The 56739-nt window shown below is 61.6% G+C and carries 50 protein-coding genes (2 of these 50 running past the window's edge); 14 read left to right on the plus strand and 36 right to left on the minus strand.

Annotated elements, in window-relative coordinates; all coding sequences use genetic code 11:
- Both PspCFBP13509_RS11900 and PspCFBP13509_RS11905 read right to left on the minus strand, forming a co-directional pair.
- Positions 1-693, minus strand: the 5' portion of a protein-coding gene (locus tag PspCFBP13509_RS11900) for a DUF2167 domain-containing protein (protein ID WP_137212087.1). It extends 210 nt beyond the left edge of the window; the window shows 693 of its 903 coding nt (coding positions 1-693); the start codon lies at positions 691-693; its stop codon lies beyond the left edge, outside the window.
- A gap of 61 nt (positions 694-754) precedes the next feature.
- The gene (locus PspCFBP13509_RS11905; RefSeq protein ID WP_065924753.1) at positions 755-1618 is read right to left on the minus strand and encodes a LysR family transcriptional regulator; all 864 of its coding nucleotides are present in this window, start codon (positions 1616-1618) and stop codon (positions 755-757) included.
- Positions 1619-1720: 102 nt separating this feature from the next.
- Here PspCFBP13509_RS11905 and PspCFBP13509_RS11910 point away from each other — a divergent pair, with 102 nt between their 5' ends.
- The gene (locus PspCFBP13509_RS11910; protein ID WP_065924752.1) at positions 1721-2680 is read left to right on the plus strand and encodes a DMT family transporter; all 960 of its coding nucleotides are present in this window, start codon (positions 1721-1723) and stop codon (positions 2678-2680) included.
- Here the strand turns inward: PspCFBP13509_RS11910 and PspCFBP13509_RS11915 are convergent.
- Both PspCFBP13509_RS11915 and PspCFBP13509_RS11920 read right to left on the minus strand, forming a co-directional pair.
- Positions 2594-2965, minus strand: coding sequence for a VOC family protein (locus PspCFBP13509_RS11915; RefSeq protein WP_065924751.1), 372 nt, complete (start codon positions 2963-2965; stop codon positions 2594-2596). The two genes, PspCFBP13509_RS11910 and PspCFBP13509_RS11915, sit on opposite strands and share 87 nt — an antisense overlap.
- A 54-nt stretch (positions 2966-3019) precedes the next feature.
- The gene (locus tag PspCFBP13509_RS11920) at positions 3020-3781 is read right to left on the minus strand and encodes a substrate-binding periplasmic protein (RefSeq protein ID WP_137212088.1); all 762 of its coding nucleotides are present in this window, start codon (positions 3779-3781) and stop codon (positions 3020-3022) included.
- A 133-nt stretch (positions 3782-3914) separates the two neighbouring features.
- Between PspCFBP13509_RS11920 and dnaX the strand changes: the two genes are divergently transcribed.
- The 4 genes from dnaX to recR all read left to right on the plus strand — a co-directional run bounded on the left by dnaX (position 3915) and on the right by recR (position 8185).
- Positions 3915-5963 carry a DNA polymerase III subunit gamma/tau gene (gene dnaX / locus PspCFBP13509_RS11925; RefSeq protein ID WP_065924749.1) on the plus strand — a complete coding sequence of 683 codons (2049 nt, stop codon included), beginning with the start codon at positions 3915-3917 and terminating at the stop codon, positions 5961-5963.
- 43 nt (positions 5964-6006) lie between these two features.
- The gene (locus PspCFBP13509_RS11930; protein WP_003193199.1) at positions 6007-6345 is read left to right on the plus strand and encodes a YbaB/EbfC family nucleoid-associated protein; all 339 of its coding nucleotides are present in this window, start codon (positions 6007-6009) and stop codon (positions 6343-6345) included.
- A gap of 136 nt (positions 6346-6481) precedes the next feature.
- On the plus strand, positions 6482-7516 hold the full coding sequence (locus PspCFBP13509_RS11935) for an NADP-dependent oxidoreductase (protein WP_065924748.1): 1035 nt from the start codon (positions 6482-6484) through the stop codon (positions 7514-7516).
- Between the two features lie 66 nt (positions 7517-7582).
- Positions 7583-8185 carry a recombination mediator RecR gene (gene recR / locus PspCFBP13509_RS11940; protein WP_137212089.1) on the plus strand — a complete coding sequence of 201 codons (603 nt, stop codon included), beginning with the start codon at positions 7583-7585 and terminating at the stop codon, positions 8183-8185.
- A 78-nt stretch (positions 8186-8263) separates the two neighbouring features.
- On the opposite strand, the gene PspCFBP13509_RS11945 is transcribed toward recR, so the two are convergent.
- Together PspCFBP13509_RS11945 and fnr are read right to left on the minus strand one after the other, a co-directional pair.
- A complete protein-coding gene (locus PspCFBP13509_RS11945; protein WP_027603721.1) occupies positions 8264-8812 on the minus strand; it encodes an adenine phosphoribosyltransferase in 549 nt (182 codons plus the stop codon).
- A 79-nt stretch (positions 8813-8891) separates the two neighbouring features.
- Positions 8892-9626, minus strand: a complete 735-nt coding sequence (gene fnr / locus PspCFBP13509_RS11950; protein WP_065924746.1) for a fumarate/nitrate reduction transcriptional regulator Fnr — start codon at positions 9624-9626, stop codon at positions 8892-8894.
- Positions 9627-9777: 151 nt separating this feature from the next.
- Between fnr and PspCFBP13509_RS11955 the strand changes: the two genes are divergently transcribed.
- Positions 9778-10245 carry a hypothetical protein gene (locus tag PspCFBP13509_RS11955; RefSeq protein WP_083221141.1) on the plus strand — a complete coding sequence of 156 codons (468 nt, stop codon included), beginning with the start codon at positions 9778-9780 and terminating at the stop codon, positions 10243-10245.
- Here PspCFBP13509_RS11955 and hemN read toward each other — a convergent pair whose 3' ends face one another.
- The 16 genes from hemN to ccoN (PspCFBP13509_RS12035) form a co-directional block, all read right to left on the minus strand.
- Positions 10246-11628 (minus strand): oxygen-independent coproporphyrinogen III oxidase, encoded by a 1383-nt coding sequence (hemN, locus tag PspCFBP13509_RS11960; RefSeq protein WP_065946877.1) that lies wholly within the window; start codon positions 11626-11628, stop codon positions 10246-10248. It abuts the gene before it with no gap.
- A gap of 102 nt (positions 11629-11730) precedes the next feature.
- On the minus strand, positions 11731-12414 hold the full coding sequence (locus tag PspCFBP13509_RS11965) for a sulfite exporter TauE/SafE family protein (protein ID WP_065924744.1): 684 nt from the start codon (positions 12412-12414) through the stop codon (positions 11731-11733).
- A complete protein-coding gene (ccoS, locus tag PspCFBP13509_RS11970) occupies positions 12407-12625 on the minus strand; it encodes a cbb3-type cytochrome oxidase assembly protein CcoS (RefSeq protein WP_065924743.1) in 219 nt (72 codons plus the stop codon). The genes PspCFBP13509_RS11965 and ccoS overlap by 8 nt, the downstream gene beginning before the upstream one ends.
- 22 nt (positions 12626-12647) lie before the next feature.
- Positions 12648-15098, minus strand: a complete 2451-nt coding sequence (locus tag PspCFBP13509_RS11975) for a heavy metal translocating P-type ATPase (RefSeq protein WP_074847449.1) — start codon at positions 15096-15098, stop codon at positions 12648-12650.
- A gap of 8 nt (positions 15099-15106) precedes the next feature.
- On the minus strand, positions 15107-15646 hold the full coding sequence (locus PspCFBP13509_RS11980; RefSeq protein ID WP_065924741.1) for a FixH family protein: 540 nt from the start codon (positions 15644-15646) through the stop codon (positions 15107-15109).
- A gap of 15 nt (positions 15647-15661) precedes the next feature.
- Positions 15662-17089 carry a cytochrome c oxidase accessory protein CcoG gene (gene ccoG, locus PspCFBP13509_RS11985; protein ID WP_027603729.1) on the minus strand — a complete coding sequence of 476 codons (1428 nt, stop codon included), beginning with the start codon at positions 17087-17089 and terminating at the stop codon, positions 15662-15664.
- 207 nt (positions 17090-17296) lie between these two features.
- Positions 17297-17707: a type II toxin-antitoxin system VapC family toxin gene (locus PspCFBP13509_RS11990; protein WP_065924739.1), complete on the minus strand. Its 411-nt coding sequence runs from the start codon at positions 17705-17707 to the stop codon at positions 17297-17299.
- A complete protein-coding gene (locus PspCFBP13509_RS11995) occupies positions 17707-17961 on the minus strand; it encodes a type II toxin-antitoxin system Phd/YefM family antitoxin (RefSeq protein ID WP_137212090.1) in 255 nt (84 codons plus the stop codon). The genes PspCFBP13509_RS11990 and PspCFBP13509_RS11995 overlap by 1 nt, the downstream gene beginning before the upstream one ends.
- Before the next feature lie 172 nt (positions 17962-18133).
- On the minus strand, positions 18134-19111 hold the full coding sequence (gene ccoP / locus PspCFBP13509_RS12000; protein WP_065946875.1) for a cytochrome-c oxidase, cbb3-type subunit III: 978 nt from the start codon (positions 19109-19111) through the stop codon (positions 18134-18136).
- Positions 19108-19293, minus strand: a complete 186-nt coding sequence (locus PspCFBP13509_RS12005; RefSeq protein ID WP_003193169.1) for a CcoQ/FixQ family Cbb3-type cytochrome c oxidase assembly chaperone — start codon at positions 19291-19293, stop codon at positions 19108-19110. The genes ccoP (PspCFBP13509_RS12000) and PspCFBP13509_RS12005 overlap by 4 nt, the downstream gene beginning before the upstream one ends.
- A gap of 6 nt (positions 19294-19299) precedes the next feature.
- Positions 19300-19908, minus strand: a complete 609-nt coding sequence (gene ccoO / locus PspCFBP13509_RS12010; RefSeq protein WP_003193167.1) for a cytochrome-c oxidase, cbb3-type subunit II — start codon at positions 19906-19908, stop codon at positions 19300-19302.
- Positions 19908-21350, minus strand: coding sequence for a cytochrome-c oxidase, cbb3-type subunit I (ccoN, locus tag PspCFBP13509_RS12015; RefSeq protein WP_027603733.1), 1443 nt, complete (start codon positions 21348-21350; stop codon positions 19908-19910). The genes ccoO (PspCFBP13509_RS12010) and ccoN (PspCFBP13509_RS12015) overlap by 1 nt, the downstream gene beginning before the upstream one ends.
- Positions 21351-21700: 350 nt before the next feature.
- Positions 21701-22648, minus strand: a complete 948-nt coding sequence (gene ccoP, locus PspCFBP13509_RS12020; RefSeq protein WP_065924736.1) for a cytochrome-c oxidase, cbb3-type subunit III — start codon at positions 22646-22648, stop codon at positions 21701-21703.
- Positions 22645-22845: a cbb3-type cytochrome oxidase subunit 3 gene (locus PspCFBP13509_RS12025; protein ID WP_065924735.1), complete on the minus strand. Its 201-nt coding sequence runs from the start codon at positions 22843-22845 to the stop codon at positions 22645-22647. Before PspCFBP13509_RS12025 ends, ccoP (PspCFBP13509_RS12020) begins: the two co-directional genes overlap by 4 nt.
- A gap of 3 nt (positions 22846-22848) precedes the next feature.
- Entirely contained in the window at positions 22849-23457 is a 609-nt protein-coding gene (ccoO, locus tag PspCFBP13509_RS12030; protein WP_017735321.1) for a cytochrome-c oxidase, cbb3-type subunit II, read from the minus strand.
- A gap of 10 nt (positions 23458-23467) precedes the next feature.
- Positions 23468-24892 carry a cytochrome-c oxidase, cbb3-type subunit I gene (ccoN, locus tag PspCFBP13509_RS12035; protein WP_065924734.1) on the minus strand — a complete coding sequence of 475 codons (1425 nt, stop codon included), beginning with the start codon at positions 24890-24892 and terminating at the stop codon, positions 23468-23470.
- A gap of 79 nt (positions 24893-24971) precedes the next feature.
- Here ccoN (PspCFBP13509_RS12035) and PspCFBP13509_RS12040 point away from each other — a divergent pair, with 79 nt between their 5' ends.
- Positions 24972-25664, plus strand: a complete 693-nt coding sequence (locus PspCFBP13509_RS12040) for an alpha/beta family hydrolase (protein WP_137212091.1) — start codon at positions 24972-24974, stop codon at positions 25662-25664.
- 93 nt (positions 25665-25757) lie between these two features.
- Here the strand turns inward: PspCFBP13509_RS12040 and PspCFBP13509_RS12045 are convergent, their stop codons facing one another.
- From PspCFBP13509_RS12045 to PspCFBP13509_RS12080, 8 genes are all read right to left on the minus strand, one after another.
- Complete coding sequence (locus PspCFBP13509_RS12045) at positions 25758-27323, minus strand: methyl-accepting chemotaxis protein (RefSeq protein ID WP_137212092.1); 1566 nt, start codon at positions 27321-27323, stop codon at positions 25758-25760.
- Positions 27324-27417: 94 nt separating this feature from the next.
- Positions 27418-28605 (minus strand): glycosyltransferase family 4 protein, encoded by a 1188-nt coding sequence (locus tag PspCFBP13509_RS12050; protein ID WP_137212093.1) that lies wholly within the window; start codon positions 28603-28605, stop codon positions 27418-27420.
- The gene (locus PspCFBP13509_RS12055) at positions 28602-29813 is read right to left on the minus strand and encodes a glycosyltransferase (protein ID WP_137212094.1); all 1212 of its coding nucleotides are present in this window, start codon (positions 29811-29813) and stop codon (positions 28602-28604) included. Before PspCFBP13509_RS12055 ends, PspCFBP13509_RS12050 begins: the two co-directional genes overlap by 4 nt.
- A 28-nt stretch (positions 29814-29841) precedes the next feature.
- Positions 29842-30663, minus strand: a complete 822-nt coding sequence (locus tag PspCFBP13509_RS12060) for a hypothetical protein (RefSeq protein WP_065924729.1) — start codon at positions 30661-30663, stop codon at positions 29842-29844.
- Positions 30647-34975, minus strand: a complete 4329-nt coding sequence (locus PspCFBP13509_RS12065) for a methyltransferase domain-containing protein (RefSeq protein WP_137212095.1) — start codon at positions 34973-34975, stop codon at positions 30647-30649. Before PspCFBP13509_RS12065 ends, PspCFBP13509_RS12060 begins: the two co-directional genes overlap by 17 nt.
- A gap of 2 nt (positions 34976-34977) precedes the next feature.
- Positions 34978-36240: a UDP-N-acetyl-D-mannosamine dehydrogenase gene (wecC, locus tag PspCFBP13509_RS12070; protein ID WP_065924727.1), complete on the minus strand. Its 1263-nt coding sequence runs from the start codon at positions 36238-36240 to the stop codon at positions 34978-34980.
- A complete protein-coding gene (gene wecB, locus PspCFBP13509_RS12075; RefSeq protein WP_065924726.1) occupies positions 36237-37388 on the minus strand; it encodes a non-hydrolyzing UDP-N-acetylglucosamine 2-epimerase in 1152 nt (383 codons plus the stop codon). The genes wecC and wecB overlap by 4 nt, the downstream gene beginning before the upstream one ends.
- 232 nt (positions 37389-37620) lie before the next feature.
- Positions 37621-38412 carry a CPBP family intramembrane glutamic endopeptidase gene (locus PspCFBP13509_RS12080; protein WP_065924725.1) on the minus strand — a complete coding sequence of 264 codons (792 nt, stop codon included), beginning with the start codon at positions 38410-38412 and terminating at the stop codon, positions 37621-37623.
- A gap of 425 nt (positions 38413-38837) precedes the next feature.
- Between PspCFBP13509_RS12080 and PspCFBP13509_RS12085 the strand changes: the two genes are divergently transcribed.
- Entirely contained in the window at positions 38838-39698 is an 861-nt protein-coding gene (locus tag PspCFBP13509_RS12085; protein WP_065946870.1) for a DMT family transporter, read from the plus strand.
- 30 nt (positions 39699-39728) lie between these two features.
- On the opposite strand, the gene PspCFBP13509_RS12090 is transcribed toward PspCFBP13509_RS12085, so the two are convergent.
- The gene (locus tag PspCFBP13509_RS12090; RefSeq protein WP_065924723.1) at positions 39729-40613 is read right to left on the minus strand and encodes a DMT family transporter; all 885 of its coding nucleotides are present in this window, start codon (positions 40611-40613) and stop codon (positions 39729-39731) included.
- A gap of 52 nt (positions 40614-40665) precedes the next feature.
- Entirely contained in the window at positions 40666-42291 is a 1626-nt protein-coding gene (locus tag PspCFBP13509_RS12095; protein ID WP_065946869.1) for a methyl-accepting chemotaxis protein, read from the minus strand.
- A gap of 390 nt (positions 42292-42681) precedes the next feature.
- Between PspCFBP13509_RS12095 and aceK the strand changes: the two genes are divergently transcribed.
- The 5 genes from aceK (at position 42682) to PspCFBP13509_RS12120 (ending at position 50717) form a co-directional block, all read left to right on the plus strand.
- Positions 42682-44397: a bifunctional isocitrate dehydrogenase kinase/phosphatase gene (gene aceK / locus PspCFBP13509_RS12100; protein WP_137212096.1), complete on the plus strand. Its 1716-nt coding sequence runs from the start codon at positions 42682-42684 to the stop codon at positions 44395-44397.
- Positions 44398-44515: 118 nt separating this feature from the next.
- Entirely contained in the window at positions 44516-48427 is a 3912-nt protein-coding gene (gene hrpA / locus PspCFBP13509_RS12105) for an ATP-dependent RNA helicase HrpA (RefSeq protein ID WP_137212097.1), read from the plus strand.
- 297 nt (positions 48428-48724) lie between these two features.
- Positions 48725-49846, plus strand: coding sequence for a beta-ketoacyl-ACP synthase III (locus PspCFBP13509_RS12110; RefSeq protein WP_137212098.1), 1122 nt, complete (start codon positions 48725-48727; stop codon positions 49844-49846).
- 17 nt (positions 49847-49863) lie between these two features.
- On the plus strand, positions 49864-50478 hold the full coding sequence (locus tag PspCFBP13509_RS12115; RefSeq protein WP_027603751.1) for an RNA polymerase sigma factor: 615 nt from the start codon (positions 49864-49866) through the stop codon (positions 50476-50478).
- Positions 50472-50717, plus strand: coding sequence for an anti-sigma factor family protein (locus PspCFBP13509_RS12120; RefSeq protein ID WP_027603752.1), 246 nt, complete (start codon positions 50472-50474; stop codon positions 50715-50717). Before PspCFBP13509_RS12115 ends, PspCFBP13509_RS12120 begins: the two co-directional genes overlap by 7 nt.
- A gap of 107 nt (positions 50718-50824) precedes the next feature.
- Here PspCFBP13509_RS12120 and PspCFBP13509_RS12125 read toward each other — a convergent pair whose 3' ends face one another.
- Positions 50825-52168, minus strand: coding sequence for a putative porin (locus PspCFBP13509_RS12125; RefSeq protein WP_027603753.1), 1344 nt, complete (start codon positions 52166-52168; stop codon positions 50825-50827).
- Positions 52169-52451: 283 nt separating this feature from the next.
- Between PspCFBP13509_RS12125 and PspCFBP13509_RS12130 the strand changes: the two genes are divergently transcribed.
- A complete protein-coding gene (locus PspCFBP13509_RS12130) occupies positions 52452-53576 on the plus strand; it encodes a GNAT family N-acetyltransferase (protein ID WP_074847438.1) in 1125 nt (374 codons plus the stop codon).
- A 157-nt stretch (positions 53577-53733) separates the two neighbouring features.
- Here PspCFBP13509_RS12130 and aqpZ read toward each other — a convergent pair whose 3' ends face one another.
- The 3 genes from aqpZ to PspCFBP13509_RS12145 all read right to left on the minus strand — a co-directional run.
- Positions 53734-54435 carry an aquaporin Z gene (gene aqpZ, locus PspCFBP13509_RS12135; protein ID WP_137212099.1) on the minus strand — a complete coding sequence of 234 codons (702 nt, stop codon included), beginning with the start codon at positions 54433-54435 and terminating at the stop codon, positions 53734-53736.
- A 315-nt stretch (positions 54436-54750) separates the two neighbouring features.
- Complete coding sequence (locus tag PspCFBP13509_RS12140) at positions 54751-56583, minus strand: ABC transporter ATP-binding protein (protein ID WP_065946861.1); 1833 nt, start codon at positions 56581-56583, stop codon at positions 54751-54753.
- Between the two features lie 82 nt (positions 56584-56665).
- Positions 56666-56739, minus strand: the 3' portion of a protein-coding gene (locus PspCFBP13509_RS12145; protein WP_027603757.1) for a peptidylprolyl isomerase. Its footprint extends 490 nt past the window's final position; 74 of the gene's 564 nt are visible here — the last part of the coding sequence; its start codon lies beyond the right edge, outside the window; it ends in the stop codon at positions 56666-56668.

Below are 56739 nucleotides of genomic sequence, written 5' to 3' on the forward strand. Positions count from 1 at the left end.
GGTGAAGTTGGTAAAGGCCAGCACCTTAGGCAATTCCTGCTGGATGGTGGCCAGGTCGGCCATGGCGGCCACAGCGTTGAGTTCCAGTACGCCTTCACGGCCCAACACGCGGATGCTGTAGTTGAGGGTGTTCTGGTCGGCGTCGTCAGCCTTCAGTTCGCGGGCCCAATACATCTTGTGGGTGGTGTCGTCGTAGCGCGGTGGCTCGGCCCAGCCCAGCAGGTGCAGGCCGGCGTAGCCTTGTTTCTGGCGCTCCTTGTTCTCTGCTTCGTCTTCTTCCTGCATTTGCTTGAGCAGATCGGCGTAGTCGATTTTTGCCGCATCTTCGTCGGAGATGTGCCCATCTGCCTTGTAGCTGACGATCACGCCCCAGCCGCGTTCCGACAATGGGCTGACGGCTTTGGGCACGATCATGCCCAGGGTCTTGAAGCCCGGCGGGTTGCCCCAGCCATCGGTCAGCAAGCGCTCGGTATCGGCGGGGTCGAGGTAGTAGAACTCGTCGTTGAGCTTGAGGGTGGCAATGCCGCTGGGCAGGGTGACCGTGCCGGTCTTTTGCTTGAGTGACGCCAGAAAGTGCTCGGCTGTTTCGGCGGGGGCACTGGCTTCAACGGGGGCAGGCGAGGCAGCAGCAACGGCAGGTGCGGCAGGCAGGCTCAGAGCAGCCGCCGCCAACAACAGGCGGAAGTAATTCATGGTAGTCCCTTACATTTTGAATTAATTTCGCTGGAGGATAACCGAAACAACATGTTGCGAGTTAGCCAAAAGTCTCCCGTAACAGCTCGGCAAACGCATCCCGGGCCAGATGCCGCTGGGTGTCCTTGTGCCAGAACAACAGGTTATCCACGGCCGCCAGCTCTTCAAATCGATAGGACGCCAGCTGGTTGGCCTGCTCATAGCGGGCCAGGATGCCCTCTGGCGCCAACGCTACGCCAATCCCCGCGCTGACGCAGCCGATGATCGTGCCCCAGCTGGCATAACTGGCGATGATCGGCTTGAAGTCATGGGGCTTGACCCAGTTTTCCAGGGCGGCGCGATACGGGCAACCGGGTGGCCATACCAGCAGGGTGCGGCCGGCGAGGTCCTCGGCGCCACTGATGGGGGCGCTGGACGCGCTGGCGATCAGCACCAGGCGCTCGCTGTAGACCACGCTGTGTTCGAGCTTGGTGCGTTTGTTGCCGGCGGCCACCAGCGCCACATCCAGGCGGTGGTGTTGCAGGTCGTCGAGCAACGGGCCCCAGGCGCCGGTCACCAGTTCCAGGCTGACATCGGGGTAGCGCCGGTGATACTCCGCCAGCAGGGGCGGCAAACGCCCGCTGGCGCTGGACTCCACCGCGCCGATACGCAAGGTGCCGCGGGGAATGGCATTGGCGCCCACGGCGCGTTTGGACTCATCCACCAGCGCCAGGATGCGCTCGCAGTAATCCAGGAAAATCTCACCGGCGGCACTGATGGCCAGTCCACGCCCGGCCCGGATGAATAGCGGTGTGCCCAACTCGCCTTCCAGCTGCTTGATGCGCGTGGTGATGTTGGACGGCACGCAATGCAGCAGCACGGCCGCCTGGGCCACGCTGCCGGTTTGTGCCACGGCTCGCACCATTTTCAATTGGGCCAGTTCCATTGCTCAGTTCCAGTGATTGCAGAAGTCAGAAACGGTTAATTGTCGTGCGCCTTGCCCGGGCCAAGACTGACGGCCCTCCTTCCCGGTTTCTGGACGCCGTCGATGAATACCCCTTCACCTGTAAAGCTTACGCTAGTCATCGCCAGCGTCATCCTGTGTTGGGCCTATTCGCCGATTGGCGTGCACATCGGGCTGCACAGCTACAGTCCCGGCCAATTGGCGTTGTTAAGGTTTTTGATTGCCTCGCTGTTCATGGGCGGTGTGGCACTGGTGATGGGCATCGGCCGGCCGCGCCTGCGGGATGTTCCGTGGTTGCTGGTGCTGGGGTTCTTCGGCGTGTTCCTGCATCACACCAGCCTCAACTATGGGCAGCAATGGGTAACGGCAGCGGCGTCCAGCGTCCTGGCGCAGTCGGCGCCGTTGTTCAGTGTGCTGATCGCGTTTTTGTGCCTGAAGGAGCGAGTCAGTGCCTGGCGCTGGGGCTGCGTCTTGCTGGGGCTGCTCGGCGTGCTGGTGGTTATCTGGGGGGATCAGGGGCTGGGTGAGATCGACCCGCGTGGCTTGTTGATCCTGCTGGCGGCGGTGTCGTGGAGCGTGTACTTCGCCCTGCAGAAGCACTATGCCCACCGCTACAGTCCGCTGACCATGGCGTGCTACATGGTGTGGGCGGGCACTCTGATGCTGTGTGTGAACCTGCCGGGCCTGCCGGCTGCAGTGGTGCAGGCGCCGTTGGCGGAGAATGTGGCGGTGCTGGTGCTCGGCATTTTCCCCAGCGCCTTGGCGTATCTGGCCTGGGGGTATGTGTTGAAGCATGTGGAGGTCAGCCGCGCGTCGGTGGCGATGTACCTGATCCCGCCGGTGGCAATGGTGATGGCCGCGACGTTGCTGGGCGAACACATTGCCGTGCAGGTGATGCTGGGCGCTGTGATCGTGCTGGCCAGTGTGGCGGCCATCAGCCTGGAGGGGCGCTGTCGGTCAGTCGTTCAGGCAAAACGCGCGCAAGCGGTGGCCGTCGAGGTCCTGGGCGACGAAGGTGTAGCCGAAGTCCATGGGCGTCGGTGACTGGACAATGATGGCGCCCTGTTCTGCCCATTGGTCGTGCAACGCGTCCACGGCGGCCGTGTCGGGCAGCGAGAAGCCCACTTCACCGCCACCGCCTGTGAACCGGGCTGCCGGCTCGACAGTATGACGCGACCACAGCCCGAGCTTTACGCCGTTGTCCAGAATGAACAGGGCAAAGGTCGGGTTCAATTCGACCGGCGGCTTGCCCAGCAGGCGGCTATAGAAATTGGCACTGGTGGCCGGGCTGTCGACGTACAGCAGGAAGTAATGGGCGAGGGTGTTCATGTGGGCTCCTTGAGAACAGGCGTGGTGTGGCGCCGAGTCTATAAGGAGTGCCTGTCAGTTTTTGTCAGGAGCGTGCAGGGGGACCGGGTCTTCGCCAGTGTATAGCTTGATGATGTCGTCGATTTCGCCGGACATTTTCATCCGCAGCAAGGTGCGCAGGATCTTTTGGGCCGGTACGGCGGGATCGTTGCGCACGATGCAGCCGAGGTTTTGCTCCTCAATCAGCGCAACTTTGTGCAAGCGCTGGCTGATCGGCATTTTCTGGTTGAAACGGTCGACGATCCATTCATTGCTCACCGCGTAGTTGAATCGCCCCGCCACCAGCTTGTGCAGCACCTGTTCTTCGCTGCGGGCGTCGTCGCGGGTGAGTTGGCCGCTGGCAAACAGTGGGTCGAGGGCGCCATAGCGATAGTTGAGCACCGTGCCGATCGGCTGGGGTGTCAGCTTGAGCACCTGCACCGGCTGGTTGCGCACACTGACCAGCACATTGCGCTGCACCATTAAAGGCAAGCTCCAGATGTAGTCGCCGGACAGGTTGTCGACCCACGCGTGGGTGACATAACAGCGCACATCAATATCCCCGTGGCCCATGGCTGTGGCGATACGGGCGCGGGCCAGCACGTGGAATTCCGCCGGCTGGCCGACCTGGGTGGCCAGGCTCAACATCAAATCATACAAAATCCCCTGTGTAGGCCGGCCGTTCTCGACCTGCACCATGGGCATCGCCCAACTGTCGGAAACCGAGAAACGCAGCGGTGCAGGCGCCGCCAGGCAAGCCGTGGTCATCATCCATAAAGCGCCCAGGACTACGCGCATACACTCTCCGGGTTCAGGCCTTTTCGGGGCCAGTCAGCAGAGCTTAGTCAGATTAGGCGAGCGTGCCGGATGCAATTTCCCCCTTGCTCCGCTAGCATTACCCGCTTCCGCTTCCCAGTTGCGACGGTTTTCGATGAGTTATCAGGTTCTTGCACGTAAATGGCGTCCGCGCTCGTTCCGCGAAATGGTCGGCCAGACCCATGTGCTCAAGGCTCTGATCAATGCCTTGGACAGCCAGCGGCTGCACCACGCCTACCTGTTCACCGGTACCCGGGGAGTGGGCAAGACCACCATTGCGCGCATCATCGCCAAATGCCTGAACTGTGAAACCGGTATCACCTCGACGCCCTGCGGCACCTGCTCGGTGTGCCGCGAGATCGACGAAGGGCGTTTCGTCGACCTGATCGAGATCGACGCCGCGAGCCGCACCAAGGTCGAAGACACCCGCGAGCTGCTCGACAATGTGCAGTACGCGCCCAGCCGTGGCCGCTTCAAGGTCTACCTGATCGACGAAGTGCACATGCTTTCCAGCCATTCCTTCAACGCCTTGTTGAAAACCCTGGAAGAGCCGCCGCCCTACGTCAAATTCATCCTGGCCACCACCGACCCGCAGAAACTGCCTGCAACGATCTTGTCGCGGTGCCTGCAGTTCTCCCTGAAGAACATGACCCCCGAGCGCGTGGTGGAGCATTTGACCCACGTGCTGGGCGTCGAGAACGTACCGTTCGAAGACGACGCACTGTGGCTGCTGGGCCGCGCCGCCGATGGCTCGATGCGCGATGCCATGAGCCTCACCGACCAGGCCATTGCCTTTGGTGAAGGCAAGGTCATGGCTGCCGATGTGCGCGCCATGCTCGGCACCCTGGACCACGGCCAGGTGTTCGACGTGCTGCATGCGCTGATCGAGGGCGATGCCAAGGCGTTGCTCGAAGCCGTGCGCCACCTGTCGGAGCAAGGCCCGGACTGGAACGGCGTGCTCTCGGAAATCCTCAATGTGCTGCACCGCGTCGCCATCGCCCAGGCGTTGCCGGAAGGTGTCGACAACGGCCATGGCGACCGTGACCGCGTGTTGGCCCTGGCCCAGGCGTTGCCGGCCGAAGACGTGCAGTTCTACTACCAGATGGGCCTGATCGGTCGTCGCGACTTGCCTTTGGCGCCCGACCCACGCGGAGGCTTCGAGATGGTCCTGCTGCGGATGCTGGCCTTCCGGCCGGCGGATTCGGCGGACGCACCGAGACAGCCGCTAAAGCCAGTGGGGATCAGCCAGGCCACAGTTGATTCCGCCAAACCAGTGGCTGGCGCGGCGGTGGTCGCGCCAGTGGTTGCTGCCCCTGTTGCACCGGCGCCTGAGCCGGCAGCGGTGGTGGCGGCAGCGGTGGTTGAGCCGGAACCGGTTGTCGAGCCCGAGCCTGTCGTCGACCTGCCCTGGAATGACCCGGTAGACGCTGAGGTCGAGGTTGAACAGCAGCCCTATGTCGAGCCCGTCCTGGAAACCGTCGGTGAGCAGCCTGAGCTGACGCCGATGCCTGCGCCGACGCCGGACAGCGTGGTACCGGCCGCCCCCGAGTGGGTGACGGCCCCGGTTCCCGAGCCGACTGTGGCCCAGGTCGAAGCCGCAACCCCGGGCATCGACCTCGACGACGAACCGCCGCTGGACGAAGACTACATCGAGCCGGACATGGATTCGGCCTACAGCTACCTGGACGACCTGGCCAGCGAGCACACCGCCGAGCCTGCCCCGGAACCCGAGGTGGAGCCCGCTGCGGCACCAGCCACCGGCCTGGCCCTGCAATGGCTGGAGCTGTTCCCGAAACTGCCGATTTCCGGCATGACCGGCAGCATCGCCGCCAACTGCACCCTGATCGCCATCGATGGCGACCACTGGCTGTTGCACCTGGACCCGGCCCACAGTGCGCTGTTCAACGCGACCCAGCAGCGGCGCCTCAACGACGCCCTGAACCAGTACCATGGGCGCACGCTGACCATCGCTATCGAGTTGATCAAGCCCGAGCAGGAAACCCCGGCCCAGGCTGCCACCCGCCGGCGTATCAACCGCCAGCGCGAGGCTGAGGACTCGATCCACGGCGATCCGCTCATCCAGCAAATGATGCAGCAGTTCGGGGCGGTCGTTCGCCAAGATACAATTGAACCTGTCGAAGCCCCGGTGCCCCAGGCGTCCTGACACCGGGCTATTCATTGATCCACGTACTTTTGAGGTGATTCCCATGATGAAAGGTGGCATGGCCGGCCTGATGAAGCAGGCGCAGCAGATGCAGGAAAAGATGGCCAAGATGCAGGAAGAGCTGGCCAACGCCGAAGTCACCGGTAAAGCCGGTGGCGATATGGTCAGTGTGGTGATGACCGGTCGTCACGACATCAAGCGCGTGAGCATCGACCCAAGCGTATTGCCAGGCGTGGGCGAAGATGACCTGGAAATGCTCGAGGCGCTGTTCGCCGCGGCCGTCAACGACGCCGTGCGCAAGATCGAAGCCAACAGCCAGGACAAAATGTCCGGCGTGACCGCCGGCATGCAACTGCCACCGGGCATGAAGCTGCCGTTCTGATCGCCAGGCTTTAGCTAGACTCCAATGCCAGGCCTCGTGCCTGGCATTTTTGTTTGTGTGCGCCAATCCAATCGAACCCTGGCGCGGCACCCATGGTCTGCACCCTATACCGATAGATTCGATCAAGGAGCCCTTCATGCCTCACGAACCGACTTTGAACCAGCGCATTGTCCTGGTCTCACGCCCTCAAGGCGCACCCACGCCGGAAAACTTCCGCCTGGAACGGGTGACCTTGCCGGAATTGGCAGACGGCCAGGTCCTGCTGAAGACGCTCTACCTCTCCCTCGACCCTTATATGCGCGGGCGCATGAGCGACGCACCGTCCTACGCCGCGCCGGTGGAAATCGACGAGGTGATGACCGGCGGGGCTGTCAGCCGTGTAGAGCAATCGCGTAATCCGAAATTCGAGGTGGGTGATCTGGTCGTCGGCGCCACCGGTTGGCAGAGCCACAGCATTTCCGACGGCCGCAACCTGATCCCGGTGCCCAATGGCCTGGCCAGCCCGTCCATGGCCCTGGGGGTACTGGGCATGCCGGGCATGACCGCCTACATGGGCCTGATGGACATCGGCCAGCCGAAAGCCGGAGAAACCCTGGTGGTGGCGGCTGCCTCCGGCGCGGTGGGTTCGGTGGTCGGCCAGGTGGCCAAGCTCAAGGGCCTGCGTGTGGTCGGGATTGCGGGCGGTGCCGAGAAGTGCCGCTACGTGGTGGACGAATTGGGTTTTGATGCCTGCATCGACCACAAAAGCGCAACGTTTGCCGACGACTTGGCCCAGGCCTGCTTCAAGGGCGTGGACATTTATTTCGAAAACGTCGGTGGCAAGGTGTTCGACGCCGTGCTGCCGTTGCTCAACCCCAAGGCGCGCATCCCCCTGTGCGGGCTGATCGCCGGCTATAACGCCCATGAAGCGCCCAGCGGGCCTGACCGCTTGCCGGCGCTGCAACGCACGTTGTTGACCAAGCGTGTACGGATCCAGGGCTTTATCGTGTTTGACGACTACGGTGATCGCCAGCCGGAGTTCCTCAGCGCCATGGCGCCGTGGGTACGCGACGGCAAGATCAAGTTCCGCGAAGACGTGGTCGAGGGCCTGGAGCAGGCGCCCGAAGCCTTTATCGGTTTGCTGGAAGGGCGCAACTTCGGCAAGTTGGTGGTACGGGTCGCGCAGGATTGAGCATTTGACGCTAATCCGAGGCGCGGGTATAAACCGCGTCTCGTTGTTTTGTCGGACCACTCGCCCATGAGCTTCAGCCCCCTGATTCGCCAACTGATCGACGCCCTGCGCACGTTGCCGGGTGTCGGTCAGAAAACCGCCCAACGCATGGCGCTGCAACTGCTGGAGCGTGATCGCAGCGGCGGTACCCGGCTGGCCCAGGCCTTGAGCCAGGCCATGATCGGGGTGGGTCACTGCCGCCAGTGTCGGACCCTCACCGAAGAAGAACTCTGCCCGCAATGCGCCGACCCGCGCCGCGACGACACGCTGCTGTGCGTGGTGGAAGGGCCGATGGATGTGTACGCGGTGGAGCAGACGGGTTATCGCGGGCGCTACTTCGTGCTCAAGGGCCACCTCTCGCCGCTCGATGGGCTGGGGCCGGAGGCCATCGGCATTCCGCAGTTGGTGGCGCGTATCGAGGCGCAGGGCACCTTTACCGAGGTGATCCTGGCCACCAACCCGACCGTGGAAGGTGAAGCCACCGCGCATTACATCGCCCAACTGCTGAGCAACAAAGGCCTGGTCACTTCGCGAATCGCCCATGGCGTGCCGCTGGGGGGCGAGTTGGAGTTGGTGGACGGCGGCACGTTGGCGCATTCGTTCGCCGGTCGTAAACCGATCGCGCTCTAACGATCAGCGCAGGATCAAATGTGGGAGGGGCAGTGCGGCGAATCCACTTGCCCCTGATAGCGTCAGTCCGCGCAACCGTTACCGCTCGGTGAGGGCAAAGCGGGTCAGGCAAAACGTCGGGATGCCCATGTCTTCCAGGCGTTGCGAGCCGCCGAGTTCCGGCAGGTCAATGATCGCCGCCGCTTCAAAGATCTTCGCCCCCATGCGTCGCACCAGGTTGGCCGCCGCGATCAAGGTACCGCCCGTGGCGATCAGGTCATCGAACATCAGCACCGAATCACCTTCGCACAGGCTGTCGGCATGCACTTCGAGGAAGGCCTCGCCGTATTCGGTCTGGTAACCCTCGGACAGCACGTCAGCCGGCAGCTTGCCCTGCTTGCGGAACAGGATCAGCGGCTTGTTCAGTTGGTAGGCGATGATCGAGCCGATCAGGAAGCCGCGCGCATCCATCGCGCCGATATGGCTGAAATCGGCCTCGACATAGCGATGGGCAAAGGTGTCTGCCACCAGGCGCAGGGCCTTGGGCGATTGGAACAGCGGGGTGATGTCACGAAAGATCACCCCAGGCTTGGGGAAGTCGATGACGGGGCGGATCAGGGATTTGATGTCGAACGAATCGAAAGTCATCGTCGAAGAGTCCTGGGCGGAAAACGGACTCGAAGTATACCTGCGGCCTCACCGATTGGCGCGGCCGCAAGCGTCTGCATCAGCCTTCCAAGGAACCACCGGCGAGTGCGCACAGCTGGATCGGGTCGAGGATGTGCACTTCCTTGCCTTCGGCGGCCAGCAGTTCGCTCTGCTGGAAGCGGGTAAACACACGGGATACGGTTTCCACTGCCAGGCCCAGGTAATTGCCGATTTCGTTGCGCGACATGCTCAGGCGGAACTGGTTGGCCGAGAAACCACGGGCACGGAACCGCGCCGACAGGTTGACCAGGAAGGTGGCGATGCGCTCGTCGGCGGTTTTCTTCGACAACAGCAGCATCATCTGCTGGTCGTCACGAATCTCGCGGCTCATCACGCGCATCAACTGACGGCGCAGTTGTGGCAATTGCAGGGCCAGTTCGTCCAGGCGCTCGAAGGGGATTTCGCACACCGACGTGGTTTCCAGGGCCTGGGCCGACACCGGGTGAATCTCGGTGTCCATGCCCGATAACCCGACCAGCTCGCTGGGCAGGTGGAAACCGGTGATCTGCTCTTCGCCGCTGTCGCTCAGGCTGAAGGTCTTCAGCGCGCCCGAACGTACTGCATAGACGGAATCGAACTTGTCCCCCTGGCGAAACAGAAACTCGCCTTTCTTCAGCGGGCGACCGCGTTTAACGATTTCGTCCAACGCTTCCATGTCTTCCAGATTCAGCGAAAGTGGCAGGCAGAGGGGAGCCAGGCTGCAATCCTTGCAGTGAGCCTGGCTGTGAGCGCGCAGTTTGACTGGCTCGGACATTTCTTAAATCCTTGTGGGAAAACACACATAATACGTAAGGGTACCGCACTGGTGGGCAGTGAAGCCAGCCTGTACAAAAAACAAGCAACGGTATAAAGCTTTTTGTACCGATGCCGATACAGTTGCACCTCTACCCTTCGGAGCTCGGATCATGTCTGTTATCGCGGCTTACAACCCTGCCATCCGTGTACCCAGCGTGCAGGACTTGAAGCCCGCTGCCGAGGCCGAGGAAAAGCTGCCCGTGACCGCGCCGGCGCCTGAAACCAAGGTGATTGAAGGGGTGACGGTGACTATTTCCGCCGCAGCGTTCAAGGCGGCCGGGGCGCCCAAAAGCGCGAATGCCGATATCGACGACAGCGGCCTGGACGATAACGTCAAGCAGGTGCTGAAAATGATCCGCAAGCTGAAACAGCAGATCGCCGAGAAAATGGCTGAGCTTCAGGCGATCGCGGCAGACAAAAGCTTGACCCCGGAGCAGGCCCGGGCCAAGACCGCCAATGTGCAAGGCGCGATCAGTTCGTTGCAGGCAGGTTTGATGACGGCCCAGACCTCTCTGGCCAAAGCGATGAAGACCATGAGCGCCGATGACGCGCTCAAAGCCGCGTCGTTGTCGATGTAACTAGATCACCCGCGAAAACCGCTGCCGGTTCTGGTGCTCCAGGTACGCATCGAACACCATGCAGACCGAACGCACCAGCAGCCGTCCGGCGGGCAGCACGCGAATGCCTTGGGCATCCAGTTCGATCAGGCCGTCTTGCGCCATCGCCTCAAGTTGCGGCCAGACCTCGTCGAAATACCCGCGAAAATCGATGTTGAACGCCTGTTCGATCTGCTCGAAGGCCAGGCTGAACGTGCAGATCAACTGCTGGATCACTTCCCGACGTAAGCGGTCGTCGGTGGTGCAGATCAAACCACGGCTGGTGGCCAGTTGGGCGTTGGCCAGGGCGTTCTGATAGCCGTTCAGGTCACTGCTGTTCTGGCAGTACAGGTCGCCGATCTGGCTGATGGCTGACACGCCGAGGCCGATCAGGTCGCAATGGCCGTGGGTGGTGTAGCCCTGGAAATTACGTTGCAGCGTGCCTTCTTCCTGGGCAATGGCGAGTTCGTCGTCCGGCAGGGCGAAGTGGTCCATGCCGATATAGCGGTAGCCGGCCTGGGTCAGTTGCTCGATGGTGGTCTGCAGCATCAGCAGCTTGGATTCCGGCGACGGCAGTTCCTCGCTGTTGATCCGTCGTTGGGGCATGAAGCGTTCCGGCAGATGCGCGTAGTTGAACACCGACAGGCGGTCCGGCTGCAGCTTGATCACTTCCTCCACGGTGCGCGCGAAGTTGATCGGCGTCTGCTTGGGCAGGCCGTAGATCAGGTCGATATTGATCGAGCGAAACTGCAGGGTGCGCGCGGCGTCGATCACCGCGCGGGTTTCTTCCAGGCTTTGCAGGCGGTTGACCGCGCGCTGCACGTCCGGGTCGAGGTCTTGCAGGCCGATGCTCACACGGTTGAAGCCCAGTTCACGCAGCAGGCCCATGGTCGCCCAGTCGGCTTCGCGCGGGTCGATCTCGATGCTGTAGTCGCCGGAGTCGTCGTCGAGCAGATTGAAGTGCTGGCGCAGGCTGCCCATGACCTGGCGCAGTTCGTCGTGGCTGAGAAAGGTCGGGGTGCCGCCGCCGAAGTGCAGTTGTTCAACCGACTGTTTCGGGTCGAGGTGGCAGGCCACCAACTGAATCTCCTGCTCCAGGCGTTGCAGGTAGGCCTGGGCGCGGCCGCGGTCCTTGGTGATCACCTTGTTGCACGCGCAGTAGTAGCAAATGTTCGCGCAGAACGGCACATGCACATACAGCGACAACGGTCGCGTGGCCTTGCGGCTTTCGCGCAGGGCGTGGAGCAGGTCGAAGGTGCCGACCTGGCTGTCGAATTGTACGGCGGTGGGGTAGGACGTGTAGCGCGGTCCCGCCAGGTCGTAGCGGTGAATCAGATGTGAGTCCCAACGAATGGCGTCGAGCATGCGGGCATTCCCCGGATAGGCTAGTGAGCCGAGTCTAGGGGCGTGGCCGGTAGGGCATCTTGATTTGCATCAACGGGGAGCGGCGCTATGCCACATAGCCTTTTAATGGCCCATCAGCCAGTGCTGGTGCGGACCTGGCAGGGTCCAGATACCGAAAACAATCACCAGCAGGCCACCGGCCATCCGCACGCTGCGCTTGCGCAATAACGCGGTCACGCGTTCGGCCGCCAACCCGGTCGCCAGCAGTACCGGCCATGTGCCTAAGCCAAAAGCCAGCATCAGCAGCGCACTGTCCAGCGCATTACCCTGGCTGGCGGCCCACAGCAGGGTGCTGTAGACCAGCCCGCACGGCAACCAGCCCCACAGCGCGCCCAGCAGCAGCGCGCGGGGCAGGCTGGATACCGGCAGCAAACGGTTGGCGACGGGCTGTATGCAGCGCCACAGGCCGCGCCCGAGGCTTTCGATACGGGTGAGGCCGCTCCACCAACCGGCCAGGTACAGCCCCATGCAGATCAACAGCAACCCGGCGAGCACACGCATGAACAGGGCCGCCGGGCTGTTGGCCACCGCCCAGCCGGCCAGGCCGATCAATAACCCCGCGGTGGCATAGCTGAGGATGCGCCCCAGGTTGTACGCCAGCAGCAGGCGGAACCGGCGGCTGCGCTGTTCCTTGGGAATCGCCAGGGTCAGCGCGCCCATCAGCCCGCCGCACATGCCCAGGCAATGGCCGCCGCCCAGCAGGCCGAGGATCAGCGCAGAGACCAGCAGCGGCGCCAGCTCAAGCATGGGGTGGGGCTTTGGGCACGGGCGGTTGCTCGGGGCCGTTGGCTTCGTCGACGGCCGCCAGGTGGTTCGGGTCCTGGTCGTCGAACAGCACGCTGTGGGCCGGGCCGTCGAGGTCGTCGTACTGGCCGCTGTCCACCGCCCAGAAGAAGATGTAGATGGCCACGCCCACTAACAGCAGCGCCGCCGGAATCATCACGTATAGAGCTGGCATCTGCACTCCATGCCCGCGCGGCTCAAGCCGGCAGCGGACGGGTTACCAAAGGGGCGCTTCTGGCCTGCGCACTCGGCAGGCGAGTCAGGCGCAGGGCATTGAGCACCACGGTCAACGAACTGAGGGACATGCCGATCGCCGCCCAGATCGGAGTGATCCAACCGAGGGCGGCAAACGGCAGCATAAGGCCATTGTACAGTCCCGCCCACAGCAGGTTTTCAATGATCACCCGGCGGGTGCGCCGCGCCAGGGTGAAGGCTTGCACCAGGGCATCCAGGCGGTTGGACAGCAGCACCGCATCGGCGCTGGTCTTGGCCAGGTCGGTGGCCGAGCCCATGGCCACGCTGATGTCGGCGGCGGCCAGCACCGGCACATCGTTGACGCCATCGCCGAGCATCAGCACCTTGCGGCCTTCCTTGTGCAGTTGTTGCAGCACGTGGAGCTTGTCGTCTGGGCGCAGGCCGCCGTGGGCTTCATCGATACCCAGTTCAGCAGCGACGCTGGCGACCATCGGCGAACTGTCCCCCGACAGCAGCAGCGTGCGCCAACCTCGCGCCTTGCAGGCGGCCAGCAGGGCAGGGGCATCGCTGCGCAGGCGGTCGTCGAGGACGAACCAGGCCAGGGCACCGTCGCCGTCGCCCAGCAGCAGCCATTGGCCGTCATCCTCCGGAGCGGCGGGAATCGGGCAACCACTGAGTGCACAAACAAACCCCGGCTGGCCGATGCGCAACTGGCGTGTGCCGACACGGCCTTCCAGGCCAAGGCCCGGGGAACTGAGCACCTCGTCGGCGGCCAGCGGCGCACGCCCGAAGGCGCGGGCAATCGGGTGTTCGGAGCGGTTTTCCAGGGCGGCGGCGAGGCCCAGGCACTGGTCGCTGTTCAAGGCGGCCAGCGGCCGGATCGCTTTCAACGCCAGGCGGCCTTCGGTGAGGGTGCCGGTCTTGTCGAAGATCACCGTGTCGATCTGGTTCAGGCCTTCGAGCACATGGCCACGGGTCAGCAATAGCCCGAGCTTGTGCAGGGTGCCGGTGGCGGCGGTGAGGGCGGTCGGCGTGGCCAGGGACAACGCGCAGGGGCAGGTGGCCACCAGCATTGCCAGCACGATCCAGAACGCCCGCGATGAATCCAGCTCCCACCACAACAGGCCGATCACCGCCGCGGCAATCAGCGAACACAACAGGAACCACTGCGCGGCGCGGTCGGCGATCTGCGCCAGGCGCGGCTTCTCGGCCTGGGCCCGCTCCAGCAGGCGTACGATGGCGGACAGGCGGGTCTCGTGGCCCAGGGCGCGGACTTCGACGGTCAACGCGCCTTCGACGTTCAGCGTGCCGGCGGTGACGGCATCACCGGTTTGGCGCGGCAGCGGCAGGTACTCACCGGTGAGCAGCGATTCATCGATGCTGGAGCGGCCGTCGAGGATCACCCCATCTGCCGGCAGAACCGCGCCCGGATGCACCAGCACGCGGTCGCCCAGCGCCAGTTCGCTCAAGAGAATGCGTTCGCTCTGGCCGTCACCTTTGAGGCGCAGGCATGAGGCGGGCAGCAGGTTGACCAACTGCGCGGTGGCGGCGGCCGTGCGCTCCCGGGCACGGCGCTCCAGGTAGCGACCGGCCAGCAGGAACAGCGCGAACATGCCCACCGCATCGAAATACAACTCGCCCACGCCGGTGATTGCAGTCCAGATCCCGGCCAGGTAAGCCCCGCCAATGGCCAGGGACACCGACACGTCCATGGTCAGGTGACGCGTACGCACGTCGCGCATGGCGCCCTTGAAGAACGGCGCACAGCTGTAGAACACGATGGGGGTGGTCAGAAACATTGCCACCCAGCGCAGGATCACATGCAGCTCGGGGCTCAGGTCGATATTGAATTCCGGCCAGGTGGCCATGGTCGCCATCATCGCCTGGAACCACAGCAGTCCGGCGACCCCCAGCTGGCGCAGGGCCAGGCGGTTTTCGCTGGCCAGTTGCTCGGCCGCACGGTCTGCTTGATACGGGTGGGCGGCATAGCCGATATGGCGCAGTTCACTGAGCACCTGGCTCAACGGCAATTGCCCGTCGGCCCAGCGCACCTGCAGGCGATGGTTGGACAGGTTCAGCCGCGCCTCGGCCACGGCGGGCAGGCTGCGCAGGTGTTTTTCGATCAACCAGCCACAGGCGGCGCAACTGATGCCTTCCATCAGCAGGGTGGTTTCGGCGAGGTCGCCTTCGTGGTGCACGAAGGGTTTTTGCACGTCGGCGCGGTCATACAGCGCCAGTTCATCCACCAGTTGCACCGGCAGCGTCTCGGGGTTGGCCGAGGCTTCGCTGCGGTGCTGGTAATAGCTTTCCAGCCCACCGGCCACAATCGCTTCGGCCACGGCCTGGCAGCCGGGGCAGCACAGCTCGCGGCGCTCGCCGAGGATCACGGCGGTGAACCGACTGCCGGACGGGACGGGCAGGGCGCAGTGGTAGCAGGGGGTTGGGCTGGTCATGGGCGCTGCTATTTTTTCAGGTCTTCAGCACCCTGCAACGGTTCATCACCCAGCAGCAAGTCCTTGTCGTGGCTGACTTCTTCTTCCTCGAACAGGCGCCAGGTCCTGTCGCCTTCCACGCCCAGCAATTCCACGAAGCGGCGGCCTTCGACCTTGTCGGTGACCTGGCCGATGTAGCGGCCCGGTTCGCTGTCGCTGCGGGTCAGGTTGATCTTGCGATCCTTCTCCGGCTGGGTCGGGGAGATCAGGTTCAGTTCCAGGGTGTTCGGGTTGCTGTAGCCGGTAAGTTGCAGCTCGACTTCGCCGGTCAGCTCATCCAGGTGCAGCTTGGCGCGCAGTTGCAGGGTCTGGGCCAACCGTTCGCGGTCCAGGGAGCGGTTGATGCCTTTGCCGGCCTCGTAGTAGTTGTCGTTGACCAGGTTGTCCGGGTTGTTCACCGCGATGGTCACCATGGACAAGGTCAAGGTCACCGAGCAGGCCAGGATCCCAATGATGATCCAGGGCCAGAGGTGCTTGTACCAGGGGCTTGCGGCAGTAGCTACGGGCATTGTTCAGTTCTCTCGTTATCGAACTTGTGGGCCGATGAATCGGCTCTTGGCTTCAACGTGGACGCTGGCGTCATCGGCATCGGTGAGGATGAATTTCACCTCGTTGGTACTCGACGGCAGTTGCTCCGGTGCACTCGACAGCTCCACCGGCATGCTGACGATATCGCCCGCCGCCACTCTGATTTCACGTCGGCCTTGCAGCTTGAGGTCCGGCAGGCCGGCGGCGTCGAGCACGTAGGTGTGATCGCGCTGGTCCTTGTTCATGATCTTCAGGCTGTAGACGTTTTCGATGCGCCCTTCGGCGTTTTCGCGGTACAGCACGCGGTCCTTGCTCACGTCGAAGCCCACCAGCGAACGCATGAAGAACGCCCCGGCCAATAGGCTGATCATCGCCAGCAACACCAGGGCATAACCGATCAGGCGTGGGCGCAACTTGTGGGTTTTCTGCCCCGACAGGTTGTGCTCGGTGGTGTAGCTGATCAGGCCGCGCGGGTATTCCATCTTGTCCATGATGGTGTCGCAGGCGTCGATACAGGCGGCGCAACCGATGCACTCGATTTGCAGGCCGTCGCGGATGTCGATACCGGTGGGGCATACCTGGACGCACATCGTACAGTCGATGCAGTCACCCAGGCCCTGGGCCTTGTAGTCGGTGCCTTTTTTACGCGGGCCACGCACTTCGCCACGGCGTGGATCGTAGGAAACGATCAGGGTGTCCTTGTCGAACATCACGCTCTGGAAGCGCGCATACGGGCACATGTAGATGCACACCTGCTCGCGCAGCCAGCCGGCGTTGCCGTAGGTGGCGAGGGTGAAGAAGCCGACCCAGAAATACGACCAGCCGTCGGCCTGGCCGGTGAAGAAGTCGAACACCAGCTCGCGGATCGGCGAGAAGTAGCCGACAAAGGTCATGCCGGTGACAAAACCGATCAACAGCCACAGCGTGTGCTTGCTGAATTTGCGCAGGAACTTGTTGGCCCCCATGGGCGCCTTGTCCAGCTTGATGCGCTGGTTGCGGTCGCCTTCGGTGACCTTTTCGCACCACATGAAGATCCATGTCCACACGCTTTGCGGGCAGGTATACCCGCACCACACGCGGCCGGCGTACACCGTGATGAAGAACAGGCCAAATGCCGCGACGATCAGGATGCCCGACAGCAGGATGAAGTCCTGGGGCCAGAAGGTCGCGCCGAAAATAAAGAACTTACGTTCCGGCAGGTTCCACCACACCGCCTGGTGGCCACCCCAATTCAGCCACACCGTGCCGAAGTAGAGCAGGAACAGGCCGGCACCGCCGAGCATGCGCAGGTTGCGGAACAGGCCAGTGAAGGCGCGGGTGTAGATTTTTTCGCGCGAGGCGTACAGGTCGACAGTCTTGGTGTCAGCACTGCTGGCGTTTTTGGCAGGCGGGGTAACGTCATGTACCGGTATCTGGTTGCTCATCATTGCATCCCACGGCGGTGGAGATTTGCCTCGGCCAGTACGTGCCAACCGGGGTCAAATTAAGGGTCTTGCAGTGGCGTAATGATACGCCCCCGATGGTGCTCAAAGGGTGCGACCTTTGGTCGCGTTGGGGGAAATCAATTGATGGTGTACGTGACCTGGATCAATTGACTTGGGAAGTATGGACGGTTTTCGTGGCGGAGGCGGTCATTCGTCCCAAGGATTGATCAGTGGAACGCCACTGGATTTGAAGTCGCTGACGTTGCGCGTGACAACCGTGAGCCCATGCACCAGCGCGGTCGCGGCAATTAATGCGTCACTTTCATTGGCGCGGTCCGGCACATGCAAGTGTGCGCAACGCAACGCGACTGCCGCATCGACGGGCAGGATTCTGGCATCAAAGGCCGGCATCACATGACGCTTGAGCCAGGTTCGCAACACTTTCCCCTGAGCCGGGTCGCGCCGCTCAATGCGCAAGACCCCGGTTTCCAATTCTTTCAGGGTGATTGCCGAAATAAACATACGCGGTGCGCTGACACTTTTGGCCCAGGCGACCACGTTTGCATCAGCCTGGGGTTTACGCAGTTCAGAGATTACGTTGGTGTCGAGTAGATACATCAAGAGAGGTCCACGGGTCGATGAGTGACCGCGGCACGTTCGGTTTCAAAGTCGATATCGGCCGCTTCCGGCATCACCAGCAGGTCAACGATGTTGGCATTGAGACCTGTCAGCTTCTGGTAGTCCTCAATGCTTAGCAGTACATGGGCAGGCTTGCCGCGATCGGTGATAAAAACCGGGCCTTGGCGAGCGGCTTTTTTGGCACCGCTTGTGTCTTGATTGAATTCGCGACTGGAAATGGTGGTGAAAGTCATGGTGCGCCTCCCCTGGAGCGGGTTGAATGTAGTTACGTTACTACTTGGCCTTGGCGAGCCACAAGCTTAAAGCTACAAGCGGTCAACGTGCTTTTCCCATGGGGGTGTCGATGCGATCTATAAAAAAGCCCCGCCTGATCACTCAGGCGGGGCTTTTGTGTGTCGGTGAGCTTTACTGCTCGTCAGCCTTCTTATCCCCATGGGACAAGCTGTAGACATACGCCGCGAGCAAGTGCACCTTGTCGTTGCCTTGCAGTTGCTCCTGCGCAGGCATCTGGCCCTGGCGGCCCCAACGGATGGTCTGCTGCAGTTGGGCGAAGCTCGAACCGTAGATGAATGCACCCGGGTGGGTCAGGTCCGGCGCGCCCATGGCGGGGGTGCCCTTGCCGGCCGGGCCGTGGCAGGCCACGCAGTTGGCGGCGAAGAGTTTCTCGCCGTTGGCCACATCGGCTTTCACGCCTTCCGGCAGCTTGCGGCCGTCGAGGTTGGTGACGACGAACGCGGCAACGTCGCTGACGCCTTGCTCCTTGAGGATGTCCAGCCAGGCCGGCATGACGGCATGACGGCCCTTCATGATGGTTTCCTTGATGGTGGCCGGTTCGCCACCCCAGCGCCAATCGGCGTCGGTCAGGTTGGGGAAGCCATAGGCGCCCTTGGCGTCGGAGCCGTGGCATACCGAGCAGTTGGAGGCGAACAGGCGACCGCCCATCTTCAAGGCTTGCGGGTCCTTGGCGACATCTTCAATCGGCATCGACGCGAATTTGGCGAAGATCGGCCCGAACTTGGCGTCCGACCTGGCCATTTCCTTTTCCCATTCGTGCACGCCGGTCCAGCCGGTCTGGCCGTTGGCGAACGGGGTTTGCTTGTCGTTGTCGAGGTAGTTGTAGCCCGGCAGCAGGCCTTTCCAATTGCCCAGGCCGGGGTAGAGCACCAGGTAGCCAAGGGCGAAGATGATGGTGCCGACGAACAGCATGAACCACCACTTGGGCAGCGGGTTGTCATACTCCTCGATGCCGTCGAACGAGTGGCCGACGGTCTCGTCGGTCTGCTCGGCGCGCTGGCCCTTGCGGGTCGACAGCAACAGCCAGGTCAAGGCGAAGATGGTACCCAGGCTGAGGACTGTGACGTACAGACTCCAGAACGTAGTCATTCTTTGTTACTCCTAGAAGCTTGCTCGACGTGCTTGATGGCTTCGGGATCATCCGCAAAGGGCAACATGGTCGCGTCGTCAAACTCCGACTTGCGCCGGGGACTGAACACCCACAGCGCCAGGCCGATAAAGGCCACCATCACCACAACGGTGCCCAGGCCTCGAATCATCCCGATATCCATGAAGAATCACCGTTTGCTTTTGATGATGGTGCCCAGGCCTTGCAGGTAGGCCACCAATGCGTCCATTTCGGTCTTGCCCTTCACGGCTGCGGCTGCACCGGCGATGTCTTCGTCGGTGTAGGGCACGCCCAGGGTGCGCAGGACTTCCATCTTCTTCGCGGTGTCCTTGCCGTCGAGCTTGTTTTCCACGAGGAACGGATACGCCGGCATTTTCGACTCAGGCACCACGTTGCGCGGGTTGTACAAGTGCGCACGTTGCCAGTCATCGGAGTAACGCCCGCCGACACGGGCCAGGTCCGGGCCGGTGCGCTTGGAACCCCACAGGAACGGGTGGTCCCACACGCTTTCACCGGCCACCGAGTAGTGGCCGTAGCGTTCGGTTTCGGCGCGGAACGGGCGAATCATCTGCGAGTGGCAGCCGACACAGCCGTTGGCGATGTAGACGTCGCGGCCTTCCAGTTCAAGGGCGGTGCGCGGCTTCATGCCTTCGACCGGCTTGTTGGTCACGTCCTGGAAAAACAGCGGAACGATCTGGGTCAGGCCACCGATGCTCACGGCGATGACCATGAAGAAGGCCAGCAGGCCGATATTCTTCTCGACGACTTCATGCTTCATCAGTGGGCTCCCACAACGGCGATCTTGGCGGCGGCTTCGGCTTCTGCCGGGTCCGAGGCACGCACGGTGCGCCAGACGTTGTAGGCCATTAACAGCATGCCGCTGGCAAAGAACGCACCCCCGAGGGCGCGGACGATGAAACCAGGGTGGCTGGCTTGCAGCGCTTCGACGAAGGAGTAGGTGAGGGTGCCGTCATCGTTGATCGCACGCCACATCAGGCCCTGGGTGATGCCGTTGACCCACATCGAGGCGATGTAGAGCACGGTGCCGATGGTGGCCAGCCAGAAGTGCGCGTTGATCAGCCCGACACTGTGCATCTGCACACGGCCGAACAGCTTGGGGATCATGTGGTACAGGGCGCCGATGGAGATCATCGCTACCCAGCCGAGGGCACCGGCGTGTACGTGGCCGATGGTCCAGTCGGTGTAGTGGGAGAGCGAGTTGACGGTCTTGATCGCCATCATCGGCCCTTCGAAAGTCGACATGCCGTAGAACGCCAGGGACACCACCAAAAAGCGCAGGATCGGGTCGGTGCGCAGCTTATGCCAGGCGCCCGACAGGGTCATCATGCCGTTGATCATGCCGCCCCAGCTCGGGGCCAGCAGGATGATCGACATCGCCATGCCCAGGGACTGGGCCCAGTCCGGCAATGCGGTGTAGTGCAGGTGGTGCGGGCCGGCCCAGATGTACAGGGTGATCAGCGCCCAGAAGTGCACGATGGACAGGCGATACGAGTAAATAGGCCGTTCGGCCTGTTTGGGCACGAAGTAGTACATCATCCCCAGGAAACCGGTGGTGAGGAAGAAACCTACGGCGTTGTGGCCGTACCACCACTGGATCATCGCATCCGTCGCCCCGGCGTAGGCCGAGTAGGACTTGAACAGGCTGACCGGCAACGAGGCGTGGTTGACGATATGCAGCATCGCCGTCACCAGGATGAAGGCCCCGTAGAACCAGTTGCCCACATAGATGTGCTTGGTCTTGCGCTTGACGATGGTGCCGAAGAACACCACTGCGTAGGTCACCCAGACGATGGCCAGCAGAATCGCGATCGGCCATTCCAGCTCGGCGTATTCCTTGGTGGTGGTGTAGCCCAGCGGCAAGGTGACGATGGCGCCGACGATGACCGCTTGCCAACCCCAGAAAGTGAAGGCCGCGAGGCTGTCGGAGATGAGTCGCGTCTGGCAGGTTCGCTGCACGACATAGTAGGAGGTGGCAAACAATGCACATCCGCCGAAGGCGAAAATCACCAGGTTGGTGTGCAGCGGGCGCAGGCGGCCGAAGGTTGTCCATGGCAGACCGAAATTCAATTCCGGCCACACCAGTTGCGAGGCGATAAACACCCCGAGCCCCATGCCAAGGATCCCCCAGACCACCGTCATGATGGCGAACTGGCGGACTACCTTATAGTTATAAGCAGTCGGACTGATTGCTGTGCTCATTCTAAGGTTCCACGGTTTAGGTTTTTTTATAGGTAAAATTCGGCCGCAAGTATGTAGAAAGCAAGGGGCCATTGCAACGCAAGGCTGACCTGTGTCAATGCGTTCCACGCCAGATTCTGCGCCCTTTCCATGTTTGGCGTAAGGATAAAATCCGAAATTGAAAGCTGATCGAGTGGACAGGAAATTTCGGGGGTCGCAACGACTGTCGTCGCGTACGCCAGGATCGGTCCGCTGTGCAAGCAAGCGTAGACCCGAATGGCAGGAGGGGAAAGGTGTGCTTTGGAAGGGTGCGACACTTGGTCGCGTAGCGCGGTAGAGCTGCCGCCCCAGATTGGGGCGGCAGTCAGGTGTTACTGGGCTTGGCTTTCTGGCGTTGCGCCATCAGCGTTATGGGACAGGCTGTAAACGTAGGCGGCGAGCAGGTGCACTTTGTCATTGCCCTGCAGCACTTCCTGCGCTGGCATCTGGCCTTGGCGGCCGTGGCGAATCGTCTGCTGCAACTGCGCAAGGCTGGTGCCGTAGATGTAACCGGCGGGCAGGGTCAGGTTCGGCGCGCCCATGGCTTCCATGCCGTGGCCTTGCGGACCGTGGCAGGCCACGCAGGTGGTGTTGAACGCGGCCTGGCCAGCGGCCAGGTCGGCGGTGCTGTCCGCCGGCAATGGCAGCTTGGCCAGGTCGTGGCGCACATAGGCGGCGACGTTTTTTACGCCGTCGTCGCCGAGCATGTCACCCCACGCCGGCATCGCCGCGTGGCGACCGTTCATGATGGTGGTCTTGATCGCTTCGGCCGAACCGCCCCAACGCCAGATGTTGTCAGCCAGGTTGGGAAAGCCGAATGCGCCCTTGGCATCCGAGCCGTGGCACACCGCGCAGTTGGAGGCGAACAGGCGACCGCCCATTTTCAGCGCCTGCGGGTCTTTGGCGACTTGTTCCACGGGCATGGCCGAGAATTTGGCGAAGATCGGTCCGAACTTGGTGTCGGCCTTGGCCATCTCCTTGTCCCACTCCTTGGCCGAGGTCCAACCGTCTTCATAGCCCGGCAACACGCCTTTCCAGTTGCCCAGGCCCGGGTAGAGAATCAGGTAGCCGACCGCAAACACCAGGGTGCCGGCGAACAGCATGAACCACCACTGGGGCAGGGGGTTGTCGTATTCCTCGATGCCGTCGAAGGCATGGCCCATGGTCTGGTCGACGCTGCCCTTGGTCTCGCCCTTGCGGGTGGCGAACAACAGCCAGGTCAGGCCGATCAGGCTGCCAATGGTCAGTACGCAGATCCATGTACTCCAGAAGGTAGTCATGGCCGGTTGCTCCTTGTTGCAGGCTCTTGGTGAGCGTCGGATGGCGAAGGTTCATCGGCGAAGGGCAGCAGGCGCGCTTCCTCGAATTCCGAATTGCGCCGGTTGTTGAATACCCACAGCGACAGGCCGATAAAGGCGATGGCGACCACCAGCGTGCCGAGGCCGCGGATGGTGCCCGCATCGAATTCAAATCCCATGGCTCACCTCTTGCTCTTGATGGCAGTGCCGAGTACTTGCAGGTACGAAACCAGCGCGTCCATTTCGGTCTTGCCCTTGAGGCTGGCCACGGCGCCACTGATGTCGTCGTCGGTGTACGGCACGCCGAGGGTGCGCATTACTTTCAACTTGGTCTCGGTGTGGCTGCTGTCGACCGCAGCCGTGACCAACCACGGGTAGGCCGGCATCTTCGACTCAGGCACGACGTTGCGAGGGTTGTACAAGTGCGCGCGGTGCCAGTCGTCCGAGTAGCGTGCGCCGACGCGGGCCAGGTCTGGCCCGGTACGCTTGGAGCCCCACAGGAACGGGTGGTCCCACACGCTTTCACCGGCCACCGAGTAGTGGCCGTAGCGCTCGGTCTCGGCGCGGAACGGGCGGATCATCTGCGAGTGGCACTGTACGCAGCCTTCGCGGATGTAGATGTCGCGGCCTTCCAGTTGCAGCGCGGTGTAGGGCTTCATGCCTTCCACCGGCTTGTTGGTCACGTCCTGGAAGAACAGCGGGACGATCTGGGTCAGGCCGCCGATGCTCACGGCGAGCACCATGAGCAGCATCAGCAGGCCGACGTTCTTTTCAATCGTTTCGTGTTTCATCACTGACTCCTCAGGCCATCTGCGCGGCAGGGGCGGCTTCGACAGGTTGTGCCGAGCGCACGGTGCGCCATGTGTTGTAAGCCATCAGGAACATGCCGCTGAGGAATACCGCACCGCCCACCAGCCGCACGATGAAGCCTGGGTGGCTGGCCACCAGGGTTTCGACGAAGGAGTAGGTCAAGGTGCCGTCTTCGTTGATCGCACGCCACATCAGGCCCTGGGCGATGCCGTTGACCCACATCGAGGCGATGTAGAGCACGGTGCCGATGGTGGCCAGCCAGAAGTGCGCGTTGATCAGGCCGAGGCTGTACATCTGCTCGCGACCGAAGACTTTCGGGATCATGTGGTACAGGGCGCCGATGGAGATCATCGCTACCCAGCCGAGGGCGCCGGCGTGTACGTGGCCGATGGTCCAGTCGGTGTAGTGGGACAGCGAGTTGACGGTCTTGATCGCCATCATCGGCCCTTCGAAGGTCGACATGCCGTAGAACGCCAGGGACACCACCAAAAAGCGCAGGATCGGGTCGCTGCGCAACTTATGCCAGGCGCCCGACAGGGTCATCATGCCGTTGATCATGCCGCCCCAGCTCGGCGCCAGCAGTACCAGCGACATCACCATGCCCAGGGACTGTGCCCAGTCCGGCAGCGCGGTGTAGTGCAGGTGGTGAGGACCGGCCCAGATGTACAGGGTGATCAGCGCCCAGAAGTGCACGATGGACAGGCGATAGGAATACACCGGGCGCTCGGCCTGTTTCGGCACGAAGTAGTACATCATCCCGAGGAAACCGGCGGTGAGGAAAAAGCCTACCGCGTTATGCCCGTACCACCACTGCACCATGGCATCCGTCGCACCGCCATACAGCGAGTAGGACTTGGTCAGGCTGACCGGGATTTCCAGGTTGTTGACGATATGCAGGATCGCCACGGTGATGATGAACGCGCCGAAGAACCAGTTACCGACGTAGATATGCTTGGTGTTGCGCTTCATCACCGTGCCGAAGAACACGATGGCGTAGGCCACCCAGACAATGGTGATCAGGATGTCGATCGGCCATTCCAGTTCGGCGTATTCCTTGGAGCTGGTGTAGCCCAGCGGCAAGCTGATCGCGGCCAGGAGGATGACAAGTTGCCAGCCCCAGAAGCAGAACGCGGCGATTTTCGGCGCGAACAGCTGGGTTTGGCAGGTACGCTGCACCGAGTAGAAGGAGCTGGCGAACAGCGCACAGCCACCGAACGCGAAGATCACCGCATTGGTGTGCAGTGGGCGCAGGCGGCCGAAGCTGGTCCAGGGCAAGTCGAAGTTGAGCGCGGGCCAAACCAATTGGGCGGCGAGAAAAACCCCGAGCCCCATGCCGACGATGCCCCACACCACCGTCATAATGGCGAATTGGCGGACCACCTTGTAGTTATAGGCGGTACTTAAAGTAGTGTTCATGGTTCCCCATCCACGGTTCAACCCAAGCAGATGCGGCACTTGGGCTGGAGTTATAGGCAGACTGAATAGCGAGGCAAGCATGGGCAAAGAGCACAAGGCCAGTATTGACGGGGATCAATGGGCGCAGTGTGTGCGGGAACACGGTTGGCTTTGGGATGTCGCGTCGGGCGTAGCTTCCGGTGATTGCGTGACGTTGATCCTGGCCCATGGCGCCGGCGCACCGATGGACTCATCCTTCATGAACGACATGGCTGCACGCCTTGCCGGACATGGCGTCAACGTGTTGCGCTTCGAGTTTCCCTACATGGCCCAGCGCCGACTGGACGGCGGCAAACGCCCGCCCAACCCGGCGCCAAGATTGCTGGAAGCCTGGCGCGGGGTGTATGCCGAGGTGCGACGTCATGTCGCTGGGAAACTGGTCATTGGCGGCAAGTCGATGGGCGGGCGGATGGCCAGTCTTTTGGCCGATGAATTGGGCGTCGATGGGCTGGTGTGCCTGGGTTATCCGTTTTATGCGGTGGGCAAGCCGGAGAAACCACGTGTAGCGCATTTGGCCGGATTGAAGACGCCGACGTTGATTGTGCAGGGCGAGCGCGATGCACTGGGCAATCGGGCGGCGGTGGAAGGGTATGACTTGCCGCCGAGCATCGAAGTGATGTGGCTGGTGGCGGGGGATCATGATTTGAAGCCGTTGAAGGCTTCGGGGTTTGCGCATGAGCAGCATTTGGAGGCTGCGGCCGTGCAGGTGGCTGAGTTTCTCAGCGCCTGTTAGGGCCAATCGGGAGCAAGCCCCCTCCCACATTCGACCGCATTCCAAGGGATGTACGCGGTTAACTGTGGGAGGGGGCTTGCTCCCGATATCGGTCTACCGGTTGAAACGCTCGACCAACGAATACTGGGTATTGGCCGTATGCGTCAGCTCTTCACTCAACTGCGCCGAGTTCAACGCCTGCTCCGAGGTCTGATCTGCCAACAGCGCAATGGTGCTGATATTGCGGCTGATCTCTTCGGCCACCGAGCTTTGCTCTTCGGTGGCGGCCGCGATCTGGGTGGTCATGTCGGTGATATGCGCCACCGCTTCACTGATGCCCACCAATGCCTGGTCCGCCTCCATTACCCGCGCCACGCCCTCTTCGGCCTGGCGATGCCCGGTGTCCATGGTTTGCACGGCAGCGGCAGCAGTTTGCTGCAGCTTGGCGATCAGGGCATGGATCTGCCCGGTCGACTCAGCCGTGCGCTGCGCCAGTTGGCGCACTTCATCGGCGACCACCGCAAACCCACGGCCCATCTCACCGGCTCGCGCCGCTTCAATGGCGGCGTTGAGCGCCAGCAGGTTGGTCTGGTCGGCAATGCCTTTGATCACGTCGACTACGCCGCCGATCTCGTCGCTGTCCTTGGCCAGTTGGGTGACGGTCACGCCGGTCTCGCCCACGGCCACCGACAGACGCTGAATCGCCTCGCGGGTTTCCCCGGCAATATCGCGACCGCGACTGGTCAGGCGATTGGCTTCCTGGGTCGCATCGGCCGTGCGCTGCACATGGCTGGCCACTTCCTGGGTGGTCGCCGCCATCTGGTTGACCGCCGTGGCCACCTGCTCGGTTTCCACGCGCTGGCGTTCCAGGCCGCTGGAGCTGTTATGCGCCAGGGTATTGGACTGCGCCGCCTGGTCGTTGAGGTGCTCGGCAGTGTCCTGCAAGCGCGTCAGGCAGGTCTTCAGGCGTGCCTCCTGGCTGAGAATGGACATCTCCAGGCGCGCCTGGGCACCACGGCTGTCGGTGTACATCTGCGCGATCAACGGGTCGGAGGTGGTCTGCTCGGCCAGGCGCAGCAGGCGCTTGAGGCCGCGCTGTTGCCAGCTCAGGCCCAGCAGCCCCAATGGCACCGACAAACCCGCCGCCAGGGCAAAGCCCCAGTGGGAGTTGAGCGACGCACCGATCATGAAGCTCAACTGGCTGATCAGGATAAACGGCAGCCAGTCCTGCAACACCGGCAGCCACTTGTCCCGCTGGGGGACGGCCGACTTGCCCTGGTTGATGCGTTGGTAGAGCGCTTCGGCACGGCGGATCTGCTCGGCGGTGGGCTTGATGCGCACCGATTCGTAGCCGACCACCTGGTTGCCTTCGAAGACCGGCGTCACATAGGCGTTGACCCAGTAGTGATCGCCCGTCCTGCAGCGGTTCTTAACGATGCCCATCCATGGCAAGCCTTGTTTGAGCGTGGTCCACATATGCCCGAACACGGCCGCTGGCACGTCCGGATGACGGACCAGGTTGTGCGGGGCGCGCACCAGTTCGTCGCGAGAGAACCCACTGATTTCGACAAACGCGTCGTTGCAGTAGGTGATCACGCCTTTGGCATCTGTGGTGGAGATCAACCGTTGCTGAGCGGGGAAGGTACGTTCGCGCTGGGTAACGGGCTGGTTATTACGCATGATTGTTCAATCCGCAAGGCTTTCATTGGGTATCGGCGGTAACGGGGGTTTATTTAACTTATTTTTGCAACAATCGGCTTGGCAGTTTGCAGGGTCACGGTTCTTCGGGTGTTGTGATATCGAGAATGTCCAGAGCCATGCGTTGCTGGATCCTGCTGCGGGAATACTCCCGTAGAAATGCCGCTCGGTCGGTGCTACCCAGATCAAGACGGGCGAGTGCGGCAACGGCTGCGTCCGGGTTTGCGGGGGCAAACACGCAAGCATTGGGAATATGGTTAAGAGTGAACGCTTTTGAATAGCCTTCCAGCCCCGCCAGGATTGGCTTTCCAGTGGCTGCATATTCAAACAGCTTGGAAGGAATGACCTTCAAGAATGCGTTAAAGCTATTAAGGTGCAAAAAAAGCACATCCGCTTGCTGATAGTAGTGAATCAGTCTATGGCGAGGCATGGGAGGAATAAGCTCGACATTCCTTACGTTTCTTTTGATCAGCGCCTCGCTCAGTTTTTTCATCGTGCTGCCATCGCCAATGACGTAGAAACAGGCCCTGTCTGCCAGCCGTTCGGCCAGGGGGGGCAGGATTTTTTCCAGGCCTTGGCCGGCGCCGACATTGCCAGCGTAGACGATCTTCAGCAGGCGTGTCGGGTCGTCAGGCGGTTCGGTATGGAAGGGGGGTTCAAGAAACAGATCATCCACACCGTTGGTGTAGGTTGAGAAGGTCTTGTGTGGATAACGGGGCGCGAAGTAACTCAGGAAACCGGGGGATACCAGGTTGACCCGCGTCGCACACCCAAGGGTGATTTTTTCCAGGCGGGAAAACAGCCGTGCCAGGAGCTTGCCGACAATACCGGGGAAAAGCTCGGGCAGGACGTCGACAAAGATATCGCGAATATCCAGATAGAGAGGCGCGTGTTTTTTGCGCGCGATGGCGGCGCCCAGTGCGGCCGTCATCAGCCGCGAAGAGGTGGCCACGATCACGTCATACGGCTTACCCTTCACGGCCTGAAGGACGCCGCAGGCATAGTGGGCAAACCCCCAGGCCTGGCCCCATGCGCTGAATCTGTGCGCGGGGAGGCCGATGCGGGTGACGGACAGCTTCGGCTGATGCGCGGTGTGGGCAGGGGCAGCCTCATAGGACGGGTAGCGGTTTGGCTGGGTGGTCAGCACGTCGATCTCTATCTCACCGTTACCGTGGGTGAGCAAGGCCTTGACCAACGCCTCGACGCGAAATGCCGACAGATCGGGCGGAAAGTAATAGCTCAATATGAGAATGCGCTTGGTCATACGCGCACCTCGGTTTTACGCCGCAGTACACGCTCGTACAGCGCCACCAGCGTGCTTTCCTGCCGCTCCCAATTTAAATGCAAGGCGGCATTTTTCGCGTTTTGCGCCAGTGCCTGACGCAATAACGGCTCATCGATCAGGCGCTGCAGTGCGGTGCGCAGTGATTGCTCCGAGCCTGCCGGTACCAAAAGTCCTACGGAGTAGGCCCGGACAATCTTGCGAATCTCCGGAAAGTCCGTGGCCACCACGGGCAGCCCGGCGATGACATATTCAAATAATTTGTTCGAGTCGGTGGTGAAGTGGTTCAGGCAGGTATTTTCGATCGGCTGCACACCGATATCGGCTGATGCGGTGTAGCTGGGCAAATCCGCCAGTGCAACGGTCGGGATAAAGTGCACTCGGTCTGTCAGGCCAAGTTCCGTGCGCAATGCCATCAAGGCAGGGGTAAGCCTGCCGCTCCCGATCAATACAAGGTAAGCGCCTTGCAACGACGCCGCCACGCGTAGCAAGCGTTCCAGCCCGCGCCCCTGTTGAAGGCCGCCCTGATAGACAACGATGGGCCAGGGGTGTTGCAAGCCCAACTCAAGACGAATCCTCTGGCCGGGCGAGGAGGCGCTCAGACAGGGGCGGTTTTGCAGTACCAGCGGGCGGGCGATTCCATAGGCCCTGGCAAAAAACCTGGCCCGGCTTTGCGTGGTGGTAATGATGCCTTCGGCCCTGGGCATCAAGGTTTTTTCGATACAACCTACCCAGCTGCGAAAGCGCGCATACCCCTCGCGGCTGGTGCTGATTTCGTGGGCGTCATACACCAGCCTGGCGCCGCTGAGCCGGGCCGCCAGCCAGGCGGTGGGCAGGGTATTGACGTCGTGGGCATGCACCACCGCAGCGCGATGCAGGGCGATGCGTAGCAGCAGCCCTGCATGTACCCAAAGCCGCGAAAGAATGCGTCGCAGGGGCATCGATTGTTCGGCTGCGAACGGGCCTGGCGATGGGGGCGATCCGGCGTTGGCCGCACGCCAGCGCACGCTGCGCGCTACGCGTACCACACGGATGCCTTCGGCCAGCACCTCCTTGCGATGCGTCACGCCGGGCGCATGCAGGGCGAACACGGTGACTTGATAACCGGCTGCCTGGAGTGTCCGGGCTTGCTTCAATACGCGGGCGTCGTTGCGAAACTCATTCCAGACGATCATGGCGATGCGGGGCACGGGAGATTCCTGTTGATGTGGACGGGGTTCAGCGAGTCGGGTGGAGGGCGAGAAACATCCGATTGATGCTCGGGGCGTGGGTGTTCAGGTAAAGAATGTCCTGGGTCAGGACCTTCAGTCTGCTGAGGCTTTGACGTATCAGGATCAGCGCTATCAGCGCGATGTACAGGTGGGGAGGCGTCAGGCAGAGAAAGTCGACAATGATGAAGGCGAATGCCGCCAGAAAGCCCATTGAGTAAAACGCATCGGCCACCGTGAGTGGGTGACGGGAGAGTACCGCGTGCACACGTTGGCTACGGTTGTTCAAGCCAATCAGCACAGCTGCAGCGAGCACGGAATAAGTCAGGCCGATCGCCAGGAGAGACGGGTAGAGGTAGAGCAACACGCAGAAGACGATCAGGGTAAACATGGCGTCCGATAAACCCCGCGCAAACCTGGAAAATGTCCTGGCTGCCAGGGCCAATTGGGTTTTTAGCCGCGCAGGTTCGGCACCGCCGTCTATCAGGGCGCGTGCCCCCGCCCTTGAGTAACGGGAGGCCATGAACCCGGCGCCCAGGTAAAAAGCGTAAAGGATCACCGTCAACAGACCGAGCCCGATGATCAGGGCGGTTTGATCGAGGCCTTTCAACGGGGGTGGCAAATAGGCGGGGACCGTCTCTGAACCGAGCAGGATGACAATCTTGATCGGCAGGAAGTACGTCGTTATCAACAACACTTGTGCGCAGAAATGTGCGGCATGGGCCATCAACACCGCACGTGGAGCGATGCTCATGAGGTTCTGGCCCAGGCGTACGCACCAGAGAAGTGCCGACAGGATACGGTATTGCAATGCCTTAACGTCTCGGCTCACCGTGGGGTTCCCGTATCAGGCTTAGTTCGGACGCGGAGATCAAATGCATAGCGCTTTGCGCAAGCACGCGTTGCCTGGCGTTGAATGATTTCGCCCTGAATATTTCCGGGTTGAAAAACAGTGTTTCTATTCCTTCGGCGAGCCCGGTGAAACTCTCGGGGGCCGATAGAAAACCGCAGTCGTCGTCAACAAACTCAGGGATGGCCCCGACCCGATTAGTCAAAGGGACCAGGCCCGAAGCCATGGCTTCGTCACGCGATACCCCTTGTGTGTCCATGCGGCTGGGGCACAGAAACGCGCCATAGTGTTTGTGCAGGTCGGCGATCTCGGATTGTTTCAAATAGCGTTTTTCGAGGGTGACGTTCGGGTACTGACGCAGCGGTGCGAGGGTTTCTTCAAACAAAGGTCCGTCACCGACCATCAGGAACTCAAGTTCGTTGAACCATGGCTTGGTCGCCAGCATTTGAATGGTTTTGACGCTCAGGTCGTTGGCGTAGGTGCGTGACACATAGGGGCGGATCGAGAGGATTTTCTTGCGCTGCTCAGGCGGTTTTTCCTGATAGGCAAACAGCCGCGTATTGATGGGGTTGTGGATCACTCGGTATTGACCCCTCGGCAACCTGAACCCCAGGTCTTCCATGACGTCTTCGGCAAACTGTCGGGAGACGAATACCAGTTGCAGATTGGGCGGCATGGGTTGCAAAAGGCTGAGCCAGAACCCCATGCGTCGTTCACTGTCGAGCTTGGCCAGTTGCAACAGTGTTTCGTCGCCATAGTTGTAAGCCCGGCGCCACCAAGGTTGGATCTCCGCGCCGTGTACCCAGGCAATCACCCGGAGGCGGGGCAAGTAGGGGCGCACTATTTCCCACATCTGCGGATCCAGGAAGTGCACCAGCAGTGTCGTGTACTGTCCGCTGTCCAGCATGCTTGCCAGGGCGCTGCCCGGGCCGGTCACCACGTCGACATTTTCAAATTCGTGATAACTGATCGACTCGTCGGGGCGCAGACGAAAGACATCTACCGGCAGGCCCTGTTCCTGATAGGCCATGACACGGGTATGAATAAAGCCATTACGGTACAGGTCGTCATAGGCCGGGTAGTGGTTGGTCAGCAGCAGGTGCGCGGCCTTGGCGAGGAGGTGGGAGGGTTGGATTTCCCGGTGTCCTTGAACCAGTGCCTTGATCGTCGTGCTGCCGCTGCCGTGGGCCCGCAGGCCCAGGCGCAGGTACGCTGTCTCGGGCGGTATATCCCAGGCCTGATTGCGATTGGCCTGCTGCATGACATGGCTGATCCGTTGTTTCTGCGCATCCAGATACAGCACGACCAGTTGCAGGTTCAGGCCCGGCGTGGCATCGAGCAGCAATCTCAAGGTGTCGTCGGCCTGTTTCAGCTGAGCAACGTTCAACTCGTGCCTGGCGTAGTGATATTCATGTTTTCCGTCCGCGAGGGAGGAGTCGATATGCCAGGTGCCGCCTTCGACCTGCGCGCGCAGATACTTGCTGCGCAGCGGGCCGAACAGTTCTGACAGGTCCCGGCCGTTGCTCAGCGGGCCAGTAGTATCTGCACTCAATGGCGGGATCGTTTCACTGCTGCGCTGGAGATGCTGGAGGCTGATTCCGCTGTTCAGCTCGAGGTCATCCACCACCGCAACGACGTGCTGTCGATCAGTGCCCGCGGCGTTTTCGCAGTAGTTGAACGCATCGATCGCGAGGGATCGAGGGTGGGTGTAGGTGAGCGCCGGGAGGCTTTCCAGCCAGGCTCGGGCGGGCTGTTGTGCCAGCACTTCTGTCTTGATCAAGGCCCGACGTGCCGCTATCCCGGTGGCACAGCGGTATTCCTGGCCTGGGTTGATCAGGCGTATATCCCGTTCGTCCGCGGCATGGTGCGCCATCTTGCCGATCACCCGGGCCTTGCTGTAACGCGTGGCCAAGGCCAGGTCGAGCAAGTAGTGAGGGCCGTAGTAGTCCACGGCAAGCATGGCGCCGAACCAGTCGGCGCCGCCTGCCAGCTCGCCGAGGGTGAGTTTGTCCAGCTGTTTGCGCTCAATCAGTTGCAAGCGCGGGTCAACGGTGGCGGGCTGCCTTGCCGGCGCGTCGCTTACCGCGACATACAGCTTGACGCGGGGGTAGCGCTGACGCCGCAGATGCTCAATGAGGGCCTGCAATTGAGCCTCGTCGGCCGCGTCAGCGACCAGGCAAATCGTCGGCAGTGGCAGGTCATGCACGCGATGGGTCACCTTGTTCATCACATACATCAAACGGTGGGCATAGGTGTGTTCCAGCATCACCTTTCGCAGCCCTGCCAACCGCAGCCTGGCGTGTCCAGCGGGCGTGCCGAGGCGACGCAAGACCTCCTGGCCGTTGTCGCTGCAGATGACCAGGTCGCCCATCAGCACACGCAGGCCGCGAGAAAAATTGCTGATGGTCAGGGTGTTGGAACCCAGCAATTCAAAGGCACGACGGGCGAACATGGATTGCGACTGTTTGACCGAATTGAGATTGATCGCATACCGGTAGCCCTTGTAAGCCAGGTCTATCTGCGTCGCGTCAAGCGTACCGGCAATGTAGCCCCGATATCGGGCCGGAAACTGATAGTTGGCTTCTGGCTGGCCGAAGTTGCGATCGTAGATTTCCAGCGGACGAAAGCCCGGCAGGGCATTGACGAAGTGTTCCAGGTCCCGCGCCCGTTCGGGGTATCGGCAGTAGTAGGCACCGGCGAAACAGAACGCATCCTTGCGCTCATACAACTCGATCGGGTTGTGCATCGCCGGTTGGCAGGCAAAGGGCAGCAGGTAGACACGCTCATGCCCCAGCGCGCTTTTATAGCGATGAATACAGTCGATATCCGTGGTGAACACCAGGTCGAACTGTGTGGCGGTACCCAGGAACGTCTCGAAGTGCACCGGGTCTTCCTTGTTCCAGAACACCGTTGGCACCTTGTGTTCCCGGCACCACTGCAAGACCTGGCGCAGCTCTGTGCTGTTCTGGGCGATCTTGTTATGCCAGCGGCCATCCTGGCCGCGCCATGCGGATTCGATAAACAGCAGGTCGGGTTGGAACGATTGCAGTTCGGCCAGGCTCTGGTCCGGTGTCAGTTGCAACAGCTCGCATTCATACCGGTAGGCCTCATGGGTAAAGGTGTCCATCACACAGGCCATTCTGAAGGGCTTGGCCGTGTCGTGGGGGGCGAGCAACAGCTGGCTGCGCACATGCTCTGCATCCGCCAGCGGAGTGGGGGCCGGCGTTACAAGGAAAACGGCGGTGCCAGGCAGCGCCGGTGGGATCGCATCATCGCCAGGGGGGGCCGTAGGTGCGTTGCCTTTGCGACGTGCGCGGGCTTGTTGATACAGCTTGAACAAGGCGCCAGGCAAAAGCAGGCATTCACGTAGCGAGCCCACCCCCATACGCAGTTGATACCCCAACTGATAGGTGGTGCTGGCCCGCGTCTTGATCAAGCGATTTTCCAGCAGGTGGCACCTGGCTTTTGTGCGCTGCAGATTGGCGGTCAGGACCTCTATTTGCGCTTGCTGCCGGGTATTGCACTCGGTTGAGTACGCCAGTTCGTTCTTGAGTTGCTGAATGCGCTCAGTCGCTTCACGGTATTTCTGATTGACCTGTTCCCGCTGTTGGCGACCGCCGGCTACCTGGCCTAGCAGGTTACGCTCGACGGACTCGAACGCCGCTTCCAGTTGACGTAGATGCTCGACACCCAGCGAACAGCCCTCGGGTTCTGTTTTGATGGCGACCATTCCCACCCACTTGCCCAGCATTTCGACCTGGATGACCTGCAGGTACGCACTCAACAGCCGAAAGGGTTCCAGCAGGTAGAACGTGTGCTTGTGGTCAAGGAAGTCATTCACCCCGAACGGCACGGTGATGATCAGCCGGCCACGCGGCTTGAGCATCGATGCGGCTTTTTCGACGAAGGTTGCCGGGTGGATGAGGTGCTCAAGCACTTCACTGATCACGATGCTGTCAGGTTCCAAGCCCTGGGTGTCCAGCGACATAAAGTCTGCATTCAAGTAGCGGACGTTGCGCTGCACGTGATCGGGTTCGGCCCTCAGGTAATATTTGGCCTGCTCGAACGCCCTGGGGTCGTTATCCACGCCCGTGACCCTGTGGCCTTCACGGGCCAGCAACACGGGGATAATGCCCTGGGAGCAGCCTATGTCGAGTATTGTCCTGCCGGTGACCTGTGCGCAGATCCAATGGATCCGCGCACGGGTTTCCTGCATGAAGTGTTCGCCCAGCTTGCCGTAATAGGCTTCCATGACACGATCATGGGTATCGGCGAGTGGCGGTGGATTATTCATCGTCAGTTCGCCAGTACGCCGGCAGCATCAATCACCACGCCGTTGCTATGTCGCGCTGACATGGATCTGAACTCGCGATGCCCGACCAGCAACACATGGATATGGGCGCTGTCCCAGGCACAGGCCACGTCGGTCAGGGAATGGCCAGTCAGGTCGTCGGGCAGTGCATCGATATTGGGCTCGACCAGCAGCAGCGTTATCCCCAGTTCGTTGGCCAACTGGCGGGCAATGCCAAGTGCCGGGCTTTCGCGCAGGTCGTCGATGTCTGCCTTGAACGCCAGGCCATAGCAGGCAATTCGCACGTTGTGCGCGCACAGCCCGGGGTGCTTGAACAAAAGGTTGGCCACCGCCACCTTGACTTGCTGGATGACCCACTGGGGTTTGCTGTCGTTGACCAGGCGTGCGGTGCGGATCAACAGCGCCAGGTCCGGTGTTTTACTGACGATGAACCACGGGTCCACCGCTATACAGTGCCCACCGACGCCAGGCCCGGGCTGCAGGATATTCACACGCGGATGATGGTTGGCCAGGCGGATCAGCTCCCATGGGTCGATCTTCAACTGTGCGCAGATCATCGAGAGTTCGTTGGCGAAGGCGATATTGACGTCGCGGAAACTGTTTTCGGTCAGCTTGCACATTTCCGCGGTGCGTGTGTCAGTGACAATGCACTGGCCTTCGACAAACTGCTGGTAAAGCCGTACTGCTGCGGCTGAGCAGGCATCGGTCATGCCCCCGATGATGCGGTCATTGCTGACCAATTCCCTCAAGACATGCCCTGGCAGTACCCGTTCGGGGCAGTGGGCGATGCGGATGTCACTGGCTTGCTGATGGGTGGTGGGAAAGGTCAGGTCCGGACGCACACTGGCCAGCCATTTCACCATCAGTTCGGTGGTACCGACCGGAGAAGTCGACTCCAGGATCACGAGGTCGTGCTTTTTCAGCACCGGGGCGATGGCACGGCAGGCTGCTTCTATATAGCTCAGGTCTGGCTCGCGGTTTTCCAGGAATGGGGTGGGCACGGCGATCAGGAAGGCATCCGCCGGCTCCGGCCGGGTTGTCGCCCGCAGGTAGCCGTGGCTGACCGCCGAGCGGACCAACCGGTCCAGATCGGGCTCTATGATATGCACTTGGCCGAGATTGATGAGGTCCACGATATGCGGGTTTATATCGACGCCAATGACTGTTCGTTGCGGCGAGGCAAACAGCGCGGCGGTGGGCAAGCCGATATAACCCAGGCCGAGGACGCAGAGTGTCGGCATGCTCATGCCGCTGCCTCGTTTTTTCGCCAGGTTGCGATCAGAACTTCGCGAATGCGTGTGCACGCTCTGCCGTCACCGTAGGGGTTGTGGGCATTACTCATCTCCCGATAAGCCGCTTCATCGCTGAGCAACTCCCTGAGGTGGTGAGTAATGCTTGCGATCTCCGTGCCCACCAGCCGCGCCGTCCCGGCATCGACTGCCTCGGGGCGTTCAGTCGTGTCACGCATCACCAGCACCGGCTTGCCCAGTGCAGGTGCTTCCTCCTGGATGCCGCCCGAATCCGTGAGGATCAGGTACGCCCGGGTCATCAGGTAGACAAACGGCAGGTAATCCAGCGGCTCGATCAGATGTACATTGCTGATGCTCGCCAGTCGCCGTCGCACGGGTTCCTGCACATTGGGATTCAGGTGCACGGCGTAGACAAAGGTCACCGCCGGGAAATGCGCGGCGGTTTCAGCCAGGGCCTGGCAGATACGTTCAAGACCCTCGCCAAAATTTTCCCGGCGATGGCCTGTCACCAGGACCATCCGCTGGTCTTGGGGCAGAAAGGCAAATTGCCGGTCAAGGCGGCTACGCAGGGGTGATGTCGGGGCGTGGAGTTTCTCTACAACACTGAGCAGTGCATCGATCACCGTATTGCCCGTGACATGAATGCATTCGGCGGCCACCCCCTCATTGATCAGGTTCTGCCGCGAGGTTTGGGTGGGGGCGAAATGCATCGACGCGAGGCTGCCCGTCAGGCGTCGGTTGCCCTCCTCGGGCCAGGGGGAATAAAGGTTGTGGGTACGCAGCCCGGCTTCGATATGGGCAACGGGGATCTGTTGGTAATAGGCCGCCAGACTGGCTGCAAAAGTGGTCGCCGTATCCCCGTGGACGAGGATCACATCGGGTTTGAAGTCTTCCAGGACAGCTTGCAGCCCCTGGATGATTGCCGTCGTCACATCCGTCAGGTTCTGATCCGGCTTCATGATGTTCAAGTCGTAGTCGGGTACCAGTCCAAACAGCTCAAGCACTTGGTCCAGCATCTCCCGGTGCTGCGCCGTGACACACACTCTCGAGTGGAAACGGTCGTCATTTGCGAGATTGATCACCATCGGCGCCATTTTGATGGCTTCCGGGCGGGTGCCGAAGATAGACAGTGTCTTGAGAGGCATGGGGATGGCTTCTTGTATAGCGGGTGAATAAACGCTGGGCCTGAAACGCGGGTGCACAGCTGCCTTCAACGCAGTGCCAGGCGTGTCAGCGCGTGGGGACCGGGTTGTACGGAGTGGGTCGGTAACGAAGGGGGATTCTGCCCAAAGGGCGCGGAGCCGACTACTGACCGTTCGGCTGGTTACGAGGTGTTACCAATGTCGTAAAAGTACCCGCGCCGCGCCGAAGGCAGCCTCAGCCTGCCAGCATTGGATAGGTAAACAACCCGAAGTGAAGCAGATTCAAGCCAAAGTGCGTGGCAATCGCCGCACCCAGCCCGCCAAACCGATACGCCAGGCCATAACCGACCCCGGCGATGCCCGCCAGCAGCACCCATTGCCACCCTGCACCCACGTGCACCAGGCCGAACAGCAGCGATGCCAGCAGCAGCGCGAGGTTTTCGCCGTAGGGCAACTGTTTGAAGCGTCGGCTCAAGCCGCCTTGAATGTAGCCACGGAACAGGGCTTCTTCCACCAGGGTCACCAGCAACAGGTTGTTGAGTACCCACAGCCAGGCCTGGTCCGGCCATTTCGGCGCCCAACTGATCACGCCCAGCAAGGCTGCGCCACCCAGCGCGACGATGGCGGTAAGGGTCAGTACCAACGCGGTGACGCAGATCGACAGGCGCAACGAACGCCGCGCCACAATCCACGGGCAGGCCAGCAGCAACCAGAAACCAATCAGCGGCTTGTCCTGGTTCAGGTACATCGAGAACGGCACGGCATCAGGCGTAAATCGCTGCGGGTCAATGCCGCGACCGTTATAGAACCCCGGCAGCCAGTGCATCGCCAGGCCTAGCGCCAACACGACAAACAGCCCGTGACCCAGGTAACGCGCCCACGGCGTGCGCTGCTGGCGTACGGCATAGCCGGCGATCAACAGCAGGGCGACGGACACCAGCGCCAGTACGCCCAGTTGCCCGTAGGCCAAGGCCAGCGCATAGCCGATGGAAAGAAGCGCCAGGTACAGCCAGGGCAATGGGAGCATGGGGGAATCCTTGGAAAATACCGGTCGGCATTATAGCGACGGCCCGCGCCCCGAAACGTGAAAACGCCTCCCCGCAAAAGGGCTTGGGCAAGTGATTGCAAAACATGTCATCGGCTGGTTATAGTCCTCGCGTCCTTATACCTTCAAAAAGATCAGCACATGCCAGCTTCCCTGCGCATAGCGGTAGTCGATTCAGCGGTCAACGCTGTGCGCGTGCCGTGCGCGAACAAGCAGCCTGCGCAGATCAGTCACTACCCCCCACCTGTCAGTAGCACGCCGGTGTACGCAGTCGTATCACCGCCGGGTGTTGGCATTTCGGGCTGATCGGCACGTTGCTGTGCCCGCTCTGCCTGCCTGAAAAAAACTACTGAATTTCAGCCTCTGCGGCTGAATCGGCTTTTTTTGCCTGATTACAGGTGGTAACCATGTCCGTTCTTTCGAAACACTCCGTGGCCGCGGCGGCCTCGACGAGCCTGTTTGTCCTGCTGTGGAGCAGCGGGGCCATCTTCTCCAAGCTGGGCCTGGCCCATGCTTCGCCCTTCGCCTTCCTGCTGATCCGTTTTGCCATCGCCCTGGCGGGGCTGGTGATCCTGGTGCCGGTCCTGCGGTTGAAACTACCGCGTCCCGGCAAGCCCCTGTTGTACGCGGTGGCAACCGGGTTGGTATTGCTGGGGGCCTATCAGATTTTCTATCTGCTGGCCCTGGACCTCAGCGTCACCCCCGGCGTCATGGCGACCATCATGGGGGTGCAGCCGATCCTCACCGTGGTGCTGATGGAGCGCCAGCGATCCTGGCGCCGGATGTTCGGCCTGAGTCTGGGCCTGGCCGGGCTGATCATGGTGGTCTACCAAGGCATCGGGCTGGCGGGCATGTCCCTGGCCGGGATGCTGTTCGGGCTGCTGGCCCTGGCAAGCATGACCTTCGGCTCGATCATGCAAAAGCGCATCACCGACAACCCCCTTGGCACCCTGCCGGTGCAGTACCTGGCGGGGCTGCTGTTGTGTTCGGTGTTTGTGCCGTTCCAGCCGTTCCACGTTGAACACAACGCCGGCTTTTACCTGCCGGTGCTGTGGATGGGCCTGGTAGTGTCGTTGCTGGCAACGCTGTTGCTGTACCGCCTGATCGCCCGGGGCAACCTGGTGAATGTCACCAGCCTGTTCTACCTGGTGCCGGCGGTGACGGCGGTGATGGATTACCTGATCTTCGGCAATCGGCTCGCGATGCTGAGCCTGTTGGGGATGGGCTTGATCATCATTGGGCTGGTCTTCGTGTTCCGCAAAAACTGATGCCCCCCGTAGGTGCCGGCCAGCCGGCGCCTACGGTTTTCGAGGCCGCAATACCAGCCACAACGCCCCGGCAATCAACACGCCGCCATATAAATGCGCCATCGATAAGGGCTCGTCGAGCAACAACGCCCCCCACAACACGCCGAACGGCGGGATCAGGAAGGTGGTGGTCATCGACCTCACCGGCCCAATCGCGGTGAGCAGCCGGAAGTACAACACGTACGCAAACGCCGTACACACCAGCCCCAACCCCAGCAGCGACGACCAGACCTGCCACCCACCCCAACTCGCCGGCGGATGGCTGATCGCGCTGTAGGCAAATAACGGCAGCAGAAACAGCGTCGCGCCCAGCATGCTGCCCAGGGCCGCGAGACGACTGTCCAGCCCGCCACGCTGGTCCAGCCAGCGCCTGGCGAGGAACCCGGCAAAGCCATAACAGGTGGTGGCCAACAGGCAAGCCAGTGCGCCCATCAATAATTCCAGGTCAAACGCCACCGGTCCCGCACGGGTCAGCACGCCTACACCGAACAGACCCAGGCACACCCCGGCGATTTTCGACGGGGTGAGGCGTTCGCTGAAAAACAGCCCGCCAATCAACACCCCCATCAACGGCGTGGTGGCATTGAAGATCGCCGAGTAACCCGCCGGCAGCACCTGGGCGGCCACCGAATACATGGTCGCCGGGATCCCCGAGTTGATCACCCCCAGCAACAGGACCGTCTTGAACTTGCCCTGGAAATCCCAGTTCACCCGCGCCATCGCCAGGATCACCAATAGCCCGGCGGCGGCAATCGATACGCGGAAAAATGCGGTCGGCAGCGTGCCGATTTCCGGCGCGATGATGCGCATGAACAGAAAACTCGCGCCCCAGATGGCGGCGAGCCCCAGCAGGTAAAGGGTGTCAACGGGCCTCACGGAACACTCCTACATCAATAAGGCCGCGAGTGTTGCACGCCGCCTTCATTGATTACAGGACAAACCGCGTCACCAGCCCATTCAGGTCCACCGCCAGCCGCGACAGTTCCTGGCTGGCGGCCGAGGTCTGGGTGGCGCCGGCGGCGGTCTGGGTGGACAGGTCGCGGATGTTCACCAGGCTGCGGTCCACATCGCGCGCTACCAGCGCCTGTTGCTCGGCGGCGCTGGCGATCACCAGGTTGCGCTGGCTGATCTGCGAGATGGCGGCGGTGATTTTTTCCAGGGCACTGCCGGCGCTGTTGGCCCGTTGCAAGGTCTGGCCGGCATGCTCGGCGCTGCTGTTCAGCGCCTCGACGGTGGCCTGGGTGCCTTGCTGGATACCGGTGATCATCTGCTCGATTTCTTCGGTGGAGTCCTGGGTGCGCTGTGCCAGCGAACGCACCTCGTCGGCGACGACCGCGAACCCACGCCCGGCTTCACCGGCACGCGCCGCTTCAATCGCGGCGTTGAGCGCCAGCAGGTTGGTTTGCCCGGCAATGCCGCGAATCACTTCCAGCACCTTGCTGATGTCCTGCGCTTGCAGCGCCAGGCCTTCGGCCTTGTTCGAGGCGCCGAGCACTTCGTCCACCAGGTTCTGGATCGAGCTGATGGTTTCGCTGATCTGGTAGTGGCCGTGCTTGCTGTCTTCATCGGAAGCCTGGGACGCCTCGGCGCTGGACACCGCATTACCCGCGACCTCGTCCACTGCCGTGCTCATCTCGGTCACGGCGGTGGCAGCCTGCTCGATTTCATCGTTCTGCGCCTGCAGGCCGCGCGTGCTTTGTTCCATCACCGCGCTCATTTCTTCGGCGGCGGAAGCCAGTTGCTGCGCCGATTCGCTGATGCCTCGGATGGTGGTCTGCAGCTGCGCTTGCATGGTCGCCAGGGCGCTCAGCAATTGCGCGGGTTCGTCATGGCCGTGCACCACGATCGGTTGGCTCAAGTCGCCGGCGGCGATGGTGCGCGCCACGTTCAGGGCCTGGCCGATCGGCGCGGTGATGCTGCGGGTCAGCAGCCAGGCCAGCAGCAAGGTGGCGATCAGTGCGACTGCGATAATCAGGCCGACAATCCACTGTGCGCTCGAATACATCTGTGCGGCCGAATCGGCCGCCGCTTCCACGCCGTTCTGGTTAAAGACGATCAGGTTTTCCAGGCTCTGGCTCAGGATCGTGCCCTGGGGGGCGAGGCGGCTGACGAGCAGGTCGAGGGCGTCTTGCTGTTGATCCTTGTCCACCAACGCAACCATCTGCCCGACGATGGCCAGGTATGTCGCGACATTGGCCTTGAGGGTTTTCAGCAGTTCGCGCTCTTCGTCATTGCTCAGCAAGGTTTCATGGCGCTCGAGCAGGGCTTGCAGTTCGCTGCTGGTGCGGGTGATCAGGCCTCTGCTGGTCTCACGCACGCGAGACTCGTCGGTGCTCACCAGGCGCAGGGACTCCAGGCGGACAGTGGCCACCAAGGCTGCGCTGTCATGGATATTCTCGATGCTCGGCATCCAGGTTTGTTCAATGACCAGCGCGCTTTCCCGCAGCTTGGCCATCTGGCCCAGGCCAAACATTCCCACAATCACCAGCAAGCTGGCCAAAACCCCAAAACTCAGACTGGCACGCAGACCGATCCTCATATTCCTCAATGACATCTCAATGCTCCTTGGGCGATTAGAACCTGCTCCCGGGTCGGTCTTCGGACCTTGTTAGGGTGGGAGAGGGCGCGCTATATATCAAAGTGCCATCAAGGTAGTAATCGGGGTTTCCCTTAGTTGGATCCAAAGCCCTATGGAGGACCCGCGGCCGTTCTGGTTGGCGGTTTTTCGGCTTCTACCTGCCAGGCCACGGCGCTCAAGGCCTGTGGATCAAACGCGGATCGACTGTGAGGTGCGTTTATTGACCGAGCGGTCGAATTAAAAAATTGAAAATAAATGTACGAAATGAACGGAGCTGTACAAGTCAGTGCAAAAAATGACCCTTCTCCTGCCTGCGTACACTGGCTAAGCTCAGGGCATCCCAGATGCCCGCTCGAGGTTTCCCGCATGTCGCCATCCACGCCTGCCCTCGCTATCGCCCGCACTATCCTCGGAGGCTTCGACGATTACCGCGAGCACTTTCGCCAGATCACCGATGGCGCCCGCGAGCGTTTCGAAAAGGCCCAGTGGCAACAGGGGCAGGCGGCATCGGCGGCGCGGATCAACCTGTACGAAGACAAGGTCGGTGAAGTGAGCGCGCGCCTGCGCGCGAACTTCGAGGGCAGCGCATTGCTCGACATTGACCTGTGGCCGCTGGTGAAAAGCGCCTATATCGGCCTGATCGACCTGCGTTTTGACGATGAGCTGTCCGAGACCTGGTACAACTCGATCTTCTGCGGCCTGTTCAGCCATGACCTGATCAGCGACGGCTGCATGTTCATCCACACCACGCGGCCGAGCCTGCGCCGGGCACGGGCGGCACAAACCCATACCTACGCGCCCGCCGGCCAGATTCCCGAGATACTCGCGCAGATTTTTGCCGACTATCGTTTCAGCGAGCCCTACGCCGACCTGGCAACCGACCTGGGTCGCCTCGAAACCCAACTGCGGGAAAACCTGCCGGACTGGGTGTGCAAGGACCCGGACCTCAAGGTCGAGCTGTTTTCCTCGGTGCTCTACCGCAACAAAGGCGCCTACCTCGTCGGGCGCATCTACACCCGCGACGAACAATGGCCCCTGGTGATTCCGCTGCTGCACCGCGAAGGCCAGGGCATCCAGATCGATGCGCTGATCACCGACGAGGCCGAGGTGTCGATCATCTTTTCGTTCACCCGTTCCTACTTCATGGTCGACGTGCCGGTGCCGGCGGAATTTATCGGCTTTCTCAAACGCATCCTGCCGGGCAAGCACATTGCCGAGCTGTACACCTCGATTGGTTTCTACAAACACGGCAAGTCGGAGTTCTACCGCGCGCTGATCAACCACCTGGCCACCACCGACGATCAATTCATCATGGCCCCCGGCGTGCGTGGCATGGTCATGAGCGTGTTCACCCTGCCGGGCTTCAATACCGTGTTCAAGATCATCAAGGACCGTTTTTCACCGTCGAAAAACGTCAACCGCGCCACGGTGATCGAGAAGTACCGCCTGGTCAAAAGCGTCGATCGCGTCGGGCGCATGGCCGATACCCAGGAGTTTGCCGACTTCCGCTTTCCCCTGGGCAAGTTCGAGCCCGAGTGCCTGGCTGAACTGCTGGACGTCGCTGCCGGCACCGTCGAAGTGGAAGGCGATACGGTACTGATCCGCCACTGCTGGACCGAACGTCGCATGACCCCGCTCAACCTCTACCTGGAAAACGCCAACCCCGCCCAGGTGCGCGAAGCCCTGGAAGACTACGGCTTGGCGATCAAGCAACTGGCGGCAGCGAACATCTTCCCCGGCGACATGCTGCTGAAGAACTTCGGCGTCACCCGTCACGGTCGCGTGGTGTTCTACGACTACGACGAAATCTGCTTTCTCACCGAAGCCAACTTCCGCCACATCCCCGCGCCGCGCACGCCCGAGGATGAAATGGCCTCGGAGCCCTGGTACTCCATCGGCCCGCTGGACGTGTTCCCGGAAGAATTCCCGCCGTTCCTGTTCGCCGACGCCGGCCAGCGCAAGCTGTTCGATGAACTGCATGGCGAGCTGTATAACGCTGATTATTGGAAAGGCCTGCAGGATGCGATTCGTGCAGGCAAAGTGATCGATGTCTTCCCTTATAAAAGAAAAGAGCAGCCATAAGCTCAAAGCGGCAAGTAAAAGCAGATCCGCCCTGACTTGCCGCTTGAAGCTTGCCGCTCGCAGCTGCTTTTCTGCGACAATCCGCACCCTGCATAAATAGACGACCTTTGCGTACCCGATGACTGACCAAGCGCCCGCTATCGACCAACTGCTGAAAAACCTCGACCACGCCATGCTCGCCGACCGTCACCGCTTGCGGCGGCAACTGCTTGAGCTGCGCAAGAAGCCCGACGAGGAGAAGCTGGCGCAGTGGGTCACGCGCATGCAGGCGTCCTGCGCCCAGGTCACGGCGCGGCGCGCCAGCCTGCCGGTGATTCGTTACGACGACAGTTTGCCGATCGCGGCCAAGCGCGATGAGATCAAGGACGCGCTGCAAAAGCATCAGGTGCTGATCATTGCCGGCGAAACCGGCTCGGGCAAGACCACCCAGTTGCCGAAGATCTGCCTGGAGATCGGCCGCGGCCAATATGGCCTGATCGGCCATACCCAACCACGCCGGATCGCTGCGCGCAGCGTCGCCAGCCGCGTCGCCGAAGAGTTGGCCACGCCGCTGGGCGCGTTGGTCGGCTATCAGGTGCGCTTCGAAGACCAAAGCGACGCCAACACCCTGATCAAGCTGATGACCGACGGTATCCTGCTGGCGGAAACCCAGAACGACCGTTACCTGGAACGCTACGACACGATCATCGTCGACGAAGCCCACGAACGCAGCCTGAACATCGACTTCCTGCTGGGTTACCTGAAAACCCTGCTGCCGCGTCGTCCGGACCTGAAAGTTATCATCACTTCGGCGACCATCGACCTGGAGCGTTTTTCCAAGCACTTCGACGACGCACCGATTGTCGAGGTCTCGGGCCGCACCTTCCCGGTGGACACCTGGTACCGCCCGCTGACCCTGGAACAGGACGAGGAGGGCAACCGTGTCGAAGACGACCTGACCGTCGATCAGGCGATCCTCGCCGCCCTCGACGAAATCGCCGCCTATGAGCGCAGCGAACGCCGCAGCCCTGGTGACGTGCTGGTATTTTTGCCCGGCGAGCGCGAGATTCGCGATGCAGCCGAGATGCTGCGCAAGGCCCAGCTCAAGCACACCGAGATCCTGCCGTTGTACGCACGCCTGTCGCCGGCCGAACAGCAGCGCATTTTCCAGTCCCACCCAGGGCGCCGAGTGGTGCTGGCGACCAACGTCGCGGAAACCTCGCTGACGGTGCCGGGCATTCGTTATGTGATCGACAGCGGCACCGCACGCATCAGCCGCTACAGCTACCGCGCCAAGGTGCAGCGCCTGCCGATCGAGGCGATTTCCCAGGCCAGTGCCAACCAGCGTAAAGGCCGTTGCGGCCGGGTGGAGCCGGGGATCTGCATTCGCTTGTACAGCGAAGAGGATTTTATCGGCCGTCCGGAATTTACCGACCCTGAGATTTTGCGCACCAACCTCGCGGCGGTGATCCTGCAGATGCTGCACCTGCGCCTGGGCGAAATCACCGATTTCCCGTTTATCGAACCGCCGGACGGCAAGGCCATCAGCGACGGTTTCAACCTGTTGCAGGAACTCTCGGCGGTCGACCGCAACAGCCAGCTCACGCCATTGGGCCGTCAGTTGGCGCGCCTGCCGGTGGACCCGCGCATGGGCCGCATGCTGCTCGAAGCCGCCAAGCTTGGTAGTTTGCAGGAAGTGTTGATCGTGGCCAGCGCCATGTCGATCCAGGACCCGCGCGAGCGCCCACCGGAGCGCCAGCAGGCCGCCGACCAGGCCCATGCGCAGTGGAAAGATGCGGACTCGGACTTCGCCGGGCTGGTCAATTTGTGGCGTGGTTTTGAAGAGCAGCGCCAGGCACTCACCGCCAGCCCGCTGCGCAACTGGTGCCGCAAGAACTTCCTCAACTACCTGCGCCTGCGCGAGTGGCGCGACTCCCATCGCCAGTTGAGCCTGATCTGCCGCGACATGCAGTTGACCGTCAACAAAGAACCGGCGGACTTCCCCAAGCTGCACAAGGCGGTGCTGTCCGGCCTGCTCAGCCAGATCGGCCAGAAGACCGAGGACGGCGATTATCTCGGCGCCCGTCAGCGACGCTTCTGGATTCACCCGTCCTCGGGTATCGGCAAGAAACGCCCGCAATGGCTGATGACCGCCGAACTGGTGGAAACCACCAAGCTGTATGCGCGCATGGTGGCGAAGATCGATGCCGACTGGATCGAACCGCTGGCCGGGCACTTGATCAAGAAAAACCACTTCGAACCCCACTGGGAGAAGAAGCGCGGCCAGGTGGTGGCGTTCGAGCAGATCACCCTGTTCGGGCTGATCGTGGTCGGGCGTCGGCCGGTGCATTACGGGCCGATTGACCCGGTGGTGTCGCGGGAGTTGTTTATTCGCGAAGGCTTGGTGCGTGGCGAGATCCAGTCCCGCGCCAAATGCCTGACGGCCAACCAGCAACTGCTGGAGCAGCTCGACGAACTGGAAGCCAAGGCGCGCCGCCGCGATATCCTGGCCGACGAAGAGACCTTGTACGCGTTCTACGACGCACGGCTGCCGGCGGAGATCCACCAGACCGCCACCTTTGACAGCTGGTACAAGGTCAACAGCCAGAAAGACCCGCAGTTGCTGATCATGCGCGAGGAAGACGTGCTGGCCCGCGAAGCCAGTGAAGTCACTGCCGCCCATTACCCGGACACCCTGCACCTGGGCGATCTGGAACTGGCCCTGAGTTACCACTTCGAGCCCAACCACCCCCGCGACGGCGTGACCCTGCGCGTACCGGCACCGCTGCTGCCGGCCTTGCCGCCGGAGCGCCTGGAGTGGCTGGTGCCGGGGGTGATCGAAGCCAAGTGCATCGCCCTGGTGCGCAACCTGCCCAAGGCCCTGCGCAAGAACTTCGTGCCGGTGCCGGATTTCGTCAAGGCGGCGCTGCAGCGCATCGAGTTTGGCCAGGGTTCGCTGCCCCAGGCATTGGGGCGCGAATTGCTGCGCATGACCGGGGCGCGGGTCAGCGATGAGGCCTGGGCCGAAGCGGCGCAGCAGGTGGAAAACCATCTGAAGATGAACCTGGAAGTGGTCGACGGTCAAGGCAAGTTCCTTGGCGAGGGCCGCGACCTGGCCGAGTTGACCGCGCGTTTTGTCGAAGCCAGCCAGGCCGCGCTGGCCGTGCCGCACACCGCGAAAAGCCAGCAGCCGGTGGAGGCCAAGGTGTTCGCGGCGGTGGCCGAGAAAACCCAGCAGAAGATCGCCGGGCTGTCGATGACGGTCTATCCGGCGCTGGTGGAAGAAAACGGCACCGTGAAAGAGGGCCGTTTTTCCACCGCCGCCGAGGCTGAGTTCCAGCACCGCCGTGCGTTGCAACGCCTGTTGATGCAGCAATTGGCGGAACCGGCCAAATTCATGCGCGGCAAATTGCCCGGCCTCACTGAACTGGGCCTGATGTACCGCGAACTGGGGCGTATCGACGCCCTGGTGGAAGACATCCTGCTGGCCAGCCTCGACACCTGTGTGCTGGAAGGCGAAGCCAGCCTGCCCCGTGACGGTGCCGGTTTGGCGGCGCTGGCTGAACGCAAGCGTGGCAGTTGGACCGAACACGCCGAACGCCTGGCGCGCCTGACCCTGGACGTGCTGAAGCTCTGGCATGGCCTGCAAAAGCGCTTCAAGGGCAAGATCGACCTGGCCCAGGCCGTGGCCCTGAACGACATCAAGCAGCAATTGAGCAACCTGGTGTATCCCGGCTTTGTGCGCGAAACCCCGGCGCAGTGGTTCAAGGAATTGCCGCGTTTTCTCAAGGCCATCGAATTGCGCCTGGAGAAACTGCCTGGCCAGGTGCAAAAGGATCGTGTGTGGAGCAGCGAACTGGGCAGCCTGTGGGCGCAGTACCAGAACCGCTTGAACAAGCACACCCAGGAAGGCAAGCGCGACCCGCAACTGGAGCTGTATCGCTGGTGGTTGGAGGAATACCGGGTGTCGTTGTTTGCACAGCAGTTGGGGACCAAGGTGCCGATTTCCGACAAGCGCTTGAGCAAGCAGTGGAGCCTGGTCGAGGCCTGATCCCTTTCTCGGTTATCCAGACCAGACAGGTCCAAATGTGGGAGGGGGCAATCTCCCACATTGAAACTTGATCGCGCTTTGATCAGGGTGTTTATCCGGCATATGGCGCCAAACCCCAGGGTTTGTGGCAAACTTCGCGGTTATAAATGCCGGGATCGTCGTGATGGGCTGGTGTGTAGCCACGGCGCGATGGAATAAAGCGATGCCAGTTTGATGTCCGCTGGGCGGAATAGAACTACTTACGGTTTGGTACGTCGGTACCAATATCATCTGCCTGACAGATTTAGAGGAACGATCGTGCATAACGTCGTCATCAGCGGCACTGGCCTTTACACCCCTGCCAACAGCATCAGCAACGAAGAACTGGTGCAGTCTTTCAATGCTTACGTGCACCAGTTCAACTCGGACAACGCCGCTGCCATCGAGCGCGGTGAAGTCCAGGCGCTGACGGAGTCGAGCGCTGCGTTCATCGAAAAAGCCTCGGGCATCAAGAGCCGCTTTGTGATGGACAAGGAGGGCATTCTTGACCCGCAGCGCATGGCGCCGCGCCTGCCCGAGCGCAGCAATGACGAGTGGTCCGTGCTTTGCCAGATGGCCATCGGTGCCGCCGAGCAGGCCCTGCAGCGCGCCGGCAAGACCGCCGCCGACATCGATGGTGTGATCGTCGCCTGTTCCAACCTGCAACGTGCCTACCCGGCCATCGCCATCGAAGTCCAGGAAGCCCTGGGCATCGCAGGCTTCGGTTTCGACATGAACGTGGCGTGTTCCTCGGCGACCTTCGGTATCCAGAACGCCGCCAACAGCATCCAGCTGGGCCAGGCCCGGGCGATCCTGATGGTCAACCCGGAAGTCTGCACCGGCCACTTGAACTTCCGCGACCGCGACAGTCACTTTATCTTCGGCGACGCCGCCACGGCCGTCGTCCTCGAGCGCGCCGACCTGGCGACCTCCGCGCATCAGTTCGACGTGGTGAGCACCAAGCTGCTGACCAAGTTCTCCAATAACATCCGCAACAACTTCGGTTTCCTCAACCGCGCGGCGGAAGAGGGCATCGGTGCGCCCGACAAGCTGTTCGTGCAGGAAGGCCGCAAAGTCTTCCGCGACGTGTGCCCGATGGTCGCCGAACTGATCGGCGTGCACCTGGCCGAGAACCAGTTGAACGTGGCCGATGTGAAGCGCTTCTGGCTGCACCAGGCCAACCTGAGCATGAACCACCTGATTGTGAAGAAACTGCTGGGCCGCGAAGCCACGGTGGAAGAAGCACCGGTGATCCTCGATACTTACGCCAACACCAGCTCGGCGGGTTCGGTGATTGCATTCCACACCTACCAGGACGATCTGCCCAAGGGCGCCGTCGCGGTACTCAGTTCGTTTGGCGCAGGCTATTCGATCGGTAGCGTGATCCTGCGCAAGCGTTAAGACAATCGAGGTCTTGAATGGCAGCAGCGGACGACGCGCACCTGCTTGAACGACTGCTCAAGGGCGAGCAACGGGCCTACAAGGAATTGGTCACCACTTACCAAAGCGCAATGCGGGCGGTGGCGTATGCCATCGCCGGCCAGCGGCATGCCGACGAAGTGGTGCAGGACGCCTGGCTGTCGGTGGTGCGCAACCTGGCCAAATTCGAAGGGCGTTCCAGCCTCAAGACCTGGCTGCTGACCATTACCGCCAACGCTGCCAAGGGGCGCTATAAGCAGAATCGCCGGGAAGTGTTGCTCGACGATTTGCCTTCGCCCCACGGCACCATCGGCGATGATCGATTCTCCCCCGATGATGGCCACTGGGCCGTCGCCCCGTATGCCTGGCACCAGGACACCCCGGAAGCCTTGCTGACCGAGGATGAACTGCGCAAGTGCCTGGAGCACACGTTGCTGAGTTTGTCCGAACTGCAAAGCAGCGTGCTGGTGCTGCGTGAACGCCAGGGGTTGGAGCTGGAGGAGATCTGTAATCTTCTGACGCTCTCACTCTCCAATGTCCGCGTGCTGCTGCATCGAGCACGGCTTAAAGTCTTCGCCACGGTGGAGCATTTTGAGGAAACGGGCGAATGTTGACCTGTAAAGAACAAGTGGCACGTTCCAGTGACTATCTCGATGGGCAATTGACCTTTCGCGAACGTCTGCTGGTGCGTCATCACTTGATGTTCTGCCCCAACTGCCGACGGTTTATCCGCCAGATGCGCCTGCTGCAGGCGACGTTGCGGATGCTGCCGCAGGAACCGGTGAAGGATGTGGATGCCTTGGCGCAGCGGCTGGCTGCCGAGCGGCTCAAGGATCAGAAAGGCGGGGAATAAGCAGGCTCGCGTGGGGCGATCGGACGGATGATGGGGACCGATCCACCCACGCAAGTCTGGTACAGCCACCTCGGGCCTTCCTGGCCCGAGGTCTTGAACACTTATCTTTAGAACTTGGCTTCTGCATCCAGCTGGAAGGTGTTGGCTTTGGCGCTACCGTCCACCAGCGTGCGGCTGTAGGTGTCGGTCTTGGTCAGGAAGTAGGTCGCGCCGACGGCGAAGTTCTTGTCGATGTCATAGCCGACTTTGAACTTGTGACCACGGGAACCGGTGAAGCCGCCGCCGAAGTCCGAATCGGTGAAGGCCCCCACCACGGCGTTTTTCTGCACGTCACGATAGTTGTAGTCCAGGTTGAAACCGAACACCTTGGACTTGGCACCCAGCAACCAGGCCGTGTCCGCATCGTCGATTGCGTCGTTGTTTTTCACGTACTGACCGTAGAACGACAGAGGCACCGCCAGGCCGCCGATATCGACTTGACCGAAGCCTTCATACAGGCGGAACTCGCCGTTGGGGGTGTTGCCGTTGGTGGCCAGCACGTTCGGGGTGCTGGTGCCTGAGGCACGGCTGTCTTCATCGTTCTGGTAGGCGTAGACGCTGCCGCCCAGGGTCATTTTCAGGTTGTCGGTCACCGAGAAGCGGGTCCCCAACTGGCCGGTGGTCAGGCGCAGGTCATGGCGGTACTGCACGCCGTCACCGTCCACGTTGTCCTTGAGGTTGTAGTTACCCAGGCTGCCGAACAGCTCGGCGCTGCCGCCCAGTGGGTACTTGTAGGTGAGTGCCAGGCCTTCCGGGTTGATGTCGCTATCCCAGATCACATCGCCCATGTTGACCCAGGGCTGCAGCATTTTGCCGCCAATGATGTGCAGGTTTTTGATCTGGTCAGGGTGGTAGTCGATATAGCCGAGGTCCAGCCAGATCGATTTTTTATCGAAGTAGCCGTCCAGGTCCTGGTTGGTGGAGCGCGCATCGCTGCCGCCGCCGGTGGCGATACGAATACCGGTGTCCACCTGCGGGTTGATTTCGGTGTAGGCGCCGAGGCGTGCGCGGATCCGTTCGCGGTCCTTGTCACGACCGGTGACGCCGGCGCGGGTAACGCCATTTTCGCCTTCGACCTTGATGGTCTCGTGGCGCATGCGCACATCACCCTTGAACTGAGTCTTGGCGGCCCAGGCCAGTTTCTGGTCGAAGCTGCTCAGCTCGTTGGTTTTCTTCGCGGTGGCCGCGATCTGTTCGTTGGTCTCTTGTTGAGCTTGCCGTGCGATCTGCTGTTCTTTCTGGTCTTTGGCCAACTCGTTTTGCAGTTCGGTGTACTGCGAAGCGGTGATTTGGCCGTTGGCCTTGAGCATGTCGAGCAATTTAGCGTCGACTGCAGCGCTGGCCGGAACGCTCAGGGCCAGTAACAGGCCCCCGCACAGGGCCGCTGCAGTTTTAGTGGAAGCAAGACGCATATCAATCTCCGAAAGTGAGGAGGGATGGCAAACCATCCAGGACACAACCGACCGATGACGGACGGAAAAGTAACCACCTGATAGAACCAGGCGCTCTAAAAACAGGCGTCAGTATCACGATCGTTTATGACGGCGCAGTGGCGAAGTGATGTCATGTAGATGACAAATTATTTAAGAATGGAACTATTGATTTAGAGCCTTGTCGGGCGATTCGGGGGTGTGCCCGGACCTGCGATAAGCGATACTCGCGAGGTTTTCATGCCATGACGTAGTGAGGATGCCAATGCCGCTGCAACGCCTGGACAGCCTGTCCGAAATCGCCCCGCAGGCCTGGGACGCACTGGTGCCGGACGCCCAGCCTTTTGTGCGGCACGCCTTCCTCAGCGCGCTGGAAGACAGTGCCAGCCTGGGCCCTCAAGCGGGCTGGCAACCGGAGCATTTGTTACATTGGGAAGGCGACCGACTGGTGGCGGCATTGCCCAGTTATCGCAAATGGCATTCCTACGGCGAGTACGTGTTCGACCATGGTTGGGCCGATGCCTGCGAGCGTGCGGGCATTGATTACTACCCCAAGCTGCTGACGGCCGTACCATTCAGCCCGGTCAGCGGCCCCCGCTTGTTGGCGGCCAGCGTCGACGATGGTTTCGAACTGCTGAAGAGCCTGCCGGGCTACCTGGAAATCGAAGGGCTCTCCAGTGCCCATATCAACTTCACCGACGGCTTGGCCGATGAGGCGTTAGCCCAACAACCGGGTTGGTTGCAGCGCCTGGGTTGTCAGTTTCACTGGCAGAATCGCGGCTACCGTGACTTCCAGGATTTCCTCGACGCCCTCAGTTCCCGCAAACGCAAACAGATGCGCAAGGAGCGCGAACAAGTGGCGGGGCAGGGCATCGACTTCGAATGGTTGCAAGGCCACGAGCTGAACGAGGCGCAGTGGGATTTTGTCTACGCCTGCTACGCCAATACCTACGCAGTACGCCGCCAGGCACCGTACTTGACCCGCGCGTTTTTCAGCCTGCTGGCCGAGCGCATGCCCGAGGCGATCCGTGTGGTGCTGGCCAGGCAAGGCACGCGACCGGTGGCCATGGCCTTCAGCCTGATCGGTGGCGACAGCTTCTACGGCCGCTACTGGGGTTGCCTGGCGGAGTTTGACCGGCTGCATTTTGAAACCTGCTTCTACCAGGGCATGGACTACGCCATCGCTCATGGCCTGCAACGCTTCGACGCCGGCGCCCAGGGCGAGCACAAATTGATTCGCGGGTTCGAGCCGGTGATCACCCGGTCGTGGCACTACCTGCGCCACCCCGGGTTGAAGAATGCCGTGGAGGATTTCCTCGAGCGCGAGCGGGTGGGGATTGTGGCGTATGCCGAAGAGGCGAGGGCGGCGCTGCCCTATCGACAAGCCTAAACCGCCCCCACCCTGCTACGGGGGTGAGGTCTTGATGGGGGGCTCGTAGCAGCTGTCGAGCCCCGGCGAGGCTGCGTTGGCCGCGACTCGAGCCTGAATCGGCAGCGCGCCTGACGCAGCCTCGCTTGCGCTCGGCAGCTGCTACGGGGGTTGCGTTTCAGGCAGGCTCCTCCTTGCCCAGCCATCGATAGACCACACCGCCCACCACTGCACCGAGGATCGGCGCGAGCCAGAACATCCACAACTGCTGGATCGCCCACCCGCCCACGATCAATGCCGGGCCGGTACTGCGGGCCGGGTTGACCGAGGTGTTGGTCACGGGGATGGAGATCAGGTGGATCAAGGTGAGGGCCAGGCCAATGGCGATGGGCGCGAGGCCCTTCGGGGCACGGTGGTCGGTGGCGCCGAGGATGATCAGCACGAACATGGCTGTCATCACCAGCTCGCAGACAAACCCCGCTGCCATTGAATAGCCGCCCGGCGAATGCTCGCCATAGCCGTTGGAGGCCAGCCCACCGGCCAGTTCAAAGCCCGGCCTGCCGCTGGCGATGAAGTACAACAATGCGGCGGCGACCACCCCGCCGACGACTTGGGCCACGATGTACGCCGGTAACTCCCTGGCCGGAAACCTCCCGCCCACTACCAGCCCCACCGATACCGCCGGGTTGAGGTGACAACCGCTGATATGCCCGATGGCCACCGCCATGGTCAGCACCGTGAGCCCGAACGCCAGGGCCACGCCCAGCAATCCGATCCCGACTGCGGGAAACGCGGCGGCCAACACCGCACTCCCGCAACCACCCAACACCAGCCAAAACGTTCCCAACCCCTCTGTGACTGAACGCTTGAACAAAGACATGCAGCACGTCCTTGATAGATCGCTCTACCCAATCAGTAAATCAGTGATGCTCCCTGCAGATTTACTTCAGCGCCCGTCTGGGCACTGCACTGAGTACAGCACGGTTTTTACACAAATCCAGGCCACCAAATGTGGGTGGGGGCTTGCCAGTCAGTTAAGGCTTTTTGTAGGAGCGAGCTTGCTCGCGAAAAACTCACAGGCGCCGCGTTCATTCAGGAAGCACGCGTTATCGTTGACGTTTTTCGCGAGCAAGCTCGCTCCTACAGGAGGCGATGTACGCTTGCCCCCCTCACATTATTTTAAACGGTGTTTGCTTCAGTCGATGCCGACAAACCCTCCGGTCTGGTGCTGCCACAAGCGTGCATACAAGCCGCCATGGGCCAGCAGTTCGGCATGGCTGCCCGTCTCGGCAATCTGGCCTTTCTCCAGCACCACCAGGCGGTCCATCCGCGCGATGGTCGACAACCGGTGCGCAATCGCAATCACCGTCTTGCCTTGCATCAGGGTCTCCAGGCTTTCCTGGATCGCCGCCTCCACTTCCGAGTCCAGCGCCGAGGTGGCTTCGTCCATGATCAGGATCGGCGCATCCTTGAGCAGTACACGGGCGATAGCGATACGTTGACGCTGCCCACCGGAGAGTTTCACCCCGCGTTCGCCGACGTGGGCATCCAGCCCGGTACGGCCTTCCGAGTCCGACAGCAGCGGGATGAACTCGTCGGCACGCGCCTTATGCACGGCGGCCCAGAGTTGTTCGTCGGTGGCGTCCGGCTTGCCGTACAGCAGGTTGTCGCGGATCGAGCGGTGCAGCAGCGAGGTGTCCTGGGTGATCATGCCGATCTGTTCGCGCAGGGTTTCCTGGGCCACTTCGGCGATGTCCTGGCCGTCGATCAGGATCCGCCCGCCTTGCAGGTCGTAGAGGCGCAGCAGCAGGTTGACCAGGGTCGACTTGCCCGCGCCGGACGGGCCGATCAGGCCGATCTTTTCACCGGCCTGGATGTTCAGGTTCAAGCCGCCAATGATCCCGCTCTGCTTGCCGTAGTGGAAATCCACCTGCTCGAAGCGTACTTCGCCATGGGGCACTGTCAGGCGCGGGGCGTTGTTGCGGTCGACCACGGCCAGGGGTTGGGCAATGGTCTTGAGGCCGTCCTGCACGATGCCGATATTTTCGAAAATGCCGTTGACCACCCACATGATCCAGCCGGACATGTTGACGATACGAATCACCAGGCCGGTAGCCAGGGCAATCGCGCCCACCGAGATCAGCGACTGTGTCCACAACCACAGGGCCAGGCCGGTGGTGGTGACGATCAGCAGGCCGTTGAGGACGGTGATGACCGCATCCATGCTGGTGAGCACGCGTGCCGCCAGCTGGGTTTTTTCGGTTTGCTCAATGATCGCTTCCTTGGCGTATTCCTGCTCATTCTGGGTATGGGCGAACAGCTTCAAGGTGGTGATGTTGGTGTAGCCGTCGACGATGCGCCCCATGAGTTTGGAACGGGCTTCGGAAGAAATCACCGAACGCTCTTTCACCCGCGGTACGAAGTAACGCAATGCCAGGCAGTAACAAATGATCCAGGTGATCAACGGAATCATCAGTCGCCAGTCGGCCTCGGCAAACAGCACCAGGGAGGTGATGGCGTAGATCGACACGTGCCAGATGGCTTCCGCTGTTGCCACCGCAGAGTCACGCAAGGAGTTGCCGGTTTGCATGATGCGCTGGGCAATGCGCCCGGCGAAATCGTTCTGGAAGAAATTCAGGCTCTGCTTGAGCACATAGCTGTGGTTCTGCCAGCGGATCAGGCTGGTCATGCCGGGGTTGATGGTCTGGTGCACCAGCAAGTCGTGCAGGCCATTGAAAATCGGGCGCAGCAGCAGGGCGACCACGGCCATCCAGATCAGCTCGGTGCTGTGGATCTGGAAGAAGTCGGCGGGCGGTGTGCCCTGGGCCAGGTCGATGATACGGCTCAGGTAGCTGAACAGCGCGACTTCGATCAGCGCACCGACCAGGCCCACCACCAGCAGTGCGGCAAAACAGGGCCACACCTGGCGCAGGTAGTAGAGGTAGAAGGGCAGGACTTTGTCGGGAGGGGCGGCGCTGGGAGCGTCGCGGAAAATATCGATCAGTTGTTCAAAACGACGATAGAGCATTAGGGTTGACGCCCGCCTGGCGGGCTCTCCTTTCAAATGCGCGCGCGGCCTTGTGGGCCGTGCGCGGAGTTTCCTGCAGACTTCAGTCGATGCGCTTGGCCGACTTGATCAGGACAGGATCGATTGGCACGTTCTGCATGCCTTGCTTGGTGGTGG

The sequence above is a fragment of the Pseudomonas sp. CFBP13509 genome (genome assembly GCF_005233485.1).
GTDB lineage: Bacteria > Pseudomonadota > Gammaproteobacteria > Pseudomonadales > Pseudomonadaceae > Aquipseudomonas > Aquipseudomonas marginalis.

Excerpts from the sequence above, each read along its gene's own strand:
- ccoS (WP_065924743.1), bottom strand. The coding sequence starts at position 12,625 with ATGCCAGCTCTATACGTGATGATTCCGGCGGCGCTGCTGTTAGTGGGC.
- fnr (WP_065924746.1), bottom strand. The coding sequence starts at position 9,626 with ATGTCCGAGCCAGTCAAACTGCGCGCTCACAGCCAGGCTCACTGCAAG.
- PspCFBP13509_RS11965 (WP_065924744.1), bottom strand. The coding sequence starts at position 12,414 with ATGCTTGAGCTGGCGCCGCTGCTGGTCTCTGCGCTGATCCTCGGCCTG.
- ccoN (WP_027603733.1), bottom strand. The coding sequence starts at position 21,350 with ATGAGCACAGCAATCAGTCCGACTGCTTATAACTATAAGGTAGTCCGC.
- PspCFBP13509_RS12005 (WP_003193169.1), bottom strand. The coding sequence starts at position 19,293 with ATGGATATCGGGATGATTCGAGGCCTGGGCACCGTTGTGGTGATGGTG.
- PspCFBP13509_RS12140 (WP_065946861.1), bottom strand. The coding sequence starts at position 56,583 with ATGCTCTATCGTCGTTTTGAACAACTGATCGATATTTTCCGCGACGCT.
- hrpA (WP_137212097.1), top strand. The coding sequence starts at position 44,516 with ATGACTGACCAAGCGCCCGCTATCGACCAACTGCTGAAAAACCTCGAC.
- PspCFBP13509_RS11930 (WP_003193199.1), top strand. The coding sequence starts at position 6,007 with ATGATGAAAGGTGGCATGGCCGGCCTGATGAAGCAGGCGCAGCAGATG.
- PspCFBP13509_RS12120 (WP_027603752.1), top strand. The coding sequence starts at position 50,472 with ATGTTGACCTGTAAAGAACAAGTGGCACGTTCCAGTGACTATCTCGAT.
- PspCFBP13509_RS12065 (WP_137212095.1), bottom strand. The coding sequence starts at position 34,975 with ATGAATAATCCACCGCCACTCGCCGATACCCATGATCGTGTCATGGAA.
- PspCFBP13509_RS12085 (WP_065946870.1), top strand. The coding sequence starts at position 38,838 with ATGTCCGTTCTTTCGAAACACTCCGTGGCCGCGGCGGCCTCGACGAGC.
- PspCFBP13509_RS12130 (WP_074847438.1), top strand. The coding sequence starts at position 52,452 with ATGCCGCTGCAACGCCTGGACAGCCTGTCCGAAATCGCCCCGCAGGCC.
- PspCFBP13509_RS12050 (WP_137212093.1), bottom strand. The coding sequence starts at position 28,605 with ATGACCAAGCGCATTCTCATATTGAGCTATTACTTTCCGCCCGATCTG.
- PspCFBP13509_RS12040 (WP_137212091.1), top strand. The coding sequence starts at position 24,972 with ATGGGCAAAGAGCACAAGGCCAGTATTGACGGGGATCAATGGGCGCAG.
- PspCFBP13509_RS12115 (WP_027603751.1), top strand. The coding sequence starts at position 49,864 with ATGGCAGCAGCGGACGACGCGCACCTGCTTGAACGACTGCTCAAGGGC.
- PspCFBP13509_RS12080 (WP_065924725.1), bottom strand. The coding sequence starts at position 38,412 with ATGCTCCCATTGCCCTGGCTGTACCTGGCGCTTCTTTCCATCGGCTAT.
- PspCFBP13509_RS11945 (WP_027603721.1), bottom strand. The coding sequence starts at position 8,812 with ATGACTTTCGATTCGTTCGACATCAAATCCCTGATCCGCCCCGTCATC.
- wecB (WP_065924726.1), bottom strand. The coding sequence starts at position 37,388 with ATGCCTCTCAAGACACTGTCTATCTTCGGCACCCGCCCGGAAGCCATC.
- PspCFBP13509_RS11980 (WP_065924741.1), bottom strand. The coding sequence starts at position 15,646 with ATGCCCGTAGCTACTGCCGCAAGCCCCTGGTACAAGCACCTCTGGCCC.
- ccoP (WP_065946875.1), bottom strand. The coding sequence starts at position 19,111 with ATGACTACGTTCTGGAGTCTGTACGTCACAGTCCTCAGCCTGGGTACC.
- PspCFBP13509_RS11920 (WP_137212088.1), bottom strand. The coding sequence starts at position 3,781 with ATGCGCGTAGTCCTGGGCGCTTTATGGATGATGACCACGGCTTGCCTG.
- PspCFBP13509_RS11905 (WP_065924753.1), bottom strand. The coding sequence starts at position 1,618 with ATGGAACTGGCCCAATTGAAAATGGTGCGAGCCGTGGCACAAACCGGC.
- aqpZ (WP_137212099.1), bottom strand. The coding sequence starts at position 54,435 with ATGTCTTTGTTCAAGCGTTCAGTCACAGAGGGGTTGGGAACGTTTTGG.
- PspCFBP13509_RS12045 (WP_137212092.1), bottom strand. The coding sequence starts at position 27,323 with ATGCGTAATAACCAGCCCGTTACCCAGCGCGAACGTACCTTCCCCGCT.
- ccoO (WP_017735321.1), bottom strand. The coding sequence starts at position 23,457 with ATGAAACACGAAACGATTGAAAAGAACGTCGGCCTGCTGATGCTGCTC.
- ccoO (WP_003193167.1), bottom strand. The coding sequence starts at position 19,908 with ATGAAGCATGAAGTCGTCGAGAAGAATATCGGCCTGCTGGCCTTCTTC.
- PspCFBP13509_RS11915 (WP_065924751.1), bottom strand. The coding sequence starts at position 2,965 with ATGAACACCCTCGCCCATTACTTCCTGCTGTACGTCGACAGCCCGGCC.
- ccoG (WP_027603729.1), bottom strand. The coding sequence starts at position 17,089 with ATGAGCAACCAGATACCGGTACATGACGTTACCCCGCCTGCCAAAAAC.
- PspCFBP13509_RS12025 (WP_065924735.1), bottom strand. The coding sequence starts at position 22,845 with ATGGGATTTGAATTCGATGCGGGCACCATCCGCGGCCTCGGCACGCTG.
- PspCFBP13509_RS11990 (WP_065924739.1), bottom strand. The coding sequence starts at position 17,707 with ATGTATCTACTCGACACCAACGTAATCTCTGAACTGCGTAAACCCCAG.
- ccoP (WP_065924736.1), bottom strand. The coding sequence starts at position 22,648 with ATGACTACCTTCTGGAGTACATGGATCTGCGTACTGACCATTGGCAGC.
- ccoN (WP_065924734.1), bottom strand. The coding sequence starts at position 24,892 with ATGAACACTACTTTAAGTACCGCCTATAACTACAAGGTGGTCCGCCAA.
- PspCFBP13509_RS12125 (WP_027603753.1), bottom strand. The coding sequence starts at position 52,168 with ATGCGTCTTGCTTCCACTAAAACTGCAGCGGCCCTGTGCGGGGGCCTG.
- PspCFBP13509_RS12095 (WP_065946869.1), bottom strand. The coding sequence starts at position 42,291 with ATGTCATTGAGGAATATGAGGATCGGTCTGCGTGCCAGTCTGAGTTTT.
- PspCFBP13509_RS11995 (WP_137212090.1), bottom strand. The coding sequence starts at position 17,961 with ATGACTTTCACCACCATTTCCAGTCGCGAATTCAATCAAGACACAAGC.
- PspCFBP13509_RS11975 (WP_074847449.1), bottom strand. The coding sequence starts at position 15,098 with ATGACCAGCCCAACCCCCTGCTACCACTGCGCCCTGCCCGTCCCGTCC.
- hemN (WP_065946877.1), bottom strand. The coding sequence starts at position 11,628 with ATGCTCGACGCCATTCGTTGGGACTCACATCTGATTCACCGCTACGAC.
- wecC (WP_065924727.1), bottom strand. The coding sequence starts at position 36,240 with ATGAGCATGCCGACACTCTGCGTCCTCGGCCTGGGTTATATCGGCTTG.
- PspCFBP13509_RS11935 (WP_065924748.1), top strand. The coding sequence starts at position 6,482 with ATGCCTCACGAACCGACTTTGAACCAGCGCATTGTCCTGGTCTCACGC.
- aceK (WP_137212096.1), top strand. The coding sequence starts at position 42,682 with ATGTCGCCATCCACGCCTGCCCTCGCTATCGCCCGCACTATCCTCGGA.
- PspCFBP13509_RS11955 (WP_083221141.1), top strand. The coding sequence starts at position 9,778 with ATGTCTGTTATCGCGGCTTACAACCCTGCCATCCGTGTACCCAGCGTG.
- PspCFBP13509_RS11910 (WP_065924752.1), top strand. The coding sequence starts at position 1,721 with ATGAATACCCCTTCACCTGTAAAGCTTACGCTAGTCATCGCCAGCGTC.
- dnaX (WP_065924749.1), top strand. The coding sequence starts at position 3,915 with ATGAGTTATCAGGTTCTTGCACGTAAATGGCGTCCGCGCTCGTTCCGC.
- recR (WP_137212089.1), top strand. The coding sequence starts at position 7,583 with ATGAGCTTCAGCCCCCTGATTCGCCAACTGATCGACGCCCTGCGCACG.